Below are 44,887 nucleotides of genomic sequence, written 5' to 3'. Positions count from 1 at the left end.
AAAAGACTACCTGCGGGTCGGCGCGCCTTCAACCAACACCCGTATAACCGCCCCACCTGAAACACCCCACACCCGCGGGGGCCCAGCCCGGCCGCTCTTGTCTCTTGCATGGCGGAAGAACGCCTGCTTCAAGCCGCCTTTGCTTCTGCTTCATGGAGCGCGAAAGAGCGCCCGTCCGCGTCGAAAATATGTAGGTCTCCGGCGTCCGCCGTCAGCCGCAGCGTCGCTCCGCGCTTGACCTCGACATTGCCCGGCAGCTTGGTCACCAGCGGCAGGTCGGCGCGGCCGATGTCGACATAGACGAGCTGGACCTCGCCGAGCTGCTCGACGTAATCGACCGTCCCTTCGAACAAATAGTCGGCGCCGGTGGCAATCATCAGATCCTCCGGCCGCACCCCGAAGCTCACCGCTGCGCCTTTCGCCGACGCAGGCGTTGCGATCGGCACCGTTGCCTTGCGGCCGCCGACATGGCTGACGACCGTCGGGTTGCCGGTCTTGTCGATCGTCGCCGGCAGGATGTTCATCGCCGGCGAGCCGATGAACTGGGCGACGAACAGATTGCCGGGCCGCTTGTAGAGCTCCATCGGCGTGCCGACCTGTTCGATATGGCCTTCCTTCAGCACCACGATGCGGTCGGCCAGCGTCATCGCCTCGACCTGGTCGTGGGTGACATAGATCATGGTTGTGGCCGGCATCGATTCCTTGAGCTTGGCGATCTCGATGCGGGTGGCGACACGCAGCGCCGCGTCGAGGTTTGACAGCGGTTCGTCGAACAGAAAAACCTTGGGATTGCGCACGATGGCGCGACCGATGGCGACGCGCTGGCGCTGGCCGCCCGACATCGCCTTGGGCAGACGGTCGAGATATTTGGTCAGCTGCAGGATCTCGGCCGCCTGGCGCACCCGCTTGTCGATCTCGGCCTTGCTTTCCTTGCCGATCTTCATCGAGAAGGCCATGTTGTCGTAGACGGTCATGTGCGGATAGAGCGCATAGGACTGGAACACCATCGCGATGCCGCGCTTTGACGGCGGCACGTCGTTGACGATCTCGCCGTCGATCTTGAGCTCGCCCGAGGTGATCTCCTCCAGCCCGGCGATGCAGCGCAGCAAGGTCGACTTGCCGCAACCAGAGGGACCGACGAAGACGATGAATTCGCCCGACTTTATGTCGAGGTCGACGCCGTGCAGAATGTTGAGATTGCCATATGATTTCCTCACTTGCCTTAGCGTGACATCGGCCATGGTACCCTCCAGTTCTTCCTTGAATTCAGTCGATACGCCCGAACCAGGCGCCGTAGCCGCCGAGGCGGATAGTGCCGGCGCCAGTCTGTCCCGAAAACCCGTGTCCCGGCAAGGGCTGCAATGAGCGGCCGCCAAGATCGACCTCGGCCGGCTTTGCTCCGAGATTGAAGGCGCAGACGATCTGCTCGTTGCCTTCGCGGCGCGTGAAGGCGACGGTGTCGCCCTCGCTTTCGATGAACTCGATATCACCCTTGGCCAGTGCCGGATGGGCGCGGCGGAAAGCGAGGAAGCGCCGGTAGTGCTCGAGCAGCGAGCCGTCGTCGCCTTGCTGCACATTGACGGCTTGCGCAAGGTGCTTGCTGGGCACCGGCAGCCAGGGCTTTGCCGTCGAGAAGCCGCCATTGCGGGCAGCGCCGTCCCAAACCATCGGCGTACGGCAGCCGTCGCGTCCCTTGAATTCAGGCCAGAAGCGGATGCCGTATGGGTCCTGCAGATCCTCGAAGCCGAGTTCGGCCTCGCTGAGCCCGAGCTCCTCGCCCTGATAGATACAGACCGAGCCGCGCAACGACATCAGCAGCGCCGAGATGACCTTGAGGTAGGCGGTCGGGTCGGGCTCGCCGGCTGCCCAGCGCGAGGCGGGACGCATCACGTCATGGTTGGAGAAGGCCCAGCACGACCAGCCGTCGCTGGCCACCTTGCCGAAGGTTTCCAGGACCGAGCGCACCCTTGCCGCGCTGATCTTCTCCGGCGCCAGGAAGTCGAAGGAGTAACACATATGCACGCGCTTGCCGCCGGCCGTATAGGCCGCCACCACTTCCAGCCCACGCTGCGAATCGCCGACCTCGCCAACCGCGGCCGTCGCCGGGTATTCGTCGAGCAAGGCGCGGAAGCGTTCGAGGAAGCCGAGGTTTTCAGGCCGGCTCTTGTCGTAGAGATGGTCCTGGTAGTTGTAGGGGTTGACGGCCGGCGCCGTCTGGTCGTTGCGCTGCTCGGGCGGCAGCGGCGGATTGTCTTCCAGGCCTTGGCTGTGGAAATAGAAATTGATGGTATCGAGTCGGAAGCCGTCGACGCCGCGCTCCAGCCAGAAGCGGGTGACGTCGAGCAGCGCGTCCTGGACCGCGCGGCTGTGGAAATTGAGGTCGGGCTGCTCGGCTAGGAAATTATGCAGGTAATATTGCTGGCGGCTGGTGTCCCACTGCCAGGCCGAGCCGCCGAAGATCGACAGCCAGTTATTGGGTGGCGTGCCGTCCGGCTTGGCATCCGCCCAGACATACCAGTCGGCTTTTGGATTGCTGCGGCTCGAGCGGCTCTCCTTGAACCAGGGATGGATGTCGGCGGTGTGCGAGAGCACCTCGTCGATCATCACCTTGAGGCCAAGCCGGTGCGCCTCTGCGGTCAGCGCGTCGAAGTCGGCCAGCGTGCCGAACATCGGATCGACATCGCAATAATCCGACACGTCGTAGCCAAAATCCTTCATCGGCGATTTGAAGAATGGCGAGATCCAGATGGCGTCGACACCGAGCGAGGCGATGTAGGCCAGCCGGCCGATCATGCCCCTGAGGTCGCCGATGCCGTCGCCGTTCGAATCCTGATAGCTGCGCGGGTAGATCTGGTAGATCACGGCACCTCGCCACCAGTCGCGATCGATAGCGAGATCTGGCTTCGGGGTGGCCTTCAAAGCGGATTGCATGATCTCAACCTCCTTTCACCGAGCCGGCAAGCAGCCCACGGACGAAATAGCGCTGCAGCGAGAAGAACACGATCAGCGGCACGATGATGGTGACGAAGGCCGATGTCGTCAGGATCTCCCAGTCGCCGCCGCGCGAGCCGAGCAACGCATTGAGCTTGGCGGTAAGCACGATCTGGTCGCCCTCGGTACCAAGGAAAACCATCGCCACCAGCAGATCGTTCCACACCCAGAGAAACTGGAAGATGGCGAACGAGGCCAGCACCGGGAACGACAGTGGCAGCACGATCTTGACGAAGATCTCGAAATCGCTGGCGCCGTCGATGCGCGCCGACTCCATGATCTCGCGTGGCAGGCCGGCGATATAGCTCCTCAGAAGATAGATGGCGAAAGGCAGGCCGAAGCCGGTATGGGCCAGCCAGATGCCGAGATAGGTCTTCGACGGCACGCCGAAGAAGCTGCCGACGCCGTTATAGAGCTTCAACAGCGGAATCAGCGACATCTGCAGCGGCACGACCAGGAGGCCGATGATGACGGCGATGAGCAGGGCCCGGCCAGGAAAGCGCATCCAGGCCAGCGCGTAGGCGGCGAACGCGGCGATCAGGATTGGAATGACGGTCGCCGGAATGGTGACGGTCAGCGAGTTCATGAAGGAGCGGCCGATGCCTTCCGAAAACAGCACCGTGTCGTAATTGTCGGTGGTGAATTTCGGCGGCGCCGACGAGGCGTAATAGACGCGCTGGCCGCGTTCGCTCTCGAAAGCCTTCGGCGAGGTCATGACGAAACTGCCGTCGGCATTGAGTTGCAGGGTGACGCCGTCGCCGAGATCGGCTGTCGAGCCGGCGGGATATTGCGTCGGCGCGGCCGACTTGACGCCAAAGGCGCTGATGTTGCGGGCCGGGCCGTCGCCGAAGATATTGCCTTGCAGGACGAACTTGCCCTCCTTCTCGACCTGCGCCGAGGCTGGCGGCAGCCGGCCGGCTTCCGTCTGGCTGGAACTGGTGAACGAGTTCCACCAGCCCGAAGCGATGATCTGATCCTTGTCGCGCAGTGACGAGACCAGAATGCCGAGCGTCGGGATCGTCCAGATCGCAACGAAGATGAAGACGGCGATGTGGACGCCGAAACGGCTGACAAAGGACTTTCCGGTCGACGCGGCCATCTCAATGCCCTTCCGTCTCTTTGTTCGCCTGGCGGATGTTCCAGACCATGATCGGAATGACCGCGATCATGATGATGATGGCGATGGTGGCGCCGCGGCCGAAATCGCCGCCGCCGCGGAACATCCAGTCGAACATCAGATTGGCCAGCACCTGGCTGTTCCACTGGCCGTTGGTCATGGTCAGCACGATGTCGAAAACCTTAAGCACCAGGATGGTGATGGTGGTCCAGACCACGGCGATGGTGCCCCAGATCTGCGGCACCATGATCTTCCAGAAGATCTGGAAAGGGTTGGCGCCGTCGATGACGGCGGCTTCCAGCGTCTCTTCCGGAATGCCGCGCAAGGCCGACGACAGGATGACCATGGCAAAGCCGGTCTGGATCCAGATCAGGATGACCATCAGGAAGAAGTTGTTCCAGAACGGCAGCGAGATCCAGACCTGCGGCTGGCCGCCGAAATACTGGATGATGGCGTTGAGCAGGCCGATCTGCGTCTGCCCGTCGCCGCGATATTCGTAGATGAATTTCCAGATGACGCTGGCGCCGACGAACGAGATCGCCAGCGGCAGGAAGATCAGGCTCTTGGCGATGGTGCCCCACCAGATCTTGTCGGTGAGCACGGCGATGATCAGCCCGAGGAAGGTGCAGGCGGCCGGCACCACCGCCAGCCAGATGATGTTGTTGAGGATCGAGTTGCGGAACTCGCGGTCGCCGAACGCCCATTGATAGTTGGCCAAGCCGACGAAATGGGCGCCGCCGCGATCAAGGAACGACAGCCTCAGTGTCTCCACCACCGGGTAGATCAGGTAGATGGTGAGGATAATCATCGCCGGGCCGACGAACAGCCAGGGCCGGATCACCCCCTGCCGGCGCAGATTGTTGATCGCCGCCTTGCCGGAAACGCCGCGTGCCGGAAAGATCGTGTCGAGTGCCTTGTTGGCGCCCCAGAAATAGGCGACGCAGCCGCCCACGCCGATGATGATGACGAATATCGCCGAGAAAATCTGAGCCGCCATGGGTCCCTCCCCCTGCGCACGGATCCGCCAGTCGAGAATGGCTTTGGCGACGGGATCATGCGCCGATTCAGTTGTCTGGAGCGCGACCAGCCGGAAAGCAGGTCACTGGGCGCGCGTCATGCCGGAATGCGTTGTGCTCACGACAATCGACGCGACGCCAAGCACCGGATAAGGTCCGGGCCGTTTGAGGCCCGGACCACATCACATTTGGAACTCAAGCCGGCCGCTTACTTGATCGCGTCCCAGCTTTTCTGGATGTCGGTGGCGACGTCCTGGGCGGACTTGCCGCCGACCAGGTCGATCATGCCGGTCCAGAACGCACCGGCGCCGATCTTGCCCGGCATCAGGTCGGACCCGTCGAAGCGGAAGGTCGAGGCGTTGGCCAGGATCTCGCCCTGCTTCTTCAGCGCGTCGCTGGCATAGGCGTCCTTGTTGACCGACTTGAACGGCGTCACGAAGCCGCCCTGCGCCATCCAGATCTCATGAGCGAGCGGCAGCTTCAGGAATTCGATGAACGCGCGGGCACTCTTGCTGTCTTTGGTGATCATGGCGAGCGTGCCGGCGCCGAGCACCGGAGTGCCGAGCTCGGGCTTGGAAGCGTAAGGCGGGAAGTAGAAGAAGTCGGCATCCTCGCCCATCTTGGTGCCTTGCGGGAAGAAGGTCGGGATGAACGATGCCTGATGGTGCAGATAACATTTCGGCGGCACCGAGAAGAGGCCCTTCGGGCTGTCACGGAAATCGGTCGCCGCAACCGCCTTGGCGCCGCCCTCGACCATCTTGTCGTCGGTGGCGATCTTGCCGAAAATGTCGATGGCGTTGACCACTGCCGGATCGTTGAACGGAATTTCGTTCTTCACCCATTTGTCGTAGGTCTCGGGCGTCTGGGTACGCAGCATGATGTCTTCGACCCAGTCGGTCGCCGGCCAGCCGGTGGCGCCGCCCGAACCAAGCCCGATGCACCATGGCGTGCCGCCGTCGGCGATGATCTTCTTTTCGAGCTCGGCAAGCTCTTCCTGCGTCTTCGGCACCTTGTAGCCGGCTTCCTCGAAATTGTCCGGCGAGTACCAGACCAGCGACTTCACGTCGGCCTTATACGGAAAGGCGAAGAAGCCGGGCTTGCCGTCCTTGTCCTTGAACGTGCCGAGATCGACCCAGGATTGGCCGGCGCCGTAATTGTCCTTGACCCAGTTGGCCGTATCGTCGCCGAGCGGCGTCAAAAGGCCCTTCGATGCCAGATCCTGGATCAGGCCCGGCTGCGGCAGCACGGCGATGTTGGGCGGGCTGCCGGCCTGCGTGTCGATGACGATCTGCTGCTCGTAATTCTCCGACGAGGAGTACTTGATCTCGGCGCCGGTGGCTTCGGAGAAGTAATCGAGGACGGTGCGGATAAGCCCTTCGTCCTCGCCGCGCCACGGCCCGAAGATCGTCAGCGTCTCGCCCTTGAGGTCGACTTTCTTGAGCTCTTCGTAGTTGGCCCAGTTGAAACGGGGATCTTCGCCCGGCTTGAACTTCAGTTCGGCTTGCGCCGGCATGGCGAGCGCAAGCGTGGCGAACGCAGCACCCAGCAGAAGCATTTTCTTCATCGGTATTCCCTCCCAGTGGTGACAAACACCGAACGAAACCTCCATTCCGTCCGCCGGCGCTGCAGGACTGTGACTCAGTCGGAAAGGAACTGCAACCTTTCGTAGAGTCTTCCAAAGCGCTTTGGTGATTTTGATCTCGCCACTGAATTGATCCGGAGTCAAGAGAAAGCCAGACTAATCGATTTAATTTCTGTGGCCGGGTGCCGGCGAAAGTGCGCTGCAGCACAGTTTTCTGGCGGTGCAGCAGCAAATTCGGCTTCAAACCGGTCCGAACCGTGCGTATGGTCAGTGCGCTCGGCAACGCGGTTCGTAGCGGCTAGCTCGATTCAGATTAAAAGCGCTTTGAGGTTGGAGGCCTCCGGTGAACCTCAAGCAGCTCTCCCACATGCTGGCGCTTTCGCAGACTACGGTGAGCCGCGCATTGAACGGCTACCCGGAAGTCAACGAGGAAACGCGCCGGCGGGTGGTCGATGCCGCCAAGCGTCACGGCTATCGCCCCAATCCGAGCGCCCGCCGGCTGGCGACCGGCAAGACCGGCATGATCGGCTATGTGCTGCCGACGGGAACGACCGTCGACATCGACCCGCATTTCGTCGAGTTCCTGTCCGGCCTCGGCGACTATGCGCGTTCGCACGAGCTCGACCTGGTGCTGTCACCGGCCGATGCCGACGACCAGGAGACGACCTACCGCCGCATTGTCGCCAACCGGCAGGTCGACGCGGTCTATATCTCGTCGCCGAGGCCGGCCGACCGGCGGGTGGCACTCGTCAACACGCTCGGCATTCCCTTCATCGTCCATGGCCGCAGCGAAGGCTTCGATTTCGACTATCCGTTCACCGACATCGACAATGAGGGCGCCTTCCACGAGGCGGCGCGGCTACTCGTTCAGCTCGGTCATAGGCGTCTGGCGCTGATCAACGGCGACGATCGCGAGACCTTCGCCATCCATCGCGAGCGCGGCGTGCGCCGCGCGCTTGCGGCGAACGGCCTGGTGCTTCGAGATCAGCATGTCTGTTCCCTCACCATGACCGAGGAGAACGGCTACCGCGCCGCCAGGCGTCTGCTGGAACAAAGCGACGCGCCGACGGCAATCGCCTGCTCCAGCCTGATCATGGCGCTCGGCGTGGTGCGCGCGGTGCGCGATCTCGGCCTGACCATTCCGGGCGACCTGTCGCTGATCGCCCATGACGACGTCTTTCCCTGGCTGAAGCCGGAAAATTTTTCGGTGCCATTGTCGACGACGCGTTCGTCGATCCGCCTCGCCGGCGCGCGCATCGCCGAACGGCTGGCGGCGCGGATTTCCGGCCTGGAGGAGGGCGCTCGCGGCGAAGTCTGGCCGGTCGACCTGGTGGTCAGGGGATCGGTCGCCGGCGCGCCGGCCTAGAGGCAATCACTCTGAACGGCCGAGGTCGACTCTTGGCGGCTGTTGGCCAGCACCAGCGGGTGCGTCCTGGTCTCAGGCCGCGGATTTGAGGTGATCGATGAAGGCGCGCAGCTTCGGCAGGACTTGGCGCTTGCCGGGATGATAAAGGAAGACACCCGGCGTCGTCGTGGCGACGCCGTCGAGCACCGACTGGAGTTTTCCTTCGGCTATCGGACCTTCGGCGAGTGGTCGCGGCGTCTGCGCCAACCCGACGCCCCGCATCGCGGCCCCGACCAATGTCGAATAGTCGTGCGCAATCAGCGGGCCTGAGACGATCGCTTCGATTGCACCGTTACCATCGATGAACGACCAGGGTGCGATGGCGCCATTCGAGCGGCGCAAGCGTAAGCAGGCGTGGTGGCGCAAGTCGTCGACACGCTCGGGACGGCCGTAGCGCTCAAAATAGTCAGGGCTGCCGACGACTACGAACGAGAACGGCGGGGTCAGCCGCACCGCCACCATGTCGGCGGCGATGAGTTGCCCGAGGCGGATGCCGGCGTCGAACCCGCCGGTCGCGAGATCGACCATCTGGTCGCTCACGGCGATCTCCAGTTCGATCTCAGGATAGGCTTGGCAGAACGACGCGAGCACCGGCTCCAACATCAGCGGCACGATAGCGCGAGGCACAGACAGGCGCAGCAGACCGGTCGGCCGCTGGCCGATATCGCGGGCAGCCTCGCCGGCCGCTACGAGCTCCTCGAATGCCGGGCCGGCACGGTCGAGGAACCGCTGGCCAGGTTCGGTTAAACCAACGCTCCGCGTCGTGCGGACGAACAGCGCCGTGCCCAGGCGAGCTTCCAGCGCGCGCACCGCCTGGCTCACGGCCGATGGCGTCACCCCGAGATCGGCGGCGGCCCGGCGGAAGTTACGCCGCCTGGCGACGGCCAGGAACGCCTCGACGCCCTCCAGCGCCCCATGTCGGACTGTGTAGCTCTGCTTCATAGGTTGTTGTGATTACACCGGATAGTCGAATTGCGGTAGCGGGCTTAAAGCCGCGTGAATCAACTGTTGAGAGTAGGCCAAATGTCCACGGAAATGGTGTTCCAAACCCATCTTGTTCTCGGCTATGTCGCGTGGCTGCTTTGCTTCGGCGCGTACGGTTTGCCGTGGCTCAGGTCGATGGACCGGGTCGCGGCGCAACGCGCTATCGCTACGCTGCACTGCTTCCGATTCTTCGGGCTCGTCTTCATCGTTCCGGGCGTCGTAAACCCCAATCTGCCCGCTGATTTCGCCGTGTTCGCCGCCTACGGCGATTTCGCGACTGGAGTGCTGGCCATGCTGGCGCTGCTCACGGTGAGGATACGTCCGCTCTTCTGGCCGTTGGTCGTCGCCTTCAACGTCGCAGGGACGGTCGACCTCATCGTCGACTATTACCACGCCATTCAGATCGGCCTTCCTGCACGCGCAGGCGAACTGGGCGCCACCTACGCGATCCCGATCATCTACGTACCGCTGCTGATGATAACGCATATCGCCGCATTCTATTTTCTCCTACGTCCTCAGCAAAACGCGACCTGAGCGGGCTATTCCTTCGCCGCCTCGGCCGCCTTGGTGTTCAGAAGCCCGTAGCCGAAGTCATTGTCCCGCCCCTTCGCGCCGAGATCCTTCGCCGTGGCGGCAAGTGCTTTCTCGACCCAGTCGGCGGAGCGGTCGGGCGCGGCATGCAACAGATTGGCGACGGCGCCGGTCACGATCGCCGCGGCGAAGGACGTCCCGGTCACCACGTCCGAGCCGGCGCCGCTCGGCGCCACCATCTCGACGCCGGGAGCGGAGATGAAGACGTAGGCGCCGCGATTGGCCTGCGGCATCAGCCCATCCTTGGCATCGGTGGCCGTCACCGCGATCACGGCGTCGAAGGCGGCCGGATAACCATAGGGCGCCTTCGGTCCGTTATTGCCGGCGGCCGCGACCAGCACGATGCCAAGCGCGCGCGCATTGCGGCAGGCGATGCCGAGCAGGTCGTTCTTCGGGCCGACGAAGCTCATGTTGATGATGCGGACATCCTGCTCCGCCGCCCAGTCAAGCGCCGAAAGGATGACGTCCATGGTCGACTTGCCGCCCTCGAAGGCGCGGGCATGATAGATCCTGGCGCCCGGCGCCATGCCTTTGAACGCGCCGGTGCCGGCGATCAGTCCATCGACCGAAGTGCCGTGGTCGCGCGCCTTGATCGGCACGTCGGGCATGGCATCGAACTGCCCGGCGATGACGCCGGAGAGCGCCGGATTGTCGTCGTCGATGCCGGTGTCGATGACGCCGACGCGCACATTCTCGCCGCTGGCTTTGTCGGCATCGAGCGCGATGCGCTCGAACGCATAATTGGCGATGCTGGCCGCCTGCTGCAGCGAGTAGACATGGTTGGCCTCACGCCGCAAAGTGCGGCCGTCGGCGGCGAGCTGCGCCAGCACGACGCCGACCGGGCGGCCATCGGGAATGCCGAAGCGCACCAGCGTGTTGCCGAGCAGCCGCGACTGCCGCTGCGAGCGTATCTCGAGGCCGAACGAGGCCGCGATCTGCTGGACCGCGCCGGCATCGCCATTGACGGTGACCAGCACCTCGTCGGGCACGAAATCGCCGGTCACGGCGCGCGGCGGCTCGGTTGCCACAAGATCGGTCGGCGCAACCACCGCACCGCCCAGCACCGCAGCCTGTATTGCCGGCGCGACGGCGGGTGGGGTTGCAGTATTGCCAGGAGGTATCGGCGCCTCGGTGACTACGGCAGGATTGGGGAACAGGTCGACAATCAAGCCCGGAAGAAACACCGCGCCCGTCGTTCCATGAGCCGGCGCTTTGCCGCCATCCTTCACGCCGCCGCCATCCTTGGCGCAGTCGGCGTTGGCAGCATTTCCCCGGTTCAGGCAGTCGATCTCAGCCTGGGTGAGGTTAGGATCGTTGGTTTGTGCAACGGCAGACGCGGCGAAGATTGTCATCGCCGCCGTCAATCGAATGACCGCCTCAGCCGCCATCAGCCGGTTTCCTTCCCTCCAGGGCAGCTTCGGTGAAAGGCTGGGCGGCGATAAGGCCAAGCAGCTTCTGATAGTCGGCGGCGGTCTCGGCCGGGACGCCGACGCGGAAGACGCCGTCGGCGGTCGGCCCGCCAGCGATCTTCAACTGGTTCTGGTCGAGAAAAGCGATGATGTCGGACAGCTTCGCATCCGGTTTGAACTTCACAAGGGCAAACGGCATTTTGGCCAGATCGTCCTCCGATCCGGCAATCTCGAAATCGCCACCTCTGTTGCCGGTCTGCACAAAGGATTGCGCGACGACCAGGGCCAGCAGCACCGCGGCCGCGGCCCAGGCGACGCCGGCGGGCACCGCCATGAAGCGGCTCCAGGCCTGCGCCAGCCAGGACGATGCCGCCGGCGCGCGGGACGGGCCGGCCTCGGCGTCGAGCGCCTTGGCAAAGCGGCTGAGCGCATCGGCCGGCGGGCGGATTGCCTCGTTTGCGGCAGCGGTGCCGGAGAATTCGGCCTCGGCCTCGCCTAGTGCGGCCATCGCCGCCGGATCGCTCGCCAGCCATTCCTCGATGGCTTCGAGCTCGGTACCCTCCAGCGAGCCGTTCAGATAAAACGGCAGCAGCATTTCCATTTCGTCGCGGCGTGACATCTTTTCAGCGGCGCTCATGGCCACCCCCTGTCGTAACCGGCGGCCTTGCGAGCTTCGCCGAGTTTCTTGCGGGCGTAGAACATCCTGGTCTTGACCGTTGCGACCGGGATGCCGAGTACCTCGCCGATCTCGCTCACCGATTGCCCGTGATAATAGGCAAGGTCGATCACCGTGCGGTGCTCTTCCGGCATGGCATCGATAAAGCGTCGCAAGGCGGCGGCCTCGTCTTCCTTCATCGTCACGACTTCCGGCGTGTCGGCGCCGTCGGCGACCTGGGCCGCGTCATGGTCGTCGATCCAGTCTTCCTTCCTCTTGCGCAGCAGGGACAGCGCCTTGAAGCGGGCAATGCCGAGCAGCCATGTCGAGACCTCCGAGCGTCCCTCGAAGGCCGGTGCCTGCCGCCAGAGTTGAGGAACACCTCGTTCGCGATATCGTCGGCCATCTGTTCCGATCCCGTCTGGCGTGCCACGAAGCGGTAGACCCGCGCGTGGTGGCGCATGAACAGGAGCCGCACGGCGGCACGGTCGCCTTTCGCGACCCGCTCGACAAGCGCGCGATCGGTCTCCGCGGCCGTCATCGCCGGTCGAGCCGCCTGGCTCCTGCCTGCTCTGTCGCTGATCGGCCCAAAAAGGTTCACCGCATCCGCCCGTATATCTGCGGAGGCTAACTGAAGAGCGGGAGCGTTGCCAGAGGGAGAAGAGGGCGCGCGCTCAACTCAGGAACGGCTTTGCCTTCATCGTCGCCGGCACCGGCACGCCGAGGCGCGCAAGCACCGTCGGCGCGAGCTGCAACTGATCGAGCAGCGTACTGGCTTCCGGACCCTCGCCGGATCCGAAGTAGTAAAGTGCGAAATCCTGCATCTCCTCGTCGTGGCCGCCATGATGGCCGCGATCGGTCTGGCCATGATCGGCGGTGACGATCACCTCGTAGCCGGCTTCCCGCCAGCGCGGCAGGAAGCCGGCGAGCATGGCGTCCATTGCATAGACGGCATGATCCATCTCGTGGCAGTCATGGCCGAAGCGGTGGCCCATCGAGTCCAGAGTACAGCTGTGCAGGATGCCGTAATCGATGCCGTAGCGCCTGGTCAGCATGGTCAACGTCGCGAACAGGTCGACGTCGCTCGGCGTCATCTGGTTCCTGGCATTGTAGCCGGTCATGGTGTGGAACCGGCCATGGCTGATCGGCCTGCCCGGCTGGTCGAACTCCATGTCCTCGACCAGGTCGAACGGATAGGCCCGGAAGAATTCGGACCAGTAGGAGTGAGTGACCGCACCGGTCTTGCCGCCGGCCCTGCTGACTTCGGAAAAGATGTCCGGCTGTTCGACGCGAAACCGGTTCTCGTTCGACAGGATACCGTGCATTTGGGGCGGCACGCCGGTGTGGATCGAGGCATAGCAGGATGCCGAGGTCGACGGCAGCACGGAGCGCATTTTCCATACGCGGGCTTCGCCTGATTGCACCCAGCCTTCGAGATTGCCCATCAGCCGACGCCAGTTCCGGTAAGGCACGCCGTCGAGGATGATGAGCAATAGTTTTGTGTTGAGCGCCAAGGGCGCCTCCATGCGGCTTAATCGGAAAAGTCAGGGCCGGCCTGCCGTTCAATCCACGCCCGGACAGGATCGTCGGGCGCAAAGTGCGGCCCGCTAGTTCCCCGCGCTGGCCATGCGCCGTCCCTTGATCGCTTTCTCTAGCCAGCCGATCTCCATTTCTGGCACCGACGATAGCAAAAGATCGGTGTAGGCATCGAATGGTGGCGTCAGCACGGTGCTCTTGGCGCCGTAGCGCACCACTTCGCCGCGATACATCACGGCGACTGAATCGGCGATCGACTTGACCGTGGCCAGGTCGTGGGTGATGAACAGATAGGCGACGTTTTCCTCTTTCTGCAGCCCGAGGAGCAGCTCCAGTATGCCGTGGGCGACCAGCGGATCGAGCGCCGAGGTCACCTCGTCGCAGATGATCAGCTTCGGCTTGGCGGCGAGCGAACGGGCGATGCAGACGCGCTGCTTCTGGCCGCCCGAAAGCTCGGCCGGATAGCGGTCGACATAGCCTTTACCCATTTCGATCTTATCGAGGAGTTCGGCGACGCGTTTGTCGCGCTCGCGCCCGCGCATCCCAAAATAGAATTCCAGCGGCCGACCGATGATGGTGCCGACCGTCTGGCGCGGGTTCATCGCCACGTCGGCCATCTGGTAGATCATCTGCAGCTGGCGCAGGTCCTCCTTCGGCCGGTCGGCAAGCCGGTTGGCGAGCGGCCGTCCGTCGAAGGTGACGGTGCCTTGTTCGGGCGGCAAGAGGCCGGTGATGGCGCGCGCCAGTGTCGATTTGCCGGAGCCGGACTCGCCGACCACCGCCAGCGTCTGGCCGGGGAAAATATCGACCGAGACGTTCTTCAGCACCTTGATGTGACTGCGGCCATAGGCGGCGGTGATGTTCTTGACCGACAGGAACGGGCTCGTGCCGGGCTTCTGCTCCTGGTGTTCGATCTCATGCACCGAAACCAGCGCGTTGGTGTATTCTTGGCGCGGCTCCTTGATGATCTGGCGGGTGCCGCCCCATTCGACCAGCCGGCCGTGGCGCAACACCATGATCTCGTCCGAGACCTGGGCGACGACGGCAAGGTCGTGAGTGATGTAGAGTGCCGCGACATGCGTGTCGCGGATGGCATCCTTGATCGCCGCCAGGACGTCGATCTGCGTCGTCACGTCGAGCGCCGTGGTCGGCTCGTCGAAGACGATCAGGTCGGGTTCCGAGCACAGCGCCATTGCCGTCATGACGCGCTGCAGCTGACCGCCCGACACCTGGTGGGGAAAGCGCTCGCCGATGCTTTCGGGGTTCGGCAGGCTGAGCTTCTTGAACAGCGCCACGGCGCGCTTTTCGGCTTCGGCCCGCGTCGCCGTGCCGTGCAGGACTGCTGCCTCGACCACCTGGTCCATCAGCCTGTGCGCCGGATTGAAGGCGGCTGCCGCCGATTGCGCGACATAGCAGACCTCGCGGCCGCGCAATTTGCGAAACCCTTCGTTGCCGCCCTTCAGGATGTCGCGGCCATTGAGGATGACCTCGCCGCCGGTGATGCGCACGCCGCCGCGGCCGTAGCCCATCGACGACAGGCCGATGGTCGATTTGCCGGCGCCGGACTCGCCGATCAATCCGAGCACCTTGCCCTTTTCGAGCGTCAGCGAGACATCGTGCACCAGCACGATGTTCTTCGGCGCCTCACCCGGCGGATATACCGTGGCCTCGATGCGCAGATTGCGGATGTCGAGCAGCACGCCGGACTTTGGTTGCCCAGGCTTCGGTTGCCCGGGCTTCGGTTGCTTGTCAGCCATTACCCGCGTCCTCCCTTCAGGCTTGTCGTACGGTTGAGCACCCAGTCGGCGACGAGATTGACGGAAATCGCCAGCGCTGCGATCGCCGCCGCCGGAATGAGGGCGGCGCCTATGCCGAAGACGATGCCATCCTTGTTTTCCTTGACCATGCCGCCCCAATCGGCGTCCGGCGGCTGCACGCCAAGCCCGAGGAAGGACAGCGTCGACAGGAACAGTACGGCATAGATGAAGCGCAGGCCGAGTTCCGAAACCAGCGGCGACAGCGCATTGGGCAGGATTTCCCGGAAGATGATCCAGCCGCTGCCTTCGCCGCGCAATTTGGCCGCCTCGACATAGTCCATGACGTTGATATCGACGGCGACCGCCCTCGACAGGCGGTAGACGCGGGTCGAGTCGAGAACGCCCATGACCAGGATCAGCGTCACCAGATTGGATGGCAGCACCGACAGCACCACAAGCGCCATGATCAGCGTCGGGATCGACATCAGGAGATCGACGAGACGCGACAGAAGCGTGTCGAACCAGCCGCCGAAAACCGCCGCCGAGAAGCCGAGGATGGCGCCGAGCGAGAACGACAGCGCGGTCGCCAGCACCGCGATGAACAGGGTGATGCGGGCGCCATAGATCATGCGCGACAACAGATCGCGGCCGAGATTGTCGGTGCCCAGCCAATGCGCCGCCGACATCGGTTCCCAAGGGACGTCGCTGACGATCTCGGCATTGCCATGCGGCGCGATCCACGGCGCAAAGATCGCTGCCAGCACGAACAGCGCCGTCAGCACGATGCCGACCAATGCCGGGATGGGGATGCGTTTGATGACGAGCATACCCGCCCCCCTCATTTCGGATGTCTGAGGCGCGGATTGGCGACGATCGCCGCTATGTCCGCGATGATGTTCAGGCTGATGTAGACAGCGGCGAAGATCAGCCCGACCGCCTGCACCACCGGCACGTCACGCTTGGTGACGTGGTCGACGAGGTATTGGCCCATGCCTGGATAGACAAAGATAACTTCGACCACGACGACGCCGACGATCAGGTAAGCGAGATTGAGCATCACGACGTTGATGATCGGCGCGATGGCATTGGGGAAGGCATGCCTGCGGATGACCGCGAAGGCCGAAAGCCCCTTGAGTTCGGCGGTCTCGACATAGGCGGACTGCATCACATTGAGGATCGCAGCGCGCGTCATGCGCATCATATGCGCGAGCACCACCAGGGTCAGCGCCGCCGCTGGCAGTGCTATGGCCTGAATGCGTTCGCCGAAAGGCATCCCGTCATAGACCGTGGAAATGGCGGGAAACCATTGATGTTGCACCGCGAAGAAAAAGACGAGCACATAGCCGATGAAGAATTCCGGAAACGAGGTCGAGGCGAGCGCTAACCCGGAGATCAGCTTGTCGACCCAGCCATTGCGGTAGCGCACCGCGATCAGGCCGAGGATGATCGCCAGCGGCACCGCGACGATCGCCGCCCAGAAGGCGAGGAACAGCGTGTTCCACAGCCTTCCCTTGATCGAGGTTGCGATATCCTGACCGCTCGACATAGCCGTGCCGAGATCACCGGTCAGGATGCTGCCGAGCCAACGAAAATAACGGATGTAAGCGGGATCATTGAGGCCGAGCTGCTCGCGCAGATTGGCGAGCGACTCCGGTGTCGCCGACTGCCCGAGAATGGCTTGCGCGACGTCGCCGGGCAGGATTTGGGTGCCGGCGAAGATCAGGACCGAAACGGCCAACAGCAGCAGAATGCCCAGCGCAATGCGCTGGGCCACCAGTTTCACGATGGGTGAGGACATATCCGCAAGGCCGGGCTCAGGCTTCGAGCCAGCACTTCGCCAGAGCATATCCGTTCATCAACTCCTGATGCGGATCATCCACCCAGCCGGCGACCTTGGCGCCCGTCGCGTCGATGAACTGATTGAACATCGGCAGGATCAAGCCGCCCTCGTCGCGCACCATCACAGCCATGTCGTGGTACATTGCCTTGCGCTTGGCCTCGTCGAGCTCGGCGCGAGCCGCCAGCACCATCTTGTCGAAATCCGGACGCTTGAAACGTGTGTCGTTCCAGTCGGCCGTCGACAGATAGGCGGTAGAGTACATCTGGTCCTGCGTCGACCGGCCGCCCCAGTAGGAGGCGCAGAAGGGCTGCTTGTTCCAGACTTCCGACCAGTAGCCGTCGCCCGGTTCGCGTTTGATCTCCAGCTTGATGCCGGCCTTGGCCGCGCTTTGCTGGAACAGCTGTGCGGCATCGACGGCACCGGGGAAGGCGACGTCCGACGTCCGGAGCAGGACGGCACCGTCATGGCCCGATTTCTTGTAGTGGAACTTGGCCTTATCGGGATCGTATTTGCGCTGCTCGATCTCGGTGAATAGCGGGTACGATGCATTGATCGGGAAGTCGTTGCCGAGCGAGCCATAGCCACGCAGCACCTTGTTCAGCATCTCCTCGCGGTCGATCGCCAGCTTCAACGCCATCCGCAAGTCGTTGTTGTCGAACGGCGCGGTGTCGCAGTGCATGATGAAGACGTAGTGGCCGGGTCCCGAATGGTTGCGGATGGTGACGCCGGGCACGCGCTTGATCAGATCGACGATCTTCGGCTCGACCCGGTTGATCATGTTGACCTGGCCGCCCTGCAGCGCCGCCGTGCGGGCCGTGGCGTCGTTGATGACGATGATCTCTATCTGGTCGGCATGGCCCATCTTGTCGCCCTGCCAGTAATTGGCGAAGCGCTCGCCGCCATGGCGTACGCCGGGCTCGTTGGTGGTGACCTTGTAAGGACCCGCCGAGATACCGGCATCGGCCTTGTCCTTGCCGCCGTTCGGCTGGATGATCAGGTGATAGTCGCTAAGCAGGTAGGGCAGGTCGGCATTCGGCTCCTTCAGCGTCAGCACCACTTCCTTGCCGCTGGCCTTTATGCTCTCGATGCCTTTCATGTAACCGAGCGCGCCGGACTTCGACTTCTCGTCCGAATGGCGTTCGAGGGTGGCGGCCACGTCATCTGCGGTCACCTTCTTGCCGTCGTGGAACTCGACGCCATCGCGGATCTTCAGCGTCCAGGTCTTGGCGTCGTCCGACGAGCCGATCTCCTCGGCAATGCGGTTCTCGAGCTTGCCTTCGGGAGACAGTTCGACGATCAGTTCGCCCCACATCTTGCCGAAGGCGAACGGCACCTGCGTCATGAACAGCGCCGGATCGAGACTGTTGGTGGACTCGCCACCGACCAGGCCAGCCTTGAGCGTCCCGCCCTTGACCGGACCCGCCGCGCGTGCTGCACCGGAAAGCAGCGAATTGGCGAAGGTTACGGTGACGCCGAGCGCTGCTGCCCGGCCGAGAAAATCGCGACGGCTCAGCTTGCCGGACGCAACGCGCCGGCTCAGATATTCCAGTTCGTTCGACATGTTGAGTTCCTCACTCTGTTGGTCCGACCTTATGGTCGTTTTTCTCATTTCAATCGGGAGAATAATGACCGTAAGGGAAAGCGGTAAGCAAGACCGAATGCGACATGCCGTGGCGTAAATCGTGCGTCGCAATTGGACCAATCGCTATAAGCGCTCAAAGCAGCACGCGCGGGATTTTCTCCTCGAAATTGCGCTCGAAGACGAGTTTCTCGCCTTCATAGGCTTCAATTCTGGCGCTAACCACGAAGCTTTGCGCGTCGGACCGCATTTCGGCGAAGGTTTCGGTGCGCACCGACCATCCATTTCGCGACAGCGTCTGGCTCCAATGCGTCTTGCCCGAGGCTGACAGCGGATTGTCAGGATGGATCACCCATGTCTCCCTGGCGAGGCTCCCGTGGGCGAGGCCATGCTCCAGGTCGCGCACCTCACCGAAATCGTCGACGATGGAAACCGTAATCATTCCGGTCTTTTCGTCGCGATCGACATGACGCTCGGAATTGGCGGGCCGAAGCGTCTCCGTTGCCCAGGGCGCAGCACCTTCGGGAGCGGGGAAGGTGACCTCGTCGCCTGTCGCTGGCGGGCGTACCGGCAGCATCAATGTCGCGGCCGACAATTCGAGCCGGACCGGCTCCGGCGACGGCCAGATCATCGGCCAGTAGGCGTTCGAAACGGCAACGCGCAAGCGATGGCCGACCGGCACGCGATAGGCGCATTGGTCGAGCACCACCCGGGCGCTGACGGTTTCGCCGGGCACTAGCGCTTCGGGAAATTCGTGCGAGTTGCGATGCGTCAGGTTGAGCACGCCGTACGAGATCAGCTCCGATGCCCCGTCCGGATGGACGTCGCACAGCCGAACCGCGATGTTCGCCTGGCGCCGGTCCGACGAGACCCTGACCACAACTTCGGGAGCACCGACAATGTCGATCGTTTCGGTCAGCACCGGCTGGTCGAAGCACACCGACAGCGCATCGTCGGGGCGCTGGTCACCCGGCAGTTCCGGGCCGAAGGTGAAGGGGAAATATTCGCCGCCGGCGAGGCCGCAGCTTTGCGGCGAAGCGACGATAGCGTGGTTGCCTTCAGCGATAAGCTCAACCTCTTGGGTCTCGATGTTGGGTGATGGCCATTCCGATTCAGCGACCCAGCGGCCCGGCCGCTCGGGGTGCCAGCGCGCCGGACGCACGCTGTCCATGACATAGGCGCGGTAGGCGGGGTCGGCCTCGACGCCGGTGTCGATGTCCTTCAGCCAGCGGTCCCACCAGCGCAAGGCCTCCTGCAGGAAGCCGATGCGCGGTTCGGGCGCGGCGTAATGTGGGTATTTGTGGATCCACGGGCCGACGATGCCCTTGACCGGCGCCTCGATATTGACGGCGAGATGGGAAATCGTATTGCGATAGCCATCATGCCAGCCGCCGATCGACAGCACCGCGGCATGGATGGCGGAATAGTCCTCGCAGATCGAGCCGCGCTTCCAATAGGCATCGCGATGCTGGTGCTTCAGCCACAGCGGTGCCAGGAATGGCTGGTTCTCCAGCCTGGTCAGCCACAGGTCGCGCCATCTGTTGTCGCCGGCCAGCAACGGATCCGGCGGCCTTGACGAATAGGACAGCATGGTCGAGGCCCAGCCGAAATTCTCGATCAGCAGGCAGCCGCCCTTGTAGTGGATGTCGTCGGCATAGCGGTCGACCGTCGAACAGAGACTGATGACCGCCTTCAGCGCCGGCGGCTGCTTGGCTGCTACCTGCAGGCAGTTGAAGCCGCCCCACGAAATGCCCATCATGCCGACATTGTCGTTGCACCAGGGCTGGTCCGCCGCCCAGGCGATGACGTCGCAAGCGTCCTGCAATTCCTGCTCGGAATATTCGTCGTCCATCAGCCCTTCGGAATCGCCATTGCCGCGCATGTCGACGCGGATCGAGGCGTAGCCGTGGCCGGCAAAATAGGGATGCGTCAGCTGATCACGATAGATCGTGCCGTCGCGCTTGCGATAGGGCAGGTGTTCGAGGATTGCCGGCACTGGATCGTCGGCAGCATCGGCCGGCATCCACACCCGCGCCGACAGCCGGCAGCCGTCCGGCATGATGATCCCCATATCCGGAAATTCGACGATCTTTCGTGGGAATTCAGTGACGATTTTCATGCCGGGCATAACGCCCCGCAGCGAGGCGACTTTCAATCGCTATTCGCGACTGGAGCAGCAAATTATGCGACCTGTCAGAGAGGCCGCGCGGCTACCGCAACTCGTCCACCAACTCCGGGTGTTTTTCCAACAGCGTCATCAGCTGAATGGTTGGGCCACTCGGCTCGATCAGACCCCGTTCGTATTTGTCGAAAGCGTTCTCGCCGACCTTGAACAGGGATCCTGCCTCGCGCTGCGACAGTTTGAGCTTTGTGCGCACGCGACGGATGGTGGCCGGTGCCGGAACACCGTCGATCTTTTCTTTGAGGATGCGGAGCGCTGCATCGACGACGGTCATGTCGTCTCCGACATGCACGCCCTCACTTCCCGAAGAGGGATAATAACCCGGCAGGTCGACGATCATGCTCTCGCCCTTGTAAGTCACAGTGAACGGACGCACTCCACGCGTCAGCGTTTCTCCTGTTTCGGGGGAGGTCATGCTATTCGTTCCATTATTTTCCTTCATCGCCATAGTCACTTTTCCTTGAACGACATGACTGTGAATTCGGTCACGACGTCCGCCTGAAATTTCACGGAAAAGAACCAGGTCGCGTGCTGGCACGTGCCAGACACGATGGTCGGCGAACGTCGTCATCGACGTTACAAACATCTTCCGCGTGATGTCGCCGATCACCGACAATACCGGCGCGATCAAAGCCCAGCCCAATGCCATCCCGCAGGGCGGACGTCGTGATTGCCAGCCTGTCGACCGAACCCAACTCGGCCTTGATTGCATCAAGATCGTAAGTGGGTCTGCGTTTCTCCATAACGCAATATGCCACCATAAAGGTGGCAATTTAAGCCATTGAACTTTGCGGCATTCAATTCAGCGGAATGTCGTTTTCGTCCTTGCCGGCCTGATAGGCACCGGACAATTCGTCATAGCGCGCTGATATTGTGTGGATGCGCGCTTCCAGCCGACCGCGCTCGGGGTCGGGCAGCGAGCGCACCAATTTGCGGATCGAAAAGCTCTTCCAATAGGCATTCTCGGCATTGTAGCCGCCCGGATCGAGGGTGAAGACCTCTTTCAGGATCTTCAAATCATGCGGGATGTCGAAGCTGTCGCGCGAGTCCTCGTGGCTGAACAGATAGAAGAAATTGTCGAAGCCGGTCCAGGTGATCGCCGACAGGCAGAGCGAGCAGGGTTCGTGCGTGGCAAGAAAGATCGCGTCCTTGGTGTCGACGCGTTCGGCTTTAGGCATTTCGTAGAAGCGCTTCAGGCAATGCACCTCGCCGTGCCAAAGCGGGTTTTCGGTCTCGTTGTTGGTTTCGGCAAGCACCAGCGAGCGGTCGTCCTTGCGCAGAATGGCCGCGCCGAACAGCTTATTGCCGTGCGCGACGCCTTCGACGGTCTTCGGCACGATGTCGTGCTCGATGACGTCGAGCAGTCGGTCGATCAGCGAAATGTCGGTCATCATCTAATCCCGTCGGGAAGATCGATCTCGTAGGCGTGCGAGAAATGGCACTCTTCGAGATTGGAGCCGTCGCCGCCGCGGTCGACGACCACAAAATCCTGAACATCGCCGATCGGCGTCAGCACTCCGTGCCACAGATTGCGCGGATAGTTGATGCCTTGCCCGGGCGCGGTGATGAAGGCATGCGGCTCGCCCGGGCCCTCCTCGCCGTCATGGCAGACGACGACCAGGAACGGCCGTGGTGACAGCGGGATGAAGGCCTGGCTGCCAAACGGATGGCGCTCCACCATGGTAAGCTTCAACGGCAGCTCATAGGGCGTGCCACGCACCATCGAGATCAGCACGCGCGCATTCGGCCCTCGTGCTTCCGCCGTGGCGAGGTCATGGTAGCGCTCAGCCTTGCCGCCATTGATCGGATAATGGTTGTCGCCGCCCATATCGATGACGTCGCCGAATTCGGCGAAATTCTCGCGGGTCAGCGGCCGCGCGACGATGCGGGTCATGGTGTAGGTTTCACGACGCCGGCGCTGCCAAGCTTGGCGTGGCGGTTGACGTCCTTATAGAGGAGATAGCGGAATTTGCCCGGCCCGCCGGCATAACAAGCCTGCGGGCAAAAGGCGCGCAGCCACATATAGTCGCCGGCTTCGACTTCGACCCAGTCCTGGTTGAGACGGTAGACCGCCTTGCCCTCCAGCACATAGAGCCCGTGCTCCATGACGTGCGTCTCGGCGAAGGGAATGACCGCGCCAGGCTCGAGCGTGACGATGGTGACATGCATGTCGTGGCGCATGTCGGCCGGATCGACGAAGCGCGTCGTCGCCCATCGGCCTTCGGTACCCGGCATTGGCGTCGGCGCGATTTCCTGTTCGTTGGCGAAGAACGCTTGCGGCTGGTCGATGTCGTCGACTGCGTCATAAGTCTTGCGGATCCAGTGAAAGCGGACGGCGGCACCGCTTTCATTGCGCACCGTCCACCCGCTTGCCGGGGGCAGGTAGGCAAAGCCGCCCGGCCTTAAGCTATGTTTCTTGTCGGCAAGCGAAACGCATAGCTCGCCTTCGACTACGAACAGGGCACCTTCGGCGGCGGCGTCAAGCTCGGGGCGGTCGCTGCCGCCGCCGGGCGCGAGCTCGACGATGTATTGCGAAAACGTCTCGGCAAAACCCGACAGCGGCCGCGACAGCACCCAGACGCGTGTCCCATCCCAGAACGGCAAGGCGCTGGTGACGATGTCCTGCATCACACCCTTGGGGATGACCGCATAGGCCTGTGTGAACACAGCGCGGCCGGTCAGCAATTCACTCTGGCCGGGATGTCCGCCCTGCGGCGCATAATAGGTTCGCTCGGCCATTTTCATCATATCCATAAATTCAAGCCTGTTGCGGAAGCCACGGCCCATGGCGGCAGCCGAAGCCCTATTGCGGAAGCATGTCCTTGAGACGAAGCAGCGCGATGCGCTCGACCTGTCTGCAGGCGGTTTCGAATTCGACATCGTGGCTGTTGCCGATACGCGCCTCGAACTCGGCCAGGATCTCCGCCTTGGTCTTTCCTTTCACTGCAATAATGAAAGGGAAACCGAAACTGGTGACGTAGGCGGCATTGAGTTTTGCGAACAGCTCGCGCTCCTTCTCGGTCAGCGCGTCGAGCCCTGCCGAAGCCTGTTCCCTCGACGATTCCGCCGTCAGCCGCTTGGCCTGTGCCAGTTTTCCGGCAAGATCGGGGTGGGCATTGAGCACGGCAAACCGCTCGGCCTCGCTGGCCGCGCGAAACACGCGGCAGAGCGCGTTGTGCAGGCCGCCGGCACTGTCATGGGCCGGGCCGAGCTCCAGCTCATAAGCGCGCTCGGCAACCCACGGCGAATGCTCGAAGACGCCGCCGAATGTGTGGACGAAGGCCTCGAATTCCATTTTCGACGGGCGCAGCGCCAACCGGAACGGATGCGTCTCCTGCCAATGTTTTGCAATGTCGATGCGTCGTGCCAGCCAGACCTTGTCATGCGATTTGACGTAGTCGATGAAGCGCTTCAGTGCCGCGACCCGGCCCGGCCGGCCGACCAGGCGGCAGTGCAGGCCGATGTTCATCATACGCGGCCGCCCTGCCTTGCCCTCGGCATAGAGCGTATCGAAACTATCCCTGAGATAGGCAAAGAACTGGTCGCCCGAGTTGAAGCCTTGCGGCGTGGCAAAGCGCATGTCGTTGGCGTCGAGCGTGTAGGGGATGACCAGCTGCGGCTTCGCCGACCCGTCCGGTGCCACATGCTCGAACCAGTAGGGCAGTTCGTCGTCATAGGTGTCCGACACATAGTCGAAGCCGCCCTCTTCCGCCGCCAGCCGCACCGTGTTGATCGAGGTGCGGCCGGTGTACCAGCCGGTCGGCCGCGCCCCTGTGACCTCATAATGCAGCCGGATCGCCGCTTCCATGTCGCGGCGCTCGTCTTCTGGCGCATGGTCGCGGTAGTCGATCCATTTCAGCCCGTGCGAGGCGATCTCCCAGCCGGCCTCCTGCATCGCCGCAACCTGATCGGGCGAACGCGCCAGGGCCGTGGCAACGCCGTAGCAGGTGACCGGCACTTGCGCCGCACTGAACAGGCGCAGCAATCGCCAGAAGCCGGAACGGGCGCCGTATTCGTAGATCGATTCCATGTTCCAGTGGCGCTGGCCGGGCCAGGGCGCGGCGCCGACGATCTCCGACAGGAAAGCCTCCGAAGCCTTGTCGCCGTGCAGGACGCAATTCTCGCCGCCCTCTTCGTAATTGACGACGAACTGCACCGCGACATGCGCCCCGCCGGGCCATTTCGGATCCGGCGGATTGGCTCCGTAGCCGCGCATGTCTCGTTCGTAACGCATTCTCGCTCCTGCCGGAAATTGTGATCAGGATAGTCGAAAGGAGTGCCTGCGCATTCCCCCGAAATTTTTGAAAGTGTTTTTGTCGCGCTCCGCTCGACCGGGACTTATGCATCGCCTTTAATTGGCGCACAATTCATGAATAGTGTTCGACCGTTCAGGGAATGGAGCAGCCAGTGGCGGAAACGTCGAAAGCCGAAGGCGGGCGCCTGACGACCCACGTCCTCGACACTGCGGCCGGCAAACCGGCGGCCGGTCTGTCGATCGAGCTCTATCATCTTGACGGTCAGGCCCGGACGCATCTGAAAACGGTCGTCACCAATCATGACGGCCGTTGCGATGCTCCGCTGCTTGCCGGCGCGGAATTCCGCACCGGCGAATACGAGCTGGTCTTTGCGGCCGGCGATTATCTGCGGGGGCAAGGGACAAAACTGGCGGAACCGGCCTTCCTCGACCATGTGCCGATCCGCTTCGGTATGGCCGAGCCGATGCACTATCATGTGCCGCTGCTTCTGTCGCCGTACGGCTATTCGACCTACCGGGGAAGCTGAGATGGCAGGGATCAAGACACGCAACGAAATCCGCTTCATCCTCAATGGCGAGGACGTCGCGCTCGGCACGGTTGCACCGGACCAGACCCTGCTCGACTGGCTGCGGCTCGACCGCTCGCTGCGCGGCACCAAGGAAGGTTGCGCCGAGGGCGACTGTGGCGCCTGCACGGTGCTGGTCGGCAGGCTCTCCGGTGGAACACTGGTCTATGAAAGCGTCAATGCCTGCATCCGCTTCCTTGGCTCGCTAGACGGCACGCATATCGTGACCGTCGAGCATCTGCGCGGCGACGCAGGAAAACTGCATCCCGTGCAGCAGGCCATGGTCGATTTCCACGGCTCGCAATGCGGCTTCTGTACACCGGGTTTCGTCATGTCGCTTTATGCTCTGTGGATGCGGGCGCCGGAGCCGTCGGACGCCGCCATCGAAAAGGCGCTGCAAGGCAATCTCTGCCGCTGCACCGGCTACGAGGCGATCATGCGCGCCGCACGTGCCATCTCCAGCTACGGCACGGCGGCAAAGGATCCGTTGGCGGCGGAGCGCAAGGCAGTCACGGCCAAGCTCGAAGCGATGAAGGACGGTTCGCGCATCGAGATCGGCTCCGGCAACAAGCGGCTGATCGTGCCGGCCAATGCCGACGATCTGGCCAGCGTACTCGTCAAGGAGCCGGGCGCCACTATCGTCGCGGGTTCGACCGATGTCGGCCTTTGGGTGACCAAGCACATGCGCGATATTGCGCCGGCGGTTTTCATCGGCAATCTCGATGGTCTGTGCGGGATTTCCGAGGACAAGGGCGTCATCTCGATCGGCGCCGGTGTCACCTATAGCGAAGCCTTCTCGACGCTGGCGAAACGCATCCCGGCGCTCGGCCCGCTGTTCGACCGCATCGGCGGCGATCAGGTGCGCAACATGGGCACCATCGGCGGCAATATCGCCAACGGTTCGCCGATCGGCGACACGCCGCCGCCGCTGATCGCACTCGGTGCCCGCCTGACGCTGCGCCGCGGCGACAAGCGTCGAACGATCCCGCTCGAGGAGTTTTTCATCGCCTATGGCAAGCAGGACCGGCAGCCCGGCGAATTCGTCGAGGCCGTGCATGTTCCGGTGCCGGGCAGCGAGACGAAATTTGCCGTCTACAAGATCACCAAGCGCCGCGACGAAGATATCACAGCAGCGCTAGGCGCGTTTTTCCTGAAGCTCGCCGAGCATGGCACGGTGGCGGATGTGCGCATCGCCTATGGCGGCATGGCGGCAACGCCGAAGCGAGCCTTTGGCGTCGAAAAGGCATTGCTTGGCAAGCCCTGGACGGAAGCGACGGTCGAGGCGGCGATGGCCGCGTATGCCGGCGATTTCACGCCGCTAACCGACATGCGGGCAAGCGCCGAATACCGGGCGCTGGCGGCGCGCAACCTGCTGCTGCGCTTCTTTGCCGAAACCACCGGCACCCGGGCGCCGATCCAGGTATCACGGCACGAGGCTGCATGATGAACAAGCACGCCACGCCAAACCTGAAGGCGCAAAAAATCGCCGGCGGCGTCGCCACCGACCAGCGCCATGATTCCGCGCACAAGCATGTCAGTGGCACGGCCGTCTATATCGACGACATGCCGGAACCGGCCGGCACGCTGCACGGCTGCCTTGGGCTTTCGACGGCGGCGCATGCCACCATCACCAGCATGGACCTATCGGCGGTGCGCGCGGCACCCGGCGTCATCGACGTGCTGACGGCGAGCGACGTGCCAGGCGAGAACGACATTTCGCCGACCGGCCGTCACGACGAGCCGGTGCTGGCCGACGGCAAGGTGCAATTCTTTGGCCAACCGATCTTCTGCGTCATTGCCGAAACCCGCGAGCAGGCGCGCCGTGCAACGAGGCTGGCCAAGGTCGAATACAAGGAATTGCCGTTCGTCGCCGATGTCGGTGAGCTCGATCCCCGGAAAGATAAGCTGGTCACGCCCCCGCTGACGCTGAAGCGCGGTGATGCAGCGGCTGCGATCAATGCGGCGCCGCGCCGGCTGAAGGGAAAAATGCGCATAGGCGGCCAGGAGCATTTCTATCTCGAAGGTCATATCGCCTTGGCCATCCCCGGCGAGGACCACGACGTCACCATCTATTCCTCGACCCAGCACCCGAGCGAAATCCAGCACATGGTCAGCCATGCGCTGGGTGTGCCGAGCCATGCGGTGACGGTGGAAATCCGCCGGATGGGCGGCGCTTTCGGCGGTAAGGAAACGCAAGGCAATCAGTTTGCGGCATTGGCCGCTATCGCCGCGAAGAAACATCATCGGGCCGTGAAAATCCGGCCCGACCGCGACGACGACATGATCGCCACCGGCAAACGCCACGATTTCCTCGTCGACTACGAGGTCGGCTTCGACGACGAAGGCAATATTCTGGGCGTAGATTTCATGTTCGCGGCGCGCTGCGGCTTCTCGGCCGACCTCTCCGGCCCGGTCACTGACCGCGCGCTGTTCCATTGCGACAACACCTATTTCTGGCCGGCGGTGCACGCGCAATCGGCGCCGCTCTACACCAACACGGTATCGAACACTGCCTTTCGCGGCTTCGGCGGCCCGCAAGGCATGGTCGGCGCCGAGCGCGTCATCGACGAAGTCGCGTTTGCCGTCGGCAAGGACCCGCTCGAAATCCGCAAGAAGAATTTCTACGGCACCAGCGACCGCAACATCACGCCCTATCACCAGACGGTCGAGGACAACATCATCCACCGCATAGTCGCCGAGCTGGAGGCGAGTTCCGACTATGCGAGGCGCCGCCGCACCATCGATGCTTTCAACGCCAACAGCCGCTTCATCAAGCGCGGACTGGCGCTGACGCCGGTCAAGTTCGGCATCTCGTTCACCGCCACCCACTACAACCAGGCCGGCGCGCTGGTGCATGTCTATACCGACGGTTCGGTGCATCTGAACCACGGCGGCACCGAGATGGGGCAGGGCCTCTATGTCAAGGTGGCGCAGGTTGTGGCGGAAGAGTTCCAGATCGACCTCGATCAGGTCAAGATCACCGCGACGACGACCGGCAAGGTGCCGAATACCTCGGCCACCGCCGCGTCTTCCGGCTCCGACCTCAACGGCATGGCGGCGCAGAATGCCGCCCGCCAGATCAAGGACCGGTTGACCAATTTTGCCGTCGAGAGATACCAGGTGCCGCGCGACCAGGTGCTGTTCCTGCCCAACCGCGTGCGCATCGGCAACCAGGAGATCGCCTTCGCCGATCTCGTCAGGCAGGCTTATATGGCGCGCATCCAGCTTTCGGCGGCGGGTTTCTACAAGACGCCGAAAATCCATTGGGACCGCGACAAGGGCGAGGGCCATCCCTTCTACTATTTCGCTTACGGCGCCGCGTGCTCGGAAGTGTCTGTCGACACGCTGACCGGCGAATATATCGTCGAGCGCACCGACATCCTGCACGAAACCGGCCGCTCGCTGAACCGCGCCATCGACCTCGGCCAGATCGAGGGCGGCTTCATCCAGGGCATGGGCTGGCTGACAACGGAGGAACTGTGGTGGGACGACAAGGGGCGGCTGCGCACCCATGCGCCATCGACCTACAAGATCCCGCTCGCGTCGGACCGGCCGAAGATTTTTAATGTGACTTTGGCCGACTGGGCGCAAGCAGGCGAGCCGACGGTGTACCGCTCCAAGGCGGTCGGCGAGCCGCCCTTTCCGCTCGCAATGTCGGTGCTGCATGCGCTGTCGGACGCAGTGGCGAGCGTTGCCAGCCACAAGATCTGCCCGCGCCTCGACCCGCCGGCCACGCCGGAGCGTGTGCTGATGGCGATCGAACGGCTGAAGCGCGAAGCCAAAACCGGCACTTGAATCCCGGAAAACGTGCAATTCAGGCCGAAAAACTCTATATTTCCCGATAGGGAACGCAAATGATGAACGCGAAAGTGCAGAGCCTGAAAGCCTTTCTTGCCGGCGCCGGCCGGGTCGCCTTCGTTGAGGTGGCCCGGACAAAAGGTTCGACGCCGCGCGAGACGGGTGCCTTCATGCTCGTCTCAGGATCGGCCACTTTCGGTACGATCGGCGGCGGCCAGCTCGAATACATGGCGATCGACAAAGCGCGACAGATGCTTTTCTCCCCCCTTGAGGGGGAGATGGCCGCGGAGCGGCCAGAGGGGGTCGTCTCAGAAGGTACCGCCAGCGCGTCGAGCACTGCCGCGGCGACCCCACCCGGCGGCTTCGCCGCCACCCTCCCCTCAAGGGGGAGGGATATCCGCGCCACCCTCGACATCGCGCTCGGCCCGGACATCGGGCAGTGCTGCGGCGGCAGGGTCGAGCTGCTGATCCAGCTGGTCGACCCCGCGCTTGAAGCCAAGCTGGTTGCGGCGGCGGAAACCGAGGAAGCGCAGCGACCGCATGTCTACATCCTCGGCGGCGGCCATGTCGGCCAGGCGCTGGCCTCCGCGATGGCCTTGCTGCCGGTGCATGTCGTCGTTGTCGAGACGCGAGCCGAGGCGCTCAAAGGCATGCCGGAAGCGGTCGAAACCAAGCTGACGCCGATGCCTGAGGCGATGGTGCGCGAAGCCCCGGCTGGATCCGCCTTCGTCGTCCTTACACATGACCACGCGCTGGACTTCCTGATCGTCGCCGAGGCTCTGAAACGCCGGGATGCCGCCTATGTCGGCATGATCGGCTCCAGAACCAAGAAGGCGACGTTCCGAAACTGGTTCCTGACATCGGCGGACGGAAGCGAGGCGGAATTTGCCCACCTCGTCTCGCCGATCGGCGGCGATGCCGTTAAGGACAAGCGCCCGCAGGTGATCGCCGCACTCGCCGTAGCCGAGATTATGACAGCGTTGGCCGGCCATGCGGCGGCACCGTCCGCTCAGTCCAAAGCCCCTCACCGCAAGGCGATGGCTGGCTGACGTTTTGGCTATTCCTTCTCCTGCGTGTGCGCCTCAAGGAACCACAGCAATTTGTCGAGCGAGCGTGAATAGGCGGTGAAGATGTCGGCGGTGTCGGCGTCGCCCGCGCCAGCCGCTTCGTCGATCGCGGCGCGTGCCCGCTTGGCGGTCGCGGCATAGCGGTCGATCAGCGCCGCCAGATGGTCTCGGGTCTTGTGGATGTCGGTCGGATAGGCCTCCAGCATAGTCGCCTTCGACACCTCCTGCGAGGTGCCGAGCGCCGTGCCGCCGAGCTGTACGGCGCGCTCGGCAATGGTGTCGACATGGCCGTCGAGCTCCTCGCGGAACGTGTCGAGCATCTCGTGGATGGCGATGAATTGCGGTCCCTTGACGTTCCAGTGCGCCTGCTTGGTGATCAAGGCCAGATCGATGGCGTCGGCGAGGCGGGCATTGAGAAGATCGATACACTCTTTCTTGGCATTGGATTGCAGGTCATTGCGGGTGGCGATGGCATCCATGATCGGCTCCTGTGGCGGTTGCGTCCGCGTGGTTTGAAAAGAGGGCGAAGTTTGGGATGGTCAATCGAATATGCGCGCAGACGCCCTCATCGCCGCGGCACAGCATCCCAAAACGGCGATCTCCGACTTTCGTTCCGCTCGTCGTTTACGCCGGCCTTTTCAAGCCCAGATGGTCGCGCAGCGTGCTGCCTTCATAATCCGTACGGAACAGCCCGCGCCGCTGCAGCTCCGGCACGACTAGTGTGGCAAAGGCATCGAGTTGGCCGGGAAAATAGGATGGCATGACGTTGAAACCGTCTGCGGCGCCGCCCTCGAAGCGTGCCTCGAGCTGGTCGGCGATCTGGGCGGGCGTTCCGACGACGCGCCAATGGCCGCGCGCGCCGGCGAAATGACGGGCAAGCTGGCGAATGGACAGCTTATCGCGGCGTGATTGCTCGATGACGAGCGCCTGCCGGCTCTGCATGCCTTCGCTGGCCGGCAGCTCGGGCAGCGGTCCGTCGATGGGATAGCGCGCGAGATCGGGTATGCTGAGATAGCTGGAAAGCAGCGCGACACCGACATCGTCCGGTATCAGCTCCTGCAGTTCATCATGTTTTGCCCGGGCTTCCGCTTCGCTTGCCGCGACGACCGGCGCGACGCCAGGCATGATCTTGAGGTCGTCCGGCTCGCGCCCATAGGCCGCCAGCCGTCCCCTGAGGTCGTCGTAGAAGGCCTTCCCCTCCTCGAATGTCTGCGCCGCAGTGAACACCACATCGGCGGTCCGGGCGGCGAGATCGCGGCCTTCGTCCGACGCTCCCGCCTGAACCATGACCGGCGCACCTTGTGGCGAGCGCGGCAGATCAAGCGGGTCGCGCACCGAAAAGCTTCTGCCTTCGTGTCCGCCCTGGCCTTGCCAAAGGCCAGCGACCACGGCAGCGAATTCGCGCGCCCGTTCATAGCGGTCGGCATGCGGGCGCAGACCGGTCGAGCCGAAATTGGCGGCCTCGATCTGGCTGGCGGAAGTGACAAGGTTCCAGCCGGCACGGCCGCCGCTCAGGTGGTCGAGCGACAGGAAGGTTCGCGCCAGCCCGTAAGGCTCGTTATAGCTCGTCGACGCCGTTGAGACGAGGCCGATGCGCTCCGTCTGCACCGCGAGCGCGGCAAGCAGGCTGATCGGCTCGAAGCCGATCGAGCGTGAGGTCTGGCTGGCGATATCGACATTGGCCTCACGCACGCCGGCGGCGTCCTCGCAGAAGATCATGTCGAACTTCGCCGCTTCCGCCGTCCGCGCCAGCTGGATGTAGTGATCGATGTCGATGCCGGCCGTGACATGCGCCTGCCGATGGCGCCAGGCGGCGATGTGGTGGCCTGTCGCCCACAGGAAGGCGCCGAGCTTCATCTGGCCTCGACCGGCGCTCATTGCCGATCCTCCCCTGCAAGCCCGAGATGGGCGCGCAGTGTCGCCGCGCTGTAGCCGGACCGGACAAGGCCGCGGCGGCGAAGCTCCGGCAGCACGAGACCGACGAAATCGTCGAGCGCCGATGTGAACGGCATGGCGATGATGAAACCGTCGCAGGCTTTCGAGCGAAAGCACTCTTCGAGCCTGTCCGCAAACAGGTCCGGCGCGGCGGTTATTTCGGCGCTGACGGTAACGTTCATCAGCACTTTCAGCGCCTCCGGACTGCGCCCGAAGGCAAGCGCACGACGCTTCAGATCGGCAGCCTTCGCCGGCTCGATCGATGCCTCATCCAGCAGGACGACATCGGCGGTACGGGCGGCGATATCCGTGTCGGGCCCGAACAGGCCGGACATGACCAGCACCGGCGTGTCCTGCGGCGACCGCGCCACGTTGAGCGGCCCGCGCACGGAAAAATATTCGCCCTTGTGGTCGAGAAGGTGCATCTTCTCGGGATCGAAGAAGCGGCCGCCAACTTTGTCGAACAGCAGCGCGTCTGCGTCCCAGCCTTTCCACAAGCCTTGCACGATGCCGATGAATTCCTCGGCGCGCAGGCGGAAATCATCGCCGGAAAACCCTTCCTGTCGGCTGAAATTGGCCGCCTCGCGCGGGTCGGGCATCATGCTCGCGTTCCAGCCGGCGCGGCCATGGCTGATGATATCGAGCGAGGCGAAACGGCGCGCGAGATTATAGGGCTGGTGGGCGACCGTCGACGCTGCCGCGACGAGACCGATCCTGCTTGTCACCGTAGCCAGCGCTGCCAGCAAGGTCGTTGCTTCGAAGCGCATTTGCCGGTTCGGCCCGCCTGCAACCGGTGCGGAATCGCCCAGCAACACCATGTCCAGACCGGCCGCTTCGGCTTCTTGCACGAACCGCGTCAGCAGACTGAAGTCCGAGCCGGCGTCGGGCGGATGGGAAGGGGCGGCTTCCGGAGACAGTGAAACGGCGAGACACATTGTGGCGCCGTTGGCCATCGCTTTTCCCTGTTGAGCGAGATTCCTTGAGAATTATCTCGCCGGCTGGGCGCAAAGCAACCGGCCAGCCGACGATCATTTGCCGGCCAGAATATCCCTGATCAGCCGCTGGCAGCGCTCGGCCATGAAATCGAGCAGCAGCCGCACCTTCGGATCCTGCAGCTTCTTGTGCGGGTAGACGGCGGCGAACTGCACCGGCGTCGGCGGCGTGTTGCTCAGGATCACCTTCAGCCGCTGGTCGCGGATAAACGGCTCGACCTCGAAGCGCGGCTTGTTGATGATGCCGCGGCCGGACAGCGCCCAGCCGGTCAGCACGTCGCCATCATCGGTATCGTAGGGGCCGTGCACCTCGAATTTTTGCGGCCCATTCGGCGTCTGCAGCGTCCAGACATATTCGCGCGCGCCGGAATAGCGCAGCATCAGGCAATCGTGTTTCTTGCCGATCAACTCCTGCGGCTCGCTCGGCTCGCCGCGCACTTCCAGATATTGCGGGGCCGCTACCAGCACGCGTTCGCACTCCATGATGCCGCGCATCCTGAGGCTGGAATCCTCGATGATGCCCAGCCGGAACGCAACGTCGATGCCTTCCTTCATGATATCGACATTGTGATCGGAAAGCCGGAGCCGCACCTCGATATCTGGGTATCTGTCGTGGAAATCCGGGATTCCGGATGCTACCAGCCGCCGCCCGAGGCCGAGCGGCGCTGTCACCTTTATCGTGCCGCGCGGCTGGCCGGATAGCGCGCTGACCGCCGCTTCCGCCTCGGTGACCGCCTCCAGCACCTGCTTGGCGCCAGAGTAGAACACGGTGCCGTGCTCGGTCGGCATCAATTGTCGCGTCGTGCGGTTGAACAGCCTGACGCCCAGGTGCTTCTCGAGCTCCTTGATCCGGTTAGAAGCGACCGCCGGCGAAATGCGCATGTCGCGCCCAGCCGCCGATAAATTGCCGAGCTCGACGACGCGGACGAAAACGGCGATGTTGTCGAGATAGGCCATGCGGCTTTCGTGGCTCTCATGTGGCAGCGTGTAACGAGCCTAGTATTTTCCAAATTTTTTTGAAAGTCATCGTGCAGCTCGGCCCTTTCCGTTTGCGCTCCAGTCCGTAAAGTCAGTGGATCGGCAGGGACGATTTTTTCATGATGGATTTCGCGATATTCTGGGATTGGCTGAGTTTCGCCGTGCGCTGGCTGCACGTCGTCACCGGTATCGCCTGGATTGGATCGTCCTTTTATTTCGTCGCGCTCGATCTCGGGCTGCGCCAGCGTCCGGGCATGCCTGCCGGAGCCTTCGGCGAGGAATGGCAGGTGCATGGCGGCGGCTTCTACCATGTGCAGAAATATCTGGTGGCGCCGGCTGAGATGCCCGAGCATCTGACCTGGTTCAAGTGGGAATCCTACGCCACCTGGCTGTCGGGCTTCGCCATGCTGTGCGTCGTCTACTATGCCGGGGCGGACCTGTTCCTGATCGATCCGAATGTCCTTGCTATGTCGGTGCCTACAGGCATCTTGCTGTCGCTGGCGACGATCGGCGTCGGCTGGGTGGTCTACGATCTCTTGTGCCGTTCGCCGCTCGGCAACAGCGACACCGGCCTGATGCTGGTGCTGTATGGGGTGCTGGTATTCATGGCCTGGGGACTGACCCACCTGTTCACCGGCCGCGCCGCCTTCCTGCATCTCGGCGCCATTACCGCGACGATCATGTCGGCCAACGTTTTCATGGTCATCATCCCCAACCAGAAGATCGTCGTCGCCGACCTGATCGCCGGCCGTAAGCCCGATCCGAAATACGGCAAGATCGCCAAGCAGCGCTCGCTGCACAACAATTACCTGACGCTGCCGGTTTTGTTCCTGATGCTGTCGAACCATTATCCGCTGGCGTTCGGGACAGAGTTCAACTGGGTCATCGCCTCGCTGGTGTTCATCATCGGCGTGCTGATCCGGCACTATTTCAACACCAGGCATGCGCGCAAAGGCAATCCTACCTGGACCTGGCTGGCCGCCGCCGTCTTGTTCGTCGTCATCATCTGGCTGTCGACGGCACCGAAGCTGCTGACCGGCGAGGTCAAAACGTCCTCGGCGGCACAGGTCTACGTTGCCTCGGCGCATTTCCCTGCCGTGCGCGATACGGTGCTTGGCCGCTGTTCGATGTGCCATGCAGCGGAGCCGTCCTACGAGGGCATTTACCACGCGCCTAAGGGCGTGATGCTCGATACCGATGCCGGCATCGCCGAGCACGCCGGCGAGATCTACCTGCAGGCCGGACGCAGCCACGCCATGCCGCCCGCCAACGTCACCCAGATCACCGACAAGGAACGGGCACTGCTGGTAGCCTGGTTCGAAGGCGCGGGGAAATAGCATGACCAGCACGCTGCTGCGCGGCCGCACGCTGTCGTTTTTGCGCTGGCCAGAAACCATCGACGACCATTCCGCCTGGCGCTACGAGCAAGATGGCGGCCTGCTGATGCGCGACGGAAGGATCGTTGCCGCTGGCGCCTATGCCGAGGTCGAGAAAAAGGCGGGCGAGGGAACAAAAAAGATCGACCACAGGCCACATCTGCTGCTGCCCGGGTTCATCGATGCGCATGCACATTTTCCGCAGATGCAGGTCATCGCTTCCTTCGGCGCCGAACTGCTCGACTGGCTGAACACCTACACTTTTCCGGAAGAGACCAAATTCCAGAACGCCCAGCATGGCCGCCGTATCGCCAGGCTGTTCCTGGATGAAGTGTTGCGCCACGGCACCACGACAGTCGCGGCCTATTGCTCGGTACACAAGGAATCTGCCGAAGCGTTCTTTGCAGAGTCGCACGACCGCAACATGCTCAACATCGCCGGCAAGGTGATGATGGACCGCAACGCGCCGGACGGCGTGCTCGACACGCCGCAATCGGGCTATGACGACAGCAAGGCGTTGATCGATGAGTGGCACGGCAAGGGGCGCCAGCACTATGCCATCACGCCGCGCTTCGCCATCACCTCGTCGCCCGAGCAATTGGAGATGGCGGGCGCGCTCTGCCGCGAATATCCTGATCTGCACATGCAGACGCATCTGTCGGAAAACCACGCCGAGATCGCCTTCACGCAGCAATTGTACCCGCAGACGCGGGACTACACCGACATCTACGAACACTATGGGCTGCTCGGGCGCAGAAGCCTGTTCGGCCATTGCATCCACCTGTCGGAGCGCGAGGCGGATGCGCTTTCGGATAGCGGCTCGGTGGCGGTGTTCTGCCCGACCTCCAACCTGTTTCTCGGCTCGGGCCTGTTCGATTATCAGCGCTATAGCCGCCGCGAGAAGCCGCTTCGCATCGCCGCAGCCACCGATGTCGGCGGTGGCACCAACTATTCGATGCTGCGCACCATGGACGAGGGCTACAAGGTGATCGCGCTGAACGGCGAGAAGCTCAATCCGTTCCAGTCCTTCTGGCAGCTGACCCGCGGCAATGCCGAGGCGCTGTCGCTTGCGGAAAAGATCGGCACCCTGGAGGAAGGCAGCGACGCCGATATCATCGTGCTCGACGCCCGCGCCACGCCGGCGATGCGGCTGCGGGTGGAGACGGCGGACACGCTTGCCGAGGAATTGTTTCTGCTGCAGACACTCGGCGACGACCGCGCCGTGCGCGAGGTCTATGTCGCCGGCCGGGCGGCCAAGGCGGATATAGCGGTTTAGCCGTCGTATGCGGCCGGCTTGACCGGGCGGCAGCCATCCGCCAAAGCAACAGGCGAGATCGACAGGGGAACGACATGGCCGTTGCGGACGACATCGCTCTGATCAAGAAACAGGAAGCCACGCTTGTCTTTTCGGCCTTCGACGAAGCCGTCGCTTTCGACATCGGCTCGGCGATCCGCGACCGGGCTCTCAAGGAAAACCTGCCAATCATCGTCGATATCAGAACTTTCGACCGGCCGCTGTTCTATGCGGCAATGCCCGGCTCGAACGCCTCCAATCCGGACTGGGCGCGGCGCAAGATCAACGTCGTGCGGCGGTTCCTGAAAAGCACCTACCGCATTGTGCTGGAGCAGCAGCGCCCCGACCGCAGCTTCAAGCCCGGCGAAGGGCTGGACGTTGCCGACTATGTGCTGGCCGGTGGCGGCTTTCCCATCACTGTCAAGGGCGCTGGCGTCATCGGCGTGATCGCCGTCTCCGGTCTACCGGAGCGCGAGGACCACGGAGTTGTCGTCCATACGCTGTGTAGCTACTTGGGCGTCGATAGCCAGGAGTTGGTCCTGCCGCCGGAAGCAACATCGTGACGTTGGCGCTGCCCCTCATCCGCCTGCCGGCACCTTCTCCCCGCGTAGTGACGGGGAGAAGGGCAACGCTCCAACGCTGGCGATCCCCTCTCCCCGTCTCTATACGGGGAGAGGGTAAGGGTGAGGGGCAGCGCAAACGCCGCAGAAGCTCGCACAGCGTCCGTGGTAGCTCAGTATGACCGCGCTCGATCCCAAGTCCTTTCTCATTTCGATCTTCAACGCCGCCGTTGCCGCCGCCGATCCCCAGAGGACGATCAAGGATCATTTGCCGGCAAGGCCGAAGGGACGGACGATCGTCATCGGTGCAGGAAAAGGCTCGGCGCAGATGGCGGCGGCTTTCGAGAAAGTGTGGGACGGGCCGATCGAAGGGCTGGTCGTCACCCGCTACGGCTATGGCGCGGCCTGCCGGCGCATCGAGATCATCGAGGCGGCGCATCCGGTGCCGGATGCCGCGGGGCTAGAAGCTTCCCGGCGGCTGCTCGAAAAGGTCCAGGGACTGACTGCGGACGACCTCGTCGTGGCGCTCATTTCGGGCGGCGGCTCGGCGCTGCTGCCGTCACCTGCCGAAGGTCTGACGCTGGCCAATGAGATCGCCGTCAACGAGGCGCTGCTCGCCTCCGGCGCGCCGATCGCCGCGATGAACACCATCCGTAAACATGTTTCCACGATCAAGGGCGGCAGGCTGGCGGCCGCTGCCTATCCAGCCAAGGTGGTGTCGCTCGTGGTCTCCGACATTCCGGGCGATAACCCGGCGCTGGTCGCTTCCGGCCCGACCGTTCCCGATTCCGGCAGCCGCGAAGATGCATTAGCGTCGATCGCCGCCTATGACATGAAACTACCGGCTTCAGTGATGGCGCACATCAATTCGCCGGCCGCCGATGCACCGCGCGTCGATGATCCGCGTTTTTCGCGCAACGAGGTACATCTGATCGCCTCGGCCGGCGTATCGCTGGAAGCGGCTGCGGCCGAAGCCAGGTACCAAGGTATCGAAGCGGTCATTCTCTCCGATTCCATCGAGGGCGAGGCGCGTGAGGTCGGCGGCGTCCACGCTGCAATCGCGCGCGAAGTGGCGACGCGCAACCGGCCATTCGCAAAACCGGTGCTGATCCTGTCGGGCGGCGAGACGACCGTGACCTTGCGTGCGCAAGGCAAAGGCGGCCGCAACTCGGAATTCCTGCTCGCCTTCGCCATTGGGATCAGCGGCATGGCGGGCGTCCACGCACTGGCCGCCGACACCGACGGCATAGACGGTTCGGAAGACAATGCCGGCGCCTTCGCCGACGGCTCGACAGTGTCGCGGATGCATAAGGCGGGCATCGATGCCAAGGCCATGCTTGCCGGCAACAACGCCTGGACGGCATTCAATGCCGTAGATGACCTTTTCGTACCCGGTCCGACCGGCACAAACGTCAACGATCTCCGGGCGATATTGATCAAATAGCTCAGGCGGCCATCAGCTTTTTCACCGCTCTCATATCCTGCAGGAACCGGTCGCGTTCTGCCTGCCTGTCCGCCGGCTCGCGAATGCGCAGGATGAAGGACGGGTGGATGGTGACGAAGACACGCAAGCCATCGTCACGCTCCACGACGGCCCCGCGCATCTTCATGATCGGCACCACCTTGCCGAGCAGCGCCTGCGCCGCCGTTGCGCCGAGCGCCACCGCCAGATTGGGCTTGATCAGATCGATTTCCTTGTCGAGCCACCAGCGACAAGCCTGCACCTCGCCGGCGTTCGGCTTGGAGTGGATGCGCCGCTTGCCGCGCGGCTCGAACTTGAAATGCTTGACCGCGTTGGTGACGTAGACTTTCAGCCGATCGACGCCGGCATCGTCCAGGATCGCGTCGAACACCTTGCCCGCCGGACCGACGAAGGGCTTGCCCGCCAGGTCCTCCTGGTCGCCCGGCTGTTCGCCGACGAAGATCACCTTGGCTTTATCAGGGCCCTCACCGAACACGGTCTGCGTGGCGTCGTGCCATAGCGGACAGCGGCGGCAGATCTTGGCCGTTTCGCGCAGTTCAGGAATTGTCCTGGCGTCGATTTCTGTCGTTTCCGGAGACTTGCTTGCAGGCAAGCGTCTTGCCTGCACTTTGGCATGGTGCGGCGTCGGGGTTGTCTGCATCCTGGCGATCATAACTAAGGCGGCCTTGCTCGCTCCTGCAATCAGACACGCAATGAGCAAAGCCCGCCGAAGGTTCCGTTGAAATTATTCCGCATGGGCCTTCACCGGCGGATGGCTGACGATGTGATGCCCTACACCTCGTGCAGATAGAGGTGATAATCCAGTTCGCTGACCGTGCGCGCCACCCGCAGATATTCCGACTGCTTGATCGCCACGAACGTCCGGTGCAGGTCTTCGCCTAATGCGCCCTTGAGGAAGGTCGACGCCCTTGCCGCCTCGATCGCGGCACGCCAGTCCACCGGCATCGTCGTGCGCGTGACGGCCGATTCGTAGCCATTGCCGGTGGTTTCGGGACCGGGATCGAGGCCTTCGTCGAGGCCCTTGACGACACCGGCCAGCACCGTTGCTGCCACTAGGTAAGGATTCGCGTCGACGCCCGATGGCCGGTGCTCGATGCGGCGGTTCTTGGCATCGCCGGCCGGCACACGCAGTGCCACCGAACGGTTGTTGACGCCCCAGGTCGGCGCCACCGGCGCATAGGATTGCGAGACGAAGCGCCGCCATGAATTGGCATGCGGCGCGAAGACCAGCATCGATTCCGCCATCGTCTGGATCAGTCCGCCGAGGCCGCGCAGCAGCGGCAGCGACCAGCTTTCGCCGCCGGTTTCGGCAAAGACATTCTTGCCGGCATCGTCCAGCAGCGAGACATGAAAATGCATGCCCGAGCCGGCATATTTCTCGATCGGCTTGGCCATGAAGCAAGCGGTGACACCATGACGGCGCGCCTGCGCCCGCACGAGTCGCTTGAGCATCACGAGATCGTCGGCCGCCCGCATCACATCCTTGCGGTAGTTGAGCGTCAACTCGTACTGGCCGGGCGCATATTCCGAGATGACCGTCTCGGCCGGGATGCCTTGCACCTTGGCTGCGGCGTAGATGTCGGAAAACAGCGGCTCCATGCCGTGCAGATGGTCGACGGAATAGACCTCAGTCTTGGCCGAGCGGCGTCCGTCAAGCACCGCGTGCGCCGGCTGCACCTTGCCTTCGGCGTCGCGCTCGTTGGCGAGCAGGAAGAATTCGAGCTCGAAGGCGCCGGCCGGATGCAGGCCCTGGGCCGCGAGGATGTCTACCTGGCGGGCGAGTGCCAGCCGCGGGTCGGACGACATCGGCTGGCCATCGAGATGGTACATCGCCATCAGCACCTGACCGCGCGGCGGCTGGGTGCCGAACAGCGGCACCAGTGTGCCGGGGATCGGCCACGCCCGCAGGTCGCCGTCGCCCGTCGTCCAGATCAGCCCGGTCTCGTGAACATCCTCGCCGGTGATGTCGAGGCCGAGGATCGAGATCGGCATGTGCCGGCCCCCCTCGAAGATGCTCATCAACTCATGCCGGCGCACGATCTTGCCGCGCCCGACGCCATTGGCGTCGGTCAGCACGATGTCGAACGCTTCGATCTGGGGATGAGCGTCGAGAAAGGCCTGCGCCTCGGCGGGCGTCGAACCCGAAGGGGATGCCGTGACCAGGTTCAAGCTTTGCTTGGGCGCTTGTTTCATGCCGCAAGCTTGTCTCACGCCGTAAGCTTTGCCGCAACCGCGCCGAAGGCAGTGATCAGCCGGTTCACCTGGGCGGCGCTGGTCGCAGGAGAGATCAGCATCATGTTGTGGAAGGGTGCGATCAGCACGCCGCGATTGACCAGCGCGACATGGATTGCCGCCTCGAGCTCCGGCACGTGCGCAGCTTCCGCTTCGCCGCCGTTCCTCAGCGGGCCCGGCGCGCAGATGAACTCGACACGGGCACCGACGCGAGCAACATGCCAGGGCAGACGATAGCGATCGATGACGGCGGTCAGCCCGGCGTCGAGCCGCCGCGCCAGATGGTCCATATGGCTGTAGTTCTCGTCGGTCATGACGTATTCGAGCGTGGCGCGCATCGCTGCGAATTGCAGCGGATTGGCCGACAGCGTTGTCCCCATGCCGGAGTAGCCGGGCTCTTTCCGGCTGATATAAGCGGCATAGCGGGCCGCAACCTCTTCGCTCATGCCCCAGACGCTCGCCGGTACGCCGCCGGCAATCGGCTTGCCCAGCACGAACAGGTCCGGCTCCAGCCCGTATTTGCTTGAATAGCCGCCGGGACCGGTCGAGATTGTATGCGTCTCGTCGATTAGAAGCAGCGTGCCGGTCGCACGGGTGAGACGCCGCAAACCATCATGAAAGCCGGCTTCGGGCAGCACCATGCAGGAATTGGTCAGCACAGGCTCGGCGATGACGCAGGCGACATCGTTGCCCCGGAGTGCCGCGTCGAGCGCCGGCAGATCGTTGAACTCGACGACATCAGTCGCCCGCGTCAGGTCGCGGAACTCGCCGGCCAGTCCCGGTCGATTCACCGCTTTCCCGGCGACCAGCCGCACCATCGTCTCGTCGACCGAGCCATGATAGCAGCCGTTGAAGACCAGTATCTTCTCCCGGCCGGTAACGGCGCGGGCAACCCGCAACGCGAAGCGGTTGGCGTCGGTCGCCGTCGTCGCGATCTGCCAGAACGGCAAGCCGAAACGCTGCTGCAGCAGCGGCCCGATGGCGAGCGCGTTCTCGGCAGGCAGCATGTAGGTTAGGCCGCGTCCGGCCTGCCTGCGGATGGCGCGTGCGACCGGCGGCGGCGAATGACCGAACATCGAACCGGTGTCGCCAAGGCAGAAATCGTCGAGCCGGTTGCCGTCGATATCTCTGATGATGGCGCCCCTGGCACTATCGACAAGGATCGGGAACGGCGTCCGCCAGTCGTTCATCCAATGCATCGGCACGCCGCCGAAGAAGCCGGGCAGGCCATTGCCGATTTTCGCCATCGATTTTGGCCGCGCCCGGCGAAAGACTTCTGCCTCGGTCGCGCGCAACTCGGCGATCCGAGTCGGGCCGATGCCGCCGATGGAAGTCTTTGCATGGTTCATGACGTTCATGGCGTCCCTCTCAGTCGCACTTTAGACAATCGGCATCCGCCACCGCAATTGGCCGGGCGGCTGCCCTGTGTTGGGTCAGCGGTCATTTAAATGGAAACAGGCGCTTGACCGCGAGCCGCCTTCGGGCGCCGAATGGTACTTCGGCCGGAGGGGACAAGATGGTGCGGGCGATCGTCTGCGCAGCAACGCTGCTGTCGTCGGTTGGTGCGGCTCTGGGGTCGGGCGGCATCTGGTGTTCCGCCGAGGATGCAGCCGTCAAATTTCAGGTCGGTGCCGGGGTCACCAGAGGCATGGGCGGGCCGACCTTCAATTTTAGCGGTGAGCTCGAGATTCTGGGCAGGCCGGCTGCCGACAGTCTGCGCAAGACGGTGTTCGAGGATCAGAACCTCACGCAATATTGGCTCGACAACAAGGAATTGCGGCTGCTCGTCTACCACGAACGGCAGGTCGAAAACGCCTACGGCTATGTCGAACTGGCGATCCTGACCAAGGCCAGCGACGAAGGCGTCTATGACGGTCGCTATTTGCTCTCAATCTATGATGTAACGGCCGATGCCGAAAAGGACGGCAAGCAGGCTGAATTGACCGGCAAAGTATCCTGCGGAGCCGAGTAAGTAACAGGCTACGCCGAAATATCGATGACGCCGCAATCGCCGGCGGCGCTGCCGAAGGCGACGCGGCGCTCTTCCTTGTCCCACATCATCGAGGTGACGGCGCCTTTGCCCGGCCGGCGCAACAGCACTTCCTTGGCGTCGGCGAAGCGCACCGCCATCACCATCCCGTCATCATAGCCGATAGCAACGACGTCCTGGCTCGGGTGACAGGCGACGGAGGTGACCATCGCATTGCCGCGCGTGCCGAGTTCCAGCGGCGCCTTGCCCATCGGCCCGTCTTTGCCGGAAAACGGCCAGACGATCGCCGCCGGCGCGCCGGAACTCGCCAGCCATTTGCCCTTGGCGCTCCACGACAGGCTTTTCACCTTGCCGGGGTAGCCGGACATGCGCATGTGCTTGCCGTCGGCGAGCTTCCAGCCATGCAGCGCGTTTTCCTGCATGGAGGTGACGACGAAGCCGCCGTCCGGCGAGAAGGTGATGCCGGTGTGGGCGCCGGCCCACTCGAGTTCGACCGGCTTGCCGTCGGCGGCCGGGAAATGCAGCGTCGCGCCATTATAGCGGGCAACGCCGAAGCGCATGCCCTTGGGCGAGAAGGCAAGCCCCTCGACCGAGCGCGAATGCGAGAATTCCCTGGTTTTACCATCGGCAAAGCGCATATAGGCAATCTTGCCCGAAGCATAGGCAACAGCGCCTTGCGGCCCGGCGGCGACGCTGGTTATCCATTTTTTGCCTGCGGTCGCCAATTCCATTGTATTGCCGCCTGGGGTCACGGCAAAGATCCTGCCGTCCTCACCACCGGTGATCAGTCGGTCGTTTGCCGCATCATGGAAGGCGGCGAGCATTCCGTCATTGGCCTGCACCGTCTTGTGGCCGTGGTCGAGCCGATGGATTGTGCCGTCGGCCAGCGCAAAATGCGGCACGTCGCCGAGAAACACGGCGGCGAGGCAGTGGCCTTCGAGATCGAGCGGGGCGACTGTTGGCATGAGAGATCATTCCGTTCGAGATTTCTGCTGCCTCACCCTTAAGGGGTTGAGCTGCGGGTCTCAACCCGTGCTTCGGATCGTGGTGAGGAGAGACCGCCAGCGTTTAGGCTGCACTTCTCTCAGAAGGAAGAAAGGGCAGCTAAATCAAGCGGCCTGGCAGGCCCCGAAGCTTGTCTTCAGTCGCTCGGCGTCGAGTTCGCGGCCGATGAACACCAGCCGGCTCTCGTGCTTCTCGTCGTCCTTCCAGGCGCGCTGGTGGTCGCCCTCGATGATCATGTGCACACCCTGGATGACATAGCGCTCGTCATCGCCTTTCAGCGCAATGATCCCTTTCAGCCGCAGGATGTTCGGGCCTTCCATTTGGGTGACCTTCTCGATCCACGGGAAGAACTTTTTCGGGTCCATCTCGCCGCCGCGCAGCGACACCGACTGCACAGTCACGTCATGGATGTCGGAAGGGTGCGCATGATGATGCCCGTCATGATCGTGGTGATCATGGCCGTCGCGATCATGGTGATGGTGGTCATGATCATGATCATGATCATGATGGTCGTGATCGTCATGCGCCTCGAGGAAGTGCGGATCGTTCTCCAGCGCCCGGGACAGGTCGAACGCACCGCGATCGAGCACCTCGGACAGCGCCACGCTGGCGCGCGTGGTGCGATGGATTCGTGCCGCCGGGTTGATGGCGCGGATCGTCGCCTCCACCTTGCTCAGCTCTTCGGGGGTGACCAGATCGGTCTTGTTGAGCA

Annotated in this window: 39 protein-coding genes and 1 pseudogene (1 of these 40 running past the window's edge); 11 read left to right on the top strand and 29 right to left on the bottom strand. The window is 63.3% G+C overall.

Going from position 1 to position 44,887, the window contains the following annotated elements:
* Positions 1 to 128 precede the first annotated feature (128 nt).
* The 5 genes from NKH67_RS14330 to NKH67_RS14310 all read right to left on the bottom strand — a co-directional run bounded on the left by NKH67_RS14330 (position 129) and on the right by NKH67_RS14310 (position 6,688).
* Positions 129 to 1,241, bottom strand: coding sequence for an ABC transporter ATP-binding protein (locus tag NKH67_RS14330; protein WP_023680224.1), 1,113 nt, complete (start codon positions 1,239 to 1,241; stop codon positions 129 to 131).
* A 25-nt stretch (positions 1,242 to 1,266) separates the two neighbouring features.
* Positions 1,267 to 2,931, bottom strand: a complete 1,665-nt coding sequence (bglA, locus tag NKH67_RS14325; protein WP_352681552.1) for a beta-galactosidase BglA — start codon at positions 2,929 to 2,931, stop codon at positions 1,267 to 1,269.
* A 4-nt stretch (positions 2,932 to 2,935) separates the two neighbouring features.
* Entirely contained in the window at positions 2,936 to 4,090 is a 1,155-nt protein-coding gene (locus tag NKH67_RS14320; RefSeq protein WP_352452251.1) for a carbohydrate ABC transporter permease, read from the bottom strand.
* Position 4,091: 1 nt separating this feature from the next.
* A complete protein-coding gene (locus NKH67_RS14315) occupies positions 4,092 to 5,105 on the bottom strand; it encodes a carbohydrate ABC transporter permease (protein WP_023680221.1) in 1,014 nt (337 codons plus the stop codon).
* A 227-nt stretch (positions 5,106 to 5,332) separates the two neighbouring features.
* Complete coding sequence (locus NKH67_RS14310; RefSeq protein ID WP_352681550.1) at positions 5,333 to 6,688, bottom strand: ABC transporter substrate-binding protein; 1,356 nt, start codon at positions 6,686 to 6,688, stop codon at positions 5,333 to 5,335.
* A 361-nt stretch (positions 6,689 to 7,049) separates the two neighbouring features.
* Here NKH67_RS14310 and NKH67_RS14305 point away from each other — a divergent pair, with 361 nt between their 5' ends.
* Positions 7,050 to 8,072, top strand: coding sequence for a substrate-binding domain-containing protein (locus NKH67_RS14305; protein ID WP_352681548.1), 1,023 nt, complete (start codon positions 7,050 to 7,052; stop codon positions 8,070 to 8,072).
* Between the two features lie 72 nt (positions 8,073 to 8,144).
* Here NKH67_RS14305 and NKH67_RS14300 read toward each other — a convergent pair whose 3' ends face one another.
* Complete coding sequence (locus NKH67_RS14300) at positions 8,145 to 9,053, bottom strand: LysR family transcriptional regulator (protein WP_352681547.1); 909 nt, start codon at positions 9,051 to 9,053, stop codon at positions 8,145 to 8,147.
* A gap of 81 nt (positions 9,054 to 9,134) precedes the next feature.
* Here NKH67_RS14300 and NKH67_RS14295 point away from each other — a divergent pair, with 81 nt between their 5' ends.
* Positions 9,135 to 9,629 (top strand): DUF8737 domain-containing protein, encoded by a 495-nt coding sequence (locus NKH67_RS14295; RefSeq protein ID WP_352681545.1) that lies wholly within the window; start codon positions 9,135 to 9,137, stop codon positions 9,627 to 9,629.
* A gap of 5 nt (positions 9,630 to 9,634) precedes the next feature.
* Here NKH67_RS14295 and NKH67_RS14290 read toward each other — a convergent pair whose 3' ends face one another.
* From NKH67_RS14290 to puuE, 14 genes and pseudogenes are all read right to left on the bottom strand, one after another.
* Entirely contained in the window at positions 9,635 to 11,074 is a 1,440-nt protein-coding gene (locus NKH67_RS14290) for a S8 family serine peptidase (RefSeq protein ID WP_353031196.1), read from the bottom strand.
* Positions 11,064 to 11,732, bottom strand: a complete 669-nt coding sequence (locus NKH67_RS14285) for an anti-sigma factor (protein ID WP_352767353.1) — start codon at positions 11,730 to 11,732, stop codon at positions 11,064 to 11,066. The genes NKH67_RS14290 and NKH67_RS14285 overlap by 11 nt, the downstream gene beginning before the upstream one ends.
* Positions 11,729 to 12,291, bottom strand: a pseudogene (locus NKH67_RS14280) (sigma-70 family RNA polymerase sigma factor). Before NKH67_RS14280 ends, NKH67_RS14285 begins: the two are co-directional and overlap by 4 nt.
* 133 nt (positions 12,292 to 12,424) lie before the next feature.
* Positions 12,425 to 13,264: an alkaline phosphatase family protein gene (locus NKH67_RS14275; RefSeq protein WP_353031194.1), complete on the bottom strand. Its 840-nt coding sequence runs from the start codon at positions 13,262 to 13,264 to the stop codon at positions 12,425 to 12,427.
* Positions 13,265 to 13,357: 93 nt separating this feature from the next.
* The gene (locus NKH67_RS14270) at positions 13,358 to 15,043 is read right to left on the bottom strand and encodes an ABC transporter ATP-binding protein (protein WP_353031192.1); all 1,686 of its coding nucleotides are present in this window, start codon (positions 15,041 to 15,043) and stop codon (positions 13,358 to 13,360) included.
* A complete protein-coding gene (locus NKH67_RS14265) occupies positions 15,043 to 15,870 on the bottom strand; it encodes an ABC transporter permease (RefSeq protein WP_352469848.1) in 828 nt (275 codons plus the stop codon). Before NKH67_RS14265 ends, NKH67_RS14270 begins: the two co-directional genes overlap by 1 nt.
* Before the next feature lie 11 nt (positions 15,871 to 15,881).
* Complete coding sequence (locus NKH67_RS14260) at positions 15,882 to 16,841, bottom strand: ABC transporter permease (protein WP_353031190.1); 960 nt, start codon at positions 16,839 to 16,841, stop codon at positions 15,882 to 15,884.
* A 16-nt stretch (positions 16,842 to 16,857) separates the two neighbouring features.
* Positions 16,858 to 18,444: an ABC transporter substrate-binding protein gene (locus NKH67_RS14255; RefSeq protein WP_352469850.1), complete on the bottom strand. Its 1,587-nt coding sequence runs from the start codon at positions 18,442 to 18,444 to the stop codon at positions 16,858 to 16,860.
* Between the two features lie 154 nt (positions 18,445 to 18,598).
* A complete protein-coding gene (locus tag NKH67_RS14250; protein ID WP_353031188.1) occupies positions 18,599 to 20,581 on the bottom strand; it encodes a CocE/NonD family hydrolase in 1,983 nt (660 codons plus the stop codon).
* Positions 20,582 to 20,672: 91 nt separating this feature from the next.
* Positions 20,673 to 21,287 (bottom strand): type II TA system antitoxin MqsA family protein, encoded by a 615-nt coding sequence (locus tag NKH67_RS14245; RefSeq protein WP_352469852.1) that lies wholly within the window; start codon positions 21,285 to 21,287, stop codon positions 20,673 to 20,675.
* A 154-nt stretch (positions 21,288 to 21,441) separates the two neighbouring features.
* A complete protein-coding gene (locus NKH67_RS14240) occupies positions 21,442 to 22,035 on the bottom strand; it encodes a nucleoside deaminase (RefSeq protein WP_352469853.1) in 594 nt (197 codons plus the stop codon).
* Positions 22,035 to 22,538 (bottom strand): ureidoglycolate lyase, encoded by a 504-nt coding sequence (locus NKH67_RS14235; RefSeq protein WP_352767343.1) that lies wholly within the window; start codon positions 22,536 to 22,538, stop codon positions 22,035 to 22,037. The genes NKH67_RS14240 and NKH67_RS14235 overlap by 1 nt, the downstream gene beginning before the upstream one ends.
* Positions 22,535 to 23,383, bottom strand: coding sequence for a bifunctional allantoicase/(S)-ureidoglycine aminohydrolase (locus NKH67_RS14230; RefSeq protein WP_502893746.1), 849 nt, complete (start codon positions 23,381 to 23,383; stop codon positions 22,535 to 22,537). The genes NKH67_RS14235 and NKH67_RS14230 overlap by 4 nt, the downstream gene beginning before the upstream one ends.
* Positions 23,384 to 23,447: 64 nt before the next feature.
* Positions 23,448 to 24,878, bottom strand: coding sequence for an allantoinase PuuE (puuE, locus tag NKH67_RS14225; protein WP_353031185.1), 1,431 nt, complete (start codon positions 24,876 to 24,878; stop codon positions 23,448 to 23,450).
* Between the two features lie 173 nt (positions 24,879 to 25,051).
* Here puuE and uraH point away from each other — a divergent pair, with 173 nt between their 5' ends.
* From uraH to xdhC, 4 genes are all read left to right on the top strand, one after another.
* Positions 25,052 to 25,426: a hydroxyisourate hydrolase gene (gene uraH / locus NKH67_RS14220; RefSeq protein ID WP_352469857.1), complete on the top strand. Its 375-nt coding sequence runs from the start codon at positions 25,052 to 25,054 to the stop codon at positions 25,424 to 25,426.
* 1 nt (position 25,427) lies between these two features.
* Positions 25,428 to 26,909 carry a xanthine dehydrogenase small subunit gene (gene xdhA / locus NKH67_RS14215; protein WP_352469858.1) on the top strand — a complete coding sequence of 494 codons (1,482 nt, stop codon included), beginning with the start codon at positions 25,428 to 25,430 and terminating at the stop codon, positions 26,907 to 26,909.
* Positions 26,909 to 29,260, top strand: a complete 2,352-nt coding sequence (xdhB, locus tag NKH67_RS14210; protein WP_353031207.1) for a xanthine dehydrogenase molybdopterin binding subunit — start codon at positions 26,909 to 26,911, stop codon at positions 29,258 to 29,260. Before xdhA ends, xdhB begins: the two co-directional genes overlap by 1 nt.
* Before the next feature lie 62 nt (positions 29,261 to 29,322).
* A complete protein-coding gene (xdhC, locus tag NKH67_RS14205) occupies positions 29,323 to 30,312 on the top strand; it encodes a xanthine dehydrogenase accessory protein XdhC (protein WP_353031205.1) in 990 nt (329 codons plus the stop codon).
* Positions 30,313 to 30,320: 8 nt separating this feature from the next.
* Here xdhC and dps read toward each other — a convergent pair whose 3' ends face one another.
* The 4 genes from dps to NKH67_RS14185 form a co-directional block, all read right to left on the bottom strand.
* Positions 30,321 to 30,809 carry a DNA starvation/stationary phase protection protein Dps gene (gene dps / locus NKH67_RS14200; protein ID WP_352469859.1) on the bottom strand — a complete coding sequence of 163 codons (489 nt, stop codon included), beginning with the start codon at positions 30,807 to 30,809 and terminating at the stop codon, positions 30,321 to 30,323.
* A gap of 145 nt (positions 30,810 to 30,954) precedes the next feature.
* On the bottom strand, positions 30,955 to 32,208 hold the full coding sequence (locus tag NKH67_RS14195; protein WP_353031183.1) for an LLM class flavin-dependent oxidoreductase: 1,254 nt from the start codon (positions 32,206 to 32,208) through the stop codon (positions 30,955 to 30,957).
* Positions 32,205 to 33,218: an LLM class flavin-dependent oxidoreductase gene (locus tag NKH67_RS14190; RefSeq protein ID WP_353031181.1), complete on the bottom strand. Its 1,014-nt coding sequence runs from the start codon at positions 33,216 to 33,218 to the stop codon at positions 32,205 to 32,207. Before NKH67_RS14190 ends, NKH67_RS14195 begins: the two co-directional genes overlap by 4 nt.
* Before the next feature lie 75 nt (positions 33,219 to 33,293).
* A complete protein-coding gene (locus NKH67_RS14185) occupies positions 33,294 to 34,214 on the bottom strand; it encodes a LysR family transcriptional regulator (RefSeq protein ID WP_352480068.1) in 921 nt (306 codons plus the stop codon).
* Positions 34,215 to 34,354: 140 nt separating this feature from the next.
* Here NKH67_RS14185 and NKH67_RS14180 point away from each other — a divergent pair, with 140 nt between their 5' ends.
* The 4 genes from NKH67_RS14180 to NKH67_RS14165 all read left to right on the top strand — a co-directional run bounded on the left by NKH67_RS14180 (position 34,355) and on the right by NKH67_RS14165 (position 38,909).
* Positions 34,355 to 35,572 carry a urate hydroxylase PuuD gene (locus tag NKH67_RS14180; protein ID WP_352614357.1) on the top strand — a complete coding sequence of 406 codons (1,218 nt, stop codon included), beginning with the start codon at positions 34,355 to 34,357 and terminating at the stop codon, positions 35,570 to 35,572.
* Position 35,573: 1 nt separating this feature from the next.
* Positions 35,574 to 36,887: a guanine deaminase gene (gene guaD, locus NKH67_RS14175; protein ID WP_352830253.1), complete on the top strand. Its 1,314-nt coding sequence runs from the start codon at positions 35,574 to 35,576 to the stop codon at positions 36,885 to 36,887.
* 74 nt (positions 36,888 to 36,961) lie between these two features.
* Entirely contained in the window at positions 36,962 to 37,468 is a 507-nt protein-coding gene (locus NKH67_RS14170) for a heme-degrading domain-containing protein (protein ID WP_352872311.1), read from the top strand.
* A 175-nt stretch (positions 37,469 to 37,643) separates the two neighbouring features.
* Positions 37,644 to 38,909, top strand: a complete 1,266-nt coding sequence (locus NKH67_RS14165; RefSeq protein WP_352872309.1) for a glycerate kinase type-2 family protein — start codon at positions 37,644 to 37,646, stop codon at positions 38,907 to 38,909.
* 1 nt (position 38,910) lies between these two features.
* Here the strand turns inward: NKH67_RS14165 and NKH67_RS14160 are convergent, their stop codons facing one another.
* The 3 genes from NKH67_RS14160 to NKH67_RS14150 form a co-directional block, all read right to left on the bottom strand.
* Positions 38,911 to 39,633 carry a UdgX family uracil-DNA binding protein gene (locus tag NKH67_RS14160; protein ID WP_352470171.1) on the bottom strand — a complete coding sequence of 241 codons (723 nt, stop codon included), beginning with the start codon at positions 39,631 to 39,633 and terminating at the stop codon, positions 38,911 to 38,913.
* Between the two features lie 86 nt (positions 39,634 to 39,719).
* Positions 39,720 to 41,141 (bottom strand): glutamine synthetase family protein, encoded by a 1,422-nt coding sequence (locus NKH67_RS14155; RefSeq protein ID WP_352681515.1) that lies wholly within the window; start codon positions 41,139 to 41,141, stop codon positions 39,720 to 39,722.
* Positions 41,142 to 41,155: 14 nt separating this feature from the next.
* Entirely contained in the window at positions 41,156 to 42,538 is a 1,383-nt protein-coding gene (locus NKH67_RS14150; RefSeq protein ID WP_353031179.1) for an aspartate aminotransferase family protein, read from the bottom strand.
* A 104-nt stretch (positions 42,539 to 42,642) separates the two neighbouring features.
* Between NKH67_RS14150 and NKH67_RS14145 the strand changes: the two genes are divergently transcribed.
* Positions 42,643 to 43,152, top strand: a complete 510-nt coding sequence (locus NKH67_RS14145; protein ID WP_352872303.1) for a hypothetical protein — start codon at positions 42,643 to 42,645, stop codon at positions 43,150 to 43,152.
* 8 nt (positions 43,153 to 43,160) lie between these two features.
* Here NKH67_RS14145 and NKH67_RS14140 read toward each other — a convergent pair whose 3' ends face one another.
* Positions 43,161 to 44,135, bottom strand: coding sequence for a WD40 repeat domain-containing protein (locus NKH67_RS14140; RefSeq protein ID WP_353031177.1), 975 nt, complete (start codon positions 44,133 to 44,135; stop codon positions 43,161 to 43,163).
* 144 nt (positions 44,136 to 44,279) lie between these two features.
* Positions 44,280 to 44,887 carry the 3' portion of a CobW family GTP-binding protein gene (locus NKH67_RS14135; protein ID WP_353031175.1) on the bottom strand. 466 nt of this gene lie beyond the right edge of the window, so the window shows 608 of its 1,074 coding nt (coding positions 467-1,074); its start codon lies beyond the right edge, outside the window; the stop codon is at positions 44,280 to 44,282.

The sequence above is a fragment of the Mesorhizobium sp. M0968 genome (genome assembly GCF_040319065.1).
Classification (GTDB): domain Bacteria; phylum Pseudomonadota; class Alphaproteobacteria; order Rhizobiales; family Rhizobiaceae; genus Mesorhizobium.
This window is presented reverse-complemented; position numbering and strand designations above follow the sequence as displayed.

Coding starts and splice junctions, on each gene's coding strand:
- NKH67_RS14330 (WP_023680224.1), bottom strand. CDS start 1,241: ATGGCCGATGTCACGCTAAGGCAAGTGAGGAAATCATATGGCAATCTC.
- bglA (WP_352681552.1), bottom strand. CDS start 2,931: ATGCAATCCGCTTTGAAGGCCACCCCGAAGCCAGATCTCGCTATCGAT.
- NKH67_RS14320 (WP_352452251.1), bottom strand. CDS start 4,090: ATGGCCGCGTCGACCGGAAAGTCCTTTGTCAGCCGTTTCGGCGTCCAC.
- NKH67_RS14315 (WP_023680221.1), bottom strand. CDS start 5,105: ATGGCGGCTCAGATTTTCTCGGCGATATTCGTCATCATCATCGGCGTG.
- NKH67_RS14310 (WP_352681550.1), bottom strand. CDS start 6,688: ATGAAGAAAATGCTTCTGCTGGGTGCTGCGTTCGCCACGCTTGCGCTC.
- NKH67_RS14300 (WP_352681547.1), bottom strand. CDS start 9,053: ATGAAGCAGAGCTACACAGTCCGACATGGGGCGCTGGAGGGCGTCGAG.
- NKH67_RS14295 (WP_352681545.1), top strand. CDS start 9,135: ATGTCCACGGAAATGGTGTTCCAAACCCATCTTGTTCTCGGCTATGTC.
- NKH67_RS14290 (WP_353031196.1), bottom strand. CDS start 11,074: ATGGCGGCTGAGGCGGTCATTCGATTGACGGCGGCGATGACAATCTTC.
- NKH67_RS14285 (WP_352767353.1), bottom strand. CDS start 11,732: ATGAGCGCCGCTGAAAAGATGTCACGCCGCGACGAAATGGAAATGCTG.
- NKH67_RS14270 (WP_353031192.1), bottom strand. CDS start 15,043: ATGGCTGACAAGCAACCGAAGCCCGGGCAACCGAAGCCTGGGCAACCA.
- NKH67_RS14265 (WP_352469848.1), bottom strand. CDS start 15,870: ATGCTCGTCATCAAACGCATCCCCATCCCGGCATTGGTCGGCATCGTG.
- NKH67_RS14260 (WP_353031190.1), bottom strand. CDS start 16,841: ATGTCCTCACCCATCGTGAAACTGGTGGCCCAGCGCATTGCGCTGGGC.
- NKH67_RS14255 (WP_352469850.1), bottom strand. CDS start 18,444: ATGTCGAACGAACTGGAATATCTGAGCCGGCGCGTTGCGTCCGGCAAG.
- NKH67_RS14250 (WP_353031188.1), bottom strand. CDS start 20,581: ATGAAAATCGTCACTGAATTCCCACGAAAGATCGTCGAATTTCCGGAT.
- NKH67_RS14240 (WP_352469853.1), bottom strand. CDS start 22,035: ATGACCGACATTTCGCTGATCGACCGACTGCTCGACGTCATCGAGCAC.
- NKH67_RS14235 (WP_352767343.1), bottom strand. CDS start 22,538: ATGACCCGCATCGTCGCGCGGCCGCTGACCCGCGAGAATTTCGCCGAA.
- NKH67_RS14230 (WP_502893746.1), bottom strand. CDS start 23,383: ATGGCCGAGCGAACCTATTATGCGCCGCAGGGCGGACATCCCGGCCAG.
- puuE (WP_353031185.1), bottom strand. CDS start 24,878: ATGCGTTACGAACGAGACATGCGCGGCTACGGAGCCAATCCGCCGGAT.
- xdhA (WP_352469858.1), top strand. CDS start 25,428: ATGGCAGGGATCAAGACACGCAACGAAATCCGCTTCATCCTCAATGGC.
- xdhB (WP_353031207.1), top strand. CDS start 26,909: ATGAACAAGCACGCCACGCCAAACCTGAAGGCGCAAAAAATCGCCGGC.
- xdhC (WP_353031205.1), top strand. CDS start 29,323: ATGAACGCGAAAGTGCAGAGCCTGAAAGCCTTTCTTGCCGGCGCCGGC.
- dps (WP_352469859.1), bottom strand. CDS start 30,809: ATGGATGCCATCGCCACCCGCAATGACCTGCAATCCAATGCCAAGAAA.
- NKH67_RS14195 (WP_353031183.1), bottom strand. CDS start 32,208: ATGAGCGCCGGTCGAGGCCAGATGAAGCTCGGCGCCTTCCTGTGGGCG.
- NKH67_RS14190 (WP_353031181.1), bottom strand. CDS start 33,218: ATGGCCAACGGCGCCACAATGTGTCTCGCCGTTTCACTGTCTCCGGAA.
- NKH67_RS14185 (WP_352480068.1), bottom strand. CDS start 34,214: ATGGCCTATCTCGACAACATCGCCGTTTTCGTCCGCGTCGTCGAGCTC.
- NKH67_RS14180 (WP_352614357.1), top strand. CDS start 34,355: ATGATGGATTTCGCGATATTCTGGGATTGGCTGAGTTTCGCCGTGCGC.
- guaD (WP_352830253.1), top strand. CDS start 35,574: ATGACCAGCACGCTGCTGCGCGGCCGCACGCTGTCGTTTTTGCGCTGG.
- NKH67_RS14170 (WP_352872311.1), top strand. CDS start 36,962: ATGGCCGTTGCGGACGACATCGCTCTGATCAAGAAACAGGAAGCCACG.
- NKH67_RS14165 (WP_352872309.1), top strand. CDS start 37,644: ATGACCGCGCTCGATCCCAAGTCCTTTCTCATTTCGATCTTCAACGCC.
- NKH67_RS14155 (WP_352681515.1), bottom strand. CDS start 41,141: ATGAAACAAGCGCCCAAGCAAAGCTTGAACCTGGTCACGGCATCCCCT.
- NKH67_RS14150 (WP_353031179.1), bottom strand. CDS start 42,538: ATGAACGTCATGAACCATGCAAAGACTTCCATCGGCGGCATCGGCCCG.
- NKH67_RS14140 (WP_353031177.1), bottom strand. CDS start 44,135: ATGCCAACAGTCGCCCCGCTCGATCTCGAAGGCCACTGCCTCGCCGCC.